Source organism: Brevibacillus composti, from assembly GCF_016406105.1.
Taxonomy (GTDB): Bacteria; Bacillota; Bacilli; order Brevibacillales; family Brevibacillaceae; genus Brevibacillus; species Brevibacillus composti.
In genome coordinates this window covers 2,251,533-2,309,203 of sequence record NZ_CP066308.1, presented here as the reverse complement: position 1 = coordinate 2,309,203, position 57,671 = coordinate 2,251,533, and the positions used below count along the sequence as shown (strand labels likewise).

At 54.1% G+C, this 57,671-nt stretch carries 53 protein-coding genes and 3 pseudogenes (2 of these 56 cut by a window edge); 21 read left to right on the top strand and 35 right to left on the bottom strand.

Features of this window, described 5'->3' with window-relative positions; genetic code table 11:
* Positions 1-407, bottom strand: partial view of a glycosyltransferase family 4 protein gene (locus JD108_RS11885; protein WP_198826300.1) — the 5' portion only. Its footprint begins 814 nt before the window's first position; 407 of the gene's 1,221 nt are visible here — the first part of the coding sequence; it begins with the start codon at positions 405-407; the stop codon falls past the left edge of the window.
* Positions 408-607: 200 nt separating this feature from the next.
* Between JD108_RS11885 and JD108_RS11880 the strand changes: the two genes are divergently transcribed.
* The 5 genes from JD108_RS11880 to deoD all read left to right on the top strand — a co-directional run bounded on the left by JD108_RS11880 (position 608) and on the right by deoD (position 6,197).
* Positions 608-1,891, top strand: coding sequence for a nucleotide sugar dehydrogenase (locus JD108_RS11880; RefSeq protein WP_198826299.1), 1,284 nt, complete (start codon positions 608-610; stop codon positions 1,889-1,891).
* A 12-nt stretch (positions 1,892-1,903) separates the two neighbouring features.
* Positions 1,904-2,890, top strand: a complete 987-nt coding sequence (locus JD108_RS11875) for an NAD-dependent epimerase/dehydratase family protein (protein WP_198826298.1) — start codon at positions 1,904-1,906, stop codon at positions 2,888-2,890.
* Positions 2,887-3,816, top strand: a complete 930-nt coding sequence (locus JD108_RS11870; protein ID WP_198826297.1) for an NAD-dependent epimerase/dehydratase family protein — start codon at positions 2,887-2,889, stop codon at positions 3,814-3,816. The genes JD108_RS11875 and JD108_RS11870 overlap by 4 nt, the downstream gene beginning before the upstream one ends.
* Positions 3,813-5,345: a glycosyltransferase gene (locus JD108_RS11865; protein WP_198826296.1), complete on the top strand. Its 1,533-nt coding sequence runs from the start codon at positions 3,813-3,815 to the stop codon at positions 5,343-5,345. The genes JD108_RS11870 and JD108_RS11865 overlap by 4 nt, the downstream gene beginning before the upstream one ends.
* A 144-nt stretch (positions 5,346-5,489) precedes the next feature.
* Positions 5,490-6,197 (top strand): purine-nucleoside phosphorylase, encoded by a 708-nt coding sequence (deoD, locus tag JD108_RS11860; RefSeq protein WP_198826295.1) that lies wholly within the window; start codon positions 5,490-5,492, stop codon positions 6,195-6,197.
* Between the two features lie 118 nt (positions 6,198-6,315).
* On the opposite strand, the gene JD108_RS11855 is transcribed toward deoD, so the two are convergent.
* The 6 genes from JD108_RS11855 to JD108_RS11830 all read right to left on the bottom strand — a co-directional run bounded on the left by JD108_RS11855 (position 6,316) and on the right by JD108_RS11830 (position 12,401).
* The gene (locus tag JD108_RS11855) at positions 6,316-6,984 is read right to left on the bottom strand and encodes a phosphatase PAP2 family protein (RefSeq protein WP_198826294.1); all 669 of its coding nucleotides are present in this window, start codon (positions 6,982-6,984) and stop codon (positions 6,316-6,318) included.
* Between the two features lie 1,521 nt (positions 6,985-8,505).
* Entirely contained in the window at positions 8,506-9,324 is an 819-nt protein-coding gene (locus JD108_RS11850; protein ID WP_198826293.1) for a sensor histidine kinase, read from the bottom strand.
* Positions 9,276-9,938: a GAF domain-containing protein gene (locus JD108_RS11845; RefSeq protein ID WP_198826292.1), complete on the bottom strand. Its 663-nt coding sequence runs from the start codon at positions 9,936-9,938 to the stop codon at positions 9,276-9,278. Before JD108_RS11845 ends, JD108_RS11850 begins: the two co-directional genes overlap by 49 nt.
* A gap of 786 nt (positions 9,939-10,724) precedes the next feature.
* The gene (locus JD108_RS11840) at positions 10,725-10,961 is read right to left on the bottom strand and encodes a thioredoxin domain-containing protein (RefSeq protein WP_198826291.1); all 237 of its coding nucleotides are present in this window, start codon (positions 10,959-10,961) and stop codon (positions 10,725-10,727) included.
* Positions 10,948-11,379 carry a MerR family transcriptional regulator gene (locus tag JD108_RS11835; RefSeq protein WP_198826290.1) on the bottom strand — a complete coding sequence of 144 codons (432 nt, stop codon included), beginning with the start codon at positions 11,377-11,379 and terminating at the stop codon, positions 10,948-10,950. The genes JD108_RS11840 and JD108_RS11835 overlap by 14 nt, the downstream gene beginning before the upstream one ends.
* A gap of 260 nt (positions 11,380-11,639) precedes the next feature.
* On the bottom strand, positions 11,640-12,401 hold the full coding sequence (locus JD108_RS11830; protein WP_198826289.1) for a GNAT family N-acetyltransferase: 762 nt from the start codon (positions 12,399-12,401) through the stop codon (positions 11,640-11,642).
* A 208-nt stretch (positions 12,402-12,609) separates the two neighbouring features.
* On the opposite strand from JD108_RS11830, the gene JD108_RS11825 reads away from it, so the two are divergent.
* Both JD108_RS11825 and JD108_RS11820 read left to right on the top strand, forming a co-directional pair.
* Positions 12,610-12,927, top strand: coding sequence for a hypothetical protein (locus tag JD108_RS11825; RefSeq protein ID WP_228728126.1), 318 nt, complete (start codon positions 12,610-12,612; stop codon positions 12,925-12,927).
* A gap of 441 nt (positions 12,928-13,368) precedes the next feature.
* Complete coding sequence (locus JD108_RS11820; protein WP_198826288.1) at positions 13,369-14,823, top strand: SulP family inorganic anion transporter; 1,455 nt, start codon at positions 13,369-13,371, stop codon at positions 14,821-14,823.
* 70 nt (positions 14,824-14,893) lie between these two features.
* Here JD108_RS11820 and JD108_RS11815 read toward each other — a convergent pair whose 3' ends face one another.
* The 3 genes from JD108_RS11815 to JD108_RS11805 form a co-directional block, all read right to left on the bottom strand.
* Positions 14,894-15,055: a hypothetical protein gene (locus JD108_RS11815; RefSeq protein ID WP_198826287.1), complete on the bottom strand. Its 162-nt coding sequence runs from the start codon at positions 15,053-15,055 to the stop codon at positions 14,894-14,896.
* 151 nt (positions 15,056-15,206) lie between these two features.
* The gene (locus JD108_RS11810; RefSeq protein ID WP_198826286.1) at positions 15,207-15,764 is read right to left on the bottom strand and encodes a spore coat protein; all 558 of its coding nucleotides are present in this window, start codon (positions 15,762-15,764) and stop codon (positions 15,207-15,209) included.
* 233 nt (positions 15,765-15,997) lie between these two features.
* Positions 15,998-16,555 carry a hypothetical protein gene (locus JD108_RS11805; RefSeq protein WP_198826285.1) on the bottom strand — a complete coding sequence of 186 codons (558 nt, stop codon included), beginning with the start codon at positions 16,553-16,555 and terminating at the stop codon, positions 15,998-16,000.
* Positions 16,556-16,714: 159 nt separating this feature from the next.
* Between JD108_RS11805 and JD108_RS11800 the strand changes: the two genes are divergently transcribed.
* Positions 16,715-16,936 (top strand): hypothetical protein, encoded by a 222-nt coding sequence (locus tag JD108_RS11800; protein ID WP_198826284.1) that lies wholly within the window; start codon positions 16,715-16,717, stop codon positions 16,934-16,936.
* 116 nt (positions 16,937-17,052) lie between these two features.
* Here the strand turns inward: JD108_RS11800 and JD108_RS11795 are convergent, their stop codons facing one another.
* The 8 genes and pseudogenes from JD108_RS11795 to JD108_RS11760 all read right to left on the bottom strand — a co-directional run bounded on the left by JD108_RS11795 (position 17,053) and on the right by JD108_RS11760 (position 23,467).
* Positions 17,053-18,330 (bottom strand): MFS transporter, encoded by a 1,278-nt coding sequence (locus JD108_RS11795; RefSeq protein ID WP_323958369.1) that lies wholly within the window; start codon positions 18,328-18,330, stop codon positions 17,053-17,055.
* 202 nt (positions 18,331-18,532) lie between these two features.
* The gene (locus tag JD108_RS11790; protein ID WP_198826282.1) at positions 18,533-19,108 is read right to left on the bottom strand and encodes a class I SAM-dependent methyltransferase; all 576 of its coding nucleotides are present in this window, start codon (positions 19,106-19,108) and stop codon (positions 18,533-18,535) included.
* Between the two features lie 42 nt (positions 19,109-19,150).
* The gene (locus JD108_RS11785) at positions 19,151-19,411 is read right to left on the bottom strand and encodes a metal-sensitive transcriptional regulator (protein ID WP_198826281.1); all 261 of its coding nucleotides are present in this window, start codon (positions 19,409-19,411) and stop codon (positions 19,151-19,153) included.
* A gap of 202 nt (positions 19,412-19,613) precedes the next feature.
* On the bottom strand, positions 19,614-19,802 hold the full coding sequence (locus JD108_RS11780) for a capping complex subunit for YIEGIA (RefSeq protein WP_198826280.1): 189 nt from the start codon (positions 19,800-19,802) through the stop codon (positions 19,614-19,616).
* A gap of 2 nt (positions 19,803-19,804) precedes the next feature.
* Positions 19,805-20,713 carry a YIEGIA family protein gene (locus tag JD108_RS11775; RefSeq protein WP_198826279.1) on the bottom strand — a complete coding sequence of 303 codons (909 nt, stop codon included), beginning with the start codon at positions 20,711-20,713 and terminating at the stop codon, positions 19,805-19,807.
* 128 nt (positions 20,714-20,841) lie between these two features.
* A pseudogene (locus tag JD108_RS11770) lies at positions 20,842-22,377 on the bottom strand (solute symporter family protein).
* 2 nt (positions 22,378-22,379) lie between these two features.
* Positions 22,380-22,691 carry a DUF485 domain-containing protein gene (locus JD108_RS11765; RefSeq protein WP_198826278.1) on the bottom strand — a complete coding sequence of 104 codons (312 nt, stop codon included), beginning with the start codon at positions 22,689-22,691 and terminating at the stop codon, positions 22,380-22,382.
* Between the two features lie 299 nt (positions 22,692-22,990).
* Positions 22,991-23,467, bottom strand: coding sequence for a hypothetical protein (locus tag JD108_RS11760; protein WP_198826277.1), 477 nt, complete (start codon positions 23,465-23,467; stop codon positions 22,991-22,993).
* 195 nt (positions 23,468-23,662) lie between these two features.
* On the opposite strand from JD108_RS11760, the gene JD108_RS11755 reads away from it, so the two are divergent.
* On the top strand, positions 23,663-23,869 hold the full coding sequence (locus JD108_RS11755; RefSeq protein WP_198826276.1) for a CDGSH iron-sulfur domain-containing protein: 207 nt from the start codon (positions 23,663-23,665) through the stop codon (positions 23,867-23,869).
* 132 nt (positions 23,870-24,001) lie between these two features.
* Here JD108_RS11755 and JD108_RS11750 read toward each other — a convergent pair whose 3' ends face one another.
* The 5 genes and pseudogenes from JD108_RS11750 to infC form a co-directional block, all read right to left on the bottom strand.
* Positions 24,002-24,361: a Lin0512 family protein gene (locus tag JD108_RS11750; RefSeq protein WP_198826275.1), complete on the bottom strand. Its 360-nt coding sequence runs from the start codon at positions 24,359-24,361 to the stop codon at positions 24,002-24,004.
* A gap of 14 nt (positions 24,362-24,375) precedes the next feature.
* Positions 24,376-24,576 carry a hypothetical protein gene (locus JD108_RS11745; RefSeq protein ID WP_198826274.1) on the bottom strand — a complete coding sequence of 67 codons (201 nt, stop codon included), beginning with the start codon at positions 24,574-24,576 and terminating at the stop codon, positions 24,376-24,378.
* A gap of 15 nt (positions 24,577-24,591) precedes the next feature.
* A complete protein-coding gene (locus JD108_RS11740) occupies positions 24,592-25,506 on the bottom strand; it encodes an aldo/keto reductase (protein WP_198826273.1) in 915 nt (304 codons plus the stop codon).
* A 378-nt stretch (positions 25,507-25,884) separates the two neighbouring features.
* Entirely contained in the window at positions 25,885-28,137 is a 2,253-nt protein-coding gene (locus tag JD108_RS11735; protein WP_323958421.1) for an S-layer homology domain-containing protein, read from the bottom strand.
* Positions 28,138-28,275: 138 nt separating this feature from the next.
* Positions 28,276-28,533 (bottom strand): annotated as a pseudogene (gene infC, locus JD108_RS22685) (translation initiation factor IF-3); the annotation flags it as partial.
* A gap of 140 nt (positions 28,534-28,673) precedes the next feature.
* On the opposite strand from infC, the gene JD108_RS11725 reads away from it, so the two are divergent.
* The 4 genes from JD108_RS11725 to nikR all read left to right on the top strand — a co-directional run bounded on the left by JD108_RS11725 (position 28,674) and on the right by nikR (position 33,945).
* Positions 28,674-30,284, top strand: a complete 1,611-nt coding sequence (locus JD108_RS11725; RefSeq protein ID WP_198826272.1) for an SWIM zinc finger family protein — start codon at positions 28,674-28,676, stop codon at positions 30,282-30,284.
* The gene (locus JD108_RS11720) at positions 30,281-33,151 is read left to right on the top strand and encodes a DEAD/DEAH box helicase (protein WP_198826271.1); all 2,871 of its coding nucleotides are present in this window, start codon (positions 30,281-30,283) and stop codon (positions 33,149-33,151) included. Before JD108_RS11725 ends, JD108_RS11720 begins: the two co-directional genes overlap by 4 nt.
* A 7-nt stretch (positions 33,152-33,158) precedes the next feature.
* Positions 33,159-33,335, top strand: a complete 177-nt coding sequence (locus JD108_RS11715) for a hypothetical protein (protein WP_198826270.1) — start codon at positions 33,159-33,161, stop codon at positions 33,333-33,335.
* Between the two features lie 196 nt (positions 33,336-33,531).
* On the top strand, positions 33,532-33,945 hold the full coding sequence (gene nikR, locus JD108_RS11710) for a nickel-responsive transcriptional regulator NikR (protein ID WP_198826269.1): 414 nt from the start codon (positions 33,532-33,534) through the stop codon (positions 33,943-33,945).
* On the opposite strand, the gene JD108_RS11705 is transcribed toward nikR, so the two are convergent.
* From JD108_RS11705 to JD108_RS11670, 8 genes are all read right to left on the bottom strand, one after another.
* Entirely contained in the window at positions 33,935-34,543 is a 609-nt protein-coding gene (locus tag JD108_RS11705; protein WP_198826268.1) for an ABC transporter ATP-binding protein, read from the bottom strand. The genes nikR and JD108_RS11705 overlap by 11 nt on opposite strands.
* A complete protein-coding gene (locus JD108_RS11700; RefSeq protein ID WP_198826267.1) occupies positions 34,533-35,450 on the bottom strand; it encodes an ABC transporter ATP-binding protein in 918 nt (305 codons plus the stop codon). The genes JD108_RS11705 and JD108_RS11700 overlap by 11 nt, the downstream gene beginning before the upstream one ends.
* Before the next feature lie 14 nt (positions 35,451-35,464).
* Entirely contained in the window at positions 35,465-36,298 is an 834-nt protein-coding gene (locus JD108_RS11695; protein ID WP_198826266.1) for an ABC transporter permease, read from the bottom strand.
* A complete protein-coding gene (locus JD108_RS11690; protein WP_198826265.1) occupies positions 36,282-37,304 on the bottom strand; it encodes an ABC transporter permease in 1,023 nt (340 codons plus the stop codon). Before JD108_RS11690 ends, JD108_RS11695 begins: the two co-directional genes overlap by 17 nt.
* Entirely contained in the window at positions 37,297-38,910 is a 1,614-nt protein-coding gene (locus JD108_RS11685) for an ABC transporter substrate-binding protein (RefSeq protein WP_228728124.1), read from the bottom strand. The genes JD108_RS11690 and JD108_RS11685 overlap by 8 nt, the downstream gene beginning before the upstream one ends.
* 136 nt (positions 38,911-39,046) lie before the next feature.
* Positions 39,047-39,724, bottom strand: a complete 678-nt coding sequence (locus JD108_RS11680; RefSeq protein WP_228728123.1) for a DNA/RNA non-specific endonuclease — start codon at positions 39,722-39,724, stop codon at positions 39,047-39,049.
* 74 nt (positions 39,725-39,798) lie between these two features.
* On the bottom strand, positions 39,799-41,142 hold the full coding sequence (locus JD108_RS11675; protein WP_198826264.1) for a serine hydroxymethyltransferase: 1,344 nt from the start codon (positions 41,140-41,142) through the stop codon (positions 39,799-39,801).
* Between the two features lie 147 nt (positions 41,143-41,289).
* Positions 41,290-41,940, bottom strand: a complete 651-nt coding sequence (locus JD108_RS11670; RefSeq protein WP_198826263.1) for a GntR family transcriptional regulator — start codon at positions 41,938-41,940, stop codon at positions 41,290-41,292.
* Between the two features lie 245 nt (positions 41,941-42,185).
* On the opposite strand from JD108_RS11670, the pseudogene JD108_RS11665 reads away from it, so the two are divergent.
* From JD108_RS11665 to JD108_RS11650, 4 genes and pseudogenes are all read left to right on the top strand, one after another.
* Positions 42,186-42,521: pseudogene (locus JD108_RS11665) on the top strand (dehypoxanthine futalosine cyclase); the annotation flags it as partial.
* A gap of 16 nt (positions 42,522-42,537) precedes the next feature.
* Positions 42,538-42,837, top strand: coding sequence for a hypothetical protein (locus JD108_RS11660; RefSeq protein ID WP_198826262.1), 300 nt, complete (start codon positions 42,538-42,540; stop codon positions 42,835-42,837).
* Positions 42,838-43,046: 209 nt separating this feature from the next.
* Positions 43,047-44,150 (top strand): nitric oxide synthase oxygenase, encoded by a 1,104-nt coding sequence (locus JD108_RS11655; protein WP_198826261.1) that lies wholly within the window; start codon positions 43,047-43,049, stop codon positions 44,148-44,150.
* Positions 44,151-44,261: 111 nt separating this feature from the next.
* The gene (locus JD108_RS11650; protein ID WP_198826260.1) at positions 44,262-45,434 is read left to right on the top strand and encodes a chromate transporter; all 1,173 of its coding nucleotides are present in this window, start codon (positions 44,262-44,264) and stop codon (positions 45,432-45,434) included.
* Positions 45,435-45,523: 89 nt separating this feature from the next.
* Here JD108_RS11650 and JD108_RS11645 read toward each other — a convergent pair whose 3' ends face one another.
* Together JD108_RS11645 and JD108_RS11640 are read right to left on the bottom strand one after the other, a co-directional pair.
* Positions 45,524-46,768: an efflux RND transporter periplasmic adaptor subunit gene (locus JD108_RS11645; protein ID WP_198826259.1), complete on the bottom strand. Its 1,245-nt coding sequence runs from the start codon at positions 46,766-46,768 to the stop codon at positions 45,524-45,526.
* Positions 46,769-46,796: 28 nt separating this feature from the next.
* A complete protein-coding gene (locus JD108_RS11640) occupies positions 46,797-49,925 on the bottom strand; it encodes an efflux RND transporter permease subunit (protein WP_198830084.1) in 3,129 nt (1,042 codons plus the stop codon).
* Positions 49,926-50,343: 418 nt separating this feature from the next.
* Here JD108_RS11640 and JD108_RS11635 point away from each other — a divergent pair, with 418 nt between their 5' ends.
* The 3 genes from JD108_RS11635 (at position 50,344) to JD108_RS11625 (ending at position 53,737) form a co-directional block, all read left to right on the top strand.
* Complete coding sequence (locus JD108_RS11635; RefSeq protein WP_228728122.1) at positions 50,344-51,555, top strand: sensor histidine kinase; 1,212 nt, start codon at positions 50,344-50,346, stop codon at positions 51,553-51,555.
* Positions 51,539-52,231, top strand: a complete 693-nt coding sequence (locus JD108_RS11630) for a response regulator transcription factor (protein WP_198826258.1) — start codon at positions 51,539-51,541, stop codon at positions 52,229-52,231. The genes JD108_RS11635 and JD108_RS11630 overlap by 17 nt, the downstream gene beginning before the upstream one ends.
* Before the next feature lie 276 nt (positions 52,232-52,507).
* Positions 52,508-53,737, top strand: coding sequence for an MFS transporter (locus JD108_RS11625; RefSeq protein ID WP_198826257.1), 1,230 nt, complete (start codon positions 52,508-52,510; stop codon positions 53,735-53,737).
* A 139-nt stretch (positions 53,738-53,876) separates the two neighbouring features.
* On the opposite strand, the gene JD108_RS11620 is transcribed toward JD108_RS11625, so the two are convergent.
* Complete coding sequence (locus tag JD108_RS11620; RefSeq protein WP_198826256.1) at positions 53,877-55,613, bottom strand: amidohydrolase; 1,737 nt, start codon at positions 55,611-55,613, stop codon at positions 53,877-53,879.
* Between the two features lie 216 nt (positions 55,614-55,829).
* Positions 55,830-56,195, bottom strand: coding sequence for a phosphomannose isomerase type II C-terminal cupin domain (locus tag JD108_RS22320; RefSeq protein ID WP_323958368.1), 366 nt, complete (start codon positions 56,193-56,195; stop codon positions 55,830-55,832).
* A 320-nt stretch (positions 56,196-56,515) separates the two neighbouring features.
* Between JD108_RS22320 and JD108_RS11610 the strand changes: the two genes are divergently transcribed.
* Positions 56,516-57,671 carry the 5' portion of a phospho-sugar mutase gene (locus JD108_RS11610; RefSeq protein WP_198826254.1) on the top strand. The gene runs 641 nt beyond the window's last position, so only the first 1,156 of its 1,797 coding nucleotides appear in the window; the start codon lies at positions 56,516-56,518; its stop codon lies beyond the right edge, outside the window.

Sequence of the window (57,671 nt, the reverse complement as noted above, 5' to 3'; positions counted from 1 at the left end):
CCGTGTATGGTCGACACGAGAGGAACATGGCGCGGTTTGACTCTCCATAGCGCACGCGTCGAGATAATGTCCTGCGTGTGGATGAGGTCGTACCCTTTCAAATTGAAGGTGACGGCGGCCAGCTCGTAGGCATACCGCTCGATCTCGCGCCAACGAACCCAAGGGTCGACATATGGCTGCGAGGTTTCGTAGTACTTGATGACATTGTCATAGACTACCTGCTTGATCTTCGCTTTTGTCAAGTACCGCCCGGTGTGAACCATATAGTATTTGTCCATGTCGGGGTGGTGGGCGAGTACGTCGACCTGGTGGCCTGCCCGGATCAACTCTTTCCGAAGCACGTTGACATAGGTATTGACCCCCCCTACGTGCGGCAGGTACCAGTAAGTTGCGATGAGGATACGCACCTATGAATCTCTCCTTTTCTGTTTCATCGCACAACGGCTCACTATGATATATGTCGACATGCGGACTTGCGGAAGAGGATGTTCATCTATTTTTTTGTGACATACACCCTACTCTTTTAAAAGATGGTATATCCGACCATATCGGATGGATGGTCGTTCACATATCCTAACATAGCCATAAACGAAGGGAGGAAACCTGGTTGACCGCGGACAAAGAAAAGGCGGCACCTGTCGTGGCCATCATCGGGTTGGGGTATGTCGGGTTACCTCTTGCCATGCTGTTTGCATCGAAAAGAGTATCTGTTATCGGGATAGACGTTGACACAAAAAAAGTAGAAATGCTTCACTCGGGCAGAAGCTATTTGACCGACATACATGATCGTGAGATTCGCTCACTCTTTGAGACGGGGTGTTTTGAAGCCACCCATGATTTCGCGGAAGTCCGGTTTGCCCAAGCGATTATCCTCTGCGTGCCAACGCCTCTCCGCGATCATTCGTACCCGGATTTAAGCTACGTCCAGGCTGCTGCCAAATCGCTCGTGCCCTACCTGCATAACGGTCAATTGATTGTACTGGAAAGCTCCACGTTTCCGGGAACGACGGAAGAGGTGCTGCTGCCAATCTTCGCTCGGAGCGGACTTTTGGCAGGCAAAGATTTCTTCCTCGGCTATTCTCCGGAGAGAATTGATCCCGGCAACAAAGCTTTTTCATTGGAAGAGATTCCGAAGGTGATCAGTGGAATCTCACCTGCTTGCTTGGAAAAGGTAAAGGAGATATACGGGCTGGCATTTCAACACCTCGTACCGGTCAGTTCGCCAAAAGCGGCCGAAATGACGAAATTGCTGGAGAACAGCCAGCGCTTTGTCAACATCTCCTTTATGAATGAATTCGCTATGATCTGTGCGGAGATGGGAATCGATGTGTGGGAAGTGATCGAAGCCGCCAAAACGAAGCCGTACGGATTCACGGCTTACTATCCCGGACCGGGCATCGGTGGACATTGCATCCCGGTCGATCCGCTCTACCTGCAATGGAAGGCTAAACACTACGATCAGGAGACGCGCTTCATCCAGCTGGCCAAGGCGATCAACGACCAGATGCCGGACTATATCATCAGCCGCATCCTCAAGCTGCTGGGGAGTGAAAAGCCGCTGACGCAGCAGCAAATATTGCTGATCGGCCTGACGTACAAAAAAGACGTAAACGACGTAAGAGAATCGACGGCGCTGGCGATCCTGGAAAAGCTGGACAGCATGGAGCTGAACGTCGCCTACCATGATCCGCTTGTACCCGAATTGAGGGTAAACGGCAGAGAAATCGGAAGCACGCCGCTATCGCCGACGGGCTTGTCCACCTATGACTGCGTCGTACTGCTAACCGACCATACCGGGCTTCCCTATGAAATGATTGGAGACCATGCCCGATTGCTCTTTGACACTCGCCGCGTCTATACCCGTTCGCAAAATAATCTCATTTCGTTATAGGGAGGAGATTCTGTGAAAATTCTGGTGACGGGGGGAGCCGGTTTTATCGGTTCCCATCTGGTAGAGCGCTTATTGCGAGAGCAGCACGAGGTGTGGGCGCTGGATGACCTGTCTACCGGCAAACATGCGTTTGTATCCCCCTTGCAAGCACACCCGAACATGCATTTTGTCCAAGGCAGCGTGCTCGATGAAAAGATCCTGCGGGAGCTGGTCCGGAAGGTAGACGCAATCTACCATCTGGCAGCCGTTCTCGGGGTAAAAAATACCGTGGAAAACCCGTTGAAGGTGATCAATGGGAATATCGACGGCACCAAGCTGGTGCTGGAGGCAGCCTTCCCCGAACGGAAGAAGGTCATTTTCGCCTCCACCTCCGAAGTCTACGGGAAAAATACCGCGATTCCTTTTCAGGAAGACGACGACCGGATTCTGGGTTCGACAGCTACCCATCGCTGGTGCTATTCCACCGCCAAAGCGCTGGATGAGCATCTCTGTCTCGCATACGCTTCGATGGGACTGCCGGTTACGATCTTGCGCTATTTCAACACCTACGGTCCGCGGGCGACCTCTTCTGCGTACGGCGGAGTGATCCCGCGGTTTGTGACCGCCGCCCTGAAAAACGAACCGCTGTACGTCTACGGAACAGGTGAGCAGACACGCTGCTTTACCTTCATCGACGATACCGTAGAAGGGACGTTCCGCGCTTTGCAGCCGCAGGCAAACGGCCTCGTGATCAATATCGGGAATGACAAACCGATTTCCATTCGGGAAACCGCCAAACTGGTTGTCGAACTGGCCCAATCGTCCTCGCCGATCATCACCCGTTCTTATGAAGAAGCATACGGCCCCGGCTACGAAGACATGCAGCGGAGACAGCCCAGCTTGCAGCGTGCTCTCGAAGTGCTGGATTACCGGCCGCAGGTATCTTTGGCGGAAGGCTTGAAGAAGACGATCGACTGGTACCGGCAGCAGCTACAGAAGTCGGGGAGAGATTCCGGATGAGAGTGCTCGTTACAGGAGGGGCAGGCTTTATCGGGTCCCATATCGTAGAGCTGCTGCTGGCCCAAGGCCACCAAATTATCGTCATCGATAACCTGTCGACTGGAGTACGCTCGCGTCTTTCTCCCGAGGTGCAGCTGATCGAGCGAGATATTCGGGACCCGGAGCTGGTCAATCTCTTTCGATCACTACGCCCCGAAGCAGTCATCCATCAGGCCGCGCAGGTGGATGTCGCCCGCTCGATGACCGAACCGCTTTCGGACGGCAGCGTCAACGTAATGGGGACGCTGAATGTAGCAGATGCCGCGGTCAAGAGTGGAGCGAGGAAGATCATCTTCGCCTCCTCCTGCGCTGTGTACGGGGAAACAGCGGAAGACAAAATTGCAGAAACGCATCCGATTCAACCCATTTCCCTATACGGCGCTTCCAAATGGCTGGGCGAGTGGTATCTGGACTGGTACTCCCGGCATTATTCGATCGACGTCTCCGTGCTGCGTTACTCCAATGTGTACGGTCCCCGCCAAGGTGTCAAAGGAGAGGGCGGGGTGGTCTCGATTTTTGCGCGCCAACTCTTATCCGGCGCATCGCCTGTCATCTACGGGGACGGGCGGCAAACGCGGGATTTTGTCTTTGTCGAGGACGTTGCCGCGGCCAATGTGCGCGCACTGACAGAGGGGTCTCGCTCTATTTGCAATATCAGCACGGGGCAAACGACGACCATCCAGCAGCTGTGCGAACAACTGCAAGAGATAACCGCCGTCCGGCTCCCGATCTTGTATCAGGAGGAGCGGCATGGCGATATTCGCCACAGTTGTCTGAACAATCAAAAGGCGCTTGAGTTGCTGAGATGGCGGCCTCTCACTTCTCTTCGCGAAGGATTGAAAAAAACCGTTGCGTTCTTTTCCGCTGGAGGAGGGAAACAAGAGTGAAAGTGCTGCTGACAGCCTATACTGCCTATCCACGGATCGGCGGTAGAAGCACCGTCATGAACATACTGAAGCAATGTCTGGAGGCAGCTGGACATCAGGTAGATATCCTGGCTCATACGCCCGGTCTGCAGGAGGTCTATATCGTAGGGAGGCAGCGTGTCCAGAAATATCCGCTCCGCAAGGCAGTGGAAGCATATTTGGACAGGACTCTGCCCTTTTCGTTTCCCGACATGACACCGTGGATGCGCTGGCGCGAGACGGAGAGATACACCTTCGAAGCAGCCATACGAGCGATGGATCTCAGCGCCTACGACCTCATCCACACCCACGACATTATGTCTTCGCTGGCGTGTCAGCGTGCCATCGAGAACATCCCGATCGTCGCTTCTTTTCACAACTTGAAGTCAAAAGAATGGCAGGTGAATGACCAGGACGGCTGCAAACCGTCCATCGAAACCCGGTATGTGTCGAGAGAGGAGTATTTCAGCGTATCCAGGCCTGCGTATACGCTCGTGCCCTGCGAGTGGCTTCGCGCGTCGTTTATCGAGCTCGGAGCCGAACCATCCCGTCTGCATGTGGTCCCGTACGGCATTCTGCTTCAAGATTTTCAGCAAAAAGCCGCTGCGGAGACGGAGCTGATCAAAAAGAGCGGGGTCCCCGTCCTGCTCTGTCCGGCCCGTCTGGTTCCCATCAAAGGACATCGCTATCTGCTTCGCGCCTTGGAGAGGCTGCAACGGGAAGGCCGGACATTTGTGTGCTGGATCGCCGGAAATGGCGTACTGGAGCAAGAACTGAAGGAAGAGGTGCGGCGGAGAAACTTGACCGAAAGCGTCCGTTTCCTGGGCGGCCGCACTGATCTGCCGGCCGTGATGCGCCTGGCAGATGTCGTGGTTCTCCCGACCTTGCATGACACCTCGCCGCTGGTGATCATGGAGGCGCAACTCAGCGGTCTGCCGGTCATCTCCACAGATGTGGGCGGCGTCAAAGATCTTTTGCTTGACGATCCCGCAGGTATGGTCGGACCGGGAGCGGATGCGGAGTATCTGTACCGGGCCATCAGCCAATTCATCGCCGAACCTGAGAAATGGTCCAGGCGGGCGCAGCTCTTTCGCAGCCGCGCAGAGGAGAGGTGGTCCGACAAGCGCTTGGCGGAAGAGACACTCTCCTGGTATCGGACGGCGATTGAGTCCTTCCGAGGCAATCCGCATGCGCAAAAAGAGCTGAAGCTCGATGAGGAATTGCTCCGAGCGGTTTTTGAGTCGGGATCAAACCCGCCAGCCTTGACGGAACAGGGTTCGATCGACGGGAAAGTGTACGGAGGGGAGGCATCGGTCCCCTTCACAGTGCATTTACTGGATATTTCCTGGGTCACGCTGCAGACAGCAAAGACAGACGCACAGGGGCATTTTTCCTTCGAACACGTCCCGCCAGGCGCCTATGCCGTCATGGGAACAGACGGGACACGTTGGAATGCCCTGCATGTCCAGGTCAGGGCGAGAGAGCGGAGTATCTGCCATCTGAGCTTGTAGGGAGAGGAGGGGGCATGTGGCTGTTCTTCGGCGAGGGTATCCTTCCGGAACGGACACATGCTCCGTTTATGATTTTGCTTTTTTTCCTATTTATAGTACGATAAGCGAGTAGGAAAATATCGAGTAGGAAAAGGGGCAGATGTCATGAGCGTCCACATTGGAGCAAAACAAGGCGAAATCGCTGAAACCATATTGCTGCCGGGCGACCCGCTCCGGGCCAAATACATAGCGGAGACCTTCCTGGAAGATGCCGTATGTTACAATCAGGTGCGCAATATGCTCGGATATACGGGTACCTACAAAGGTCAGCGCGTATCCGTGCAAGGGACAGGCATGGGCGTACCCTCCATCTCCATCTACATCCATGAGCTGATGGCAGAATACGGCGTCCAAAACCTGATTCGCGTCGGCACCTGCGGGGCGATCCAGGAGGATATCAAGGTGCGCGATGTCATTATCGCGATGTCTTCATCGACTGATTCCCAGGTAAACCGCCTGCGATTCAATCAGATCGATTATGCGCCAACCGCCGATTTCGAGCTGCTTCATCAGGCCTACCAGGCAGCAGTCGGACGCGGTTTGTCGGTAAAAGTAGGGAATGTCTTCACCAGCGATACCTTTTATCAGGAAAGCCTGGATCTCTACAAGAAACTGGCGAGCTACCAGGTATTGGCGGTCGAGATGGAAACGACGGCGCTCTACACGCTGGCAGCCCAATTCAAGCGCAAGGCACTGTCCATCTTGACCGTGAGCGACCACATCCTGACGGGGGAGGCGACTTCCGCGGAGGAGCGTCAGACCACCTTCAATACGATGATCGAGGTAGCCTTGGAGGCAGCCACTCGGAAATAGCCTGAATAAACCGATGATATCGAGGAAAACCCACAGCGAACAGTCGTTGTGGGTTTTGTCGTGGGTACGGGAGGCCCATCACGGCAGGTCTTCCGCATCGAGAAATTGTATGTCTCTCTTAGGAAGGGCCCGACTGACGAGCTCGCCGGCTGCGCCATTCGAGCACCAGGCGCAGGCCGATCAGGCAGATGACCAGCCATACGCCACCGGCGGCAAAGCCCGCAGCCACATCACTGGGGTAATGGACTCCGAGATAGATTCGGCTGTTTCCAATCAACAGGATCAGCAGCAGCGCGCCAAAGACAATCAAAAGTTTGGGCCAGACGTTTTTGAGAAACAGATAACAGAGCATGCCGATCATGCCGTACAGGATAATCGCATTCATGGAATGGCCGCTGGGGAAGCTGTATCCGGTCTCTTCGATCAGACGATGCAGCGTGGGCCGTTCGCGCTGGAAGATCCATTTCAGCAGCCAGTTGAACAGCGCGCCGCCCGCGAGAGCGACCGTCAGGAATAAGGCTTCCCAGCGCTTTCGCTGCCGGAACATGGTCAGTGCCGCGAGCAAAAGTACCCCCAGTAAGGTGAGCGGATCACCGAGAAAGGTAAAGAACTTCATCATGCTCGTCAGTTGCGGATGAATCATGGCTTGGGTTTTTGCGATGATAAGCTGATCAAACACCTGCAGTTTGTTTTGAATCAAATGATGGGCAAACACGAGAAACGAAATCAGAAAGAGAACCAGGAATAGAAAAGAAATGATGAAATACCTTTTTGCCGAAGCTGTCATTTGGATACGACCCTCATTTTTTCGTGATGAGTAGAATGTCTTTCGTTGTACCGGCTGATCGGATTCAGCATGAAAGGTTATTCTATCATGGAAAGCGCTATTCTATCTTGGAAAAGTGATTCTGCTATTTGTGGAGAGAATCGTTCCCTTTTTTTATCACCCTTTTTCTATCGGTAGAGAGGGGGGAGATCCGCATGAAGGCAAGAGGAAATTATGGTTAGTATGAGCAGGAAAGGTCATTTATAGACAAGTGATCCATAAGGGGAAGAAACGGTCAGCTGAGGGGGCATGAAGCGAGTCTGAAGTCCGGACAATGCCTAAGCATCCGAGCGGGAAGAGTGGGAAGGGAAAGTGCCCAAAGAGGCGGAATCGGCATGTTGAAATGGAATTGGGAGAAGAACGCGAAGTAGAGTGCCTGTTCGTGGCACTCGCTTTCGTTTGTTATTTATTTGTTTTTTGCTGGAGATAACGGGCCAGGTTATTCAAGGTATCCTCGTAAGTTCTGGGTTTCGGGGGAGTGCTGGTTGGCGGTTGTTTGGTCAGGAGTTTCATTTAATTTCCCTCCGTGTGAATTTAATATTACTTTCCTTAATTTTAGTATATATGAAAAGGTAAAAAATGTAAACGGTTATTTTGGATTTTTTTTGAAATATTTTTTTGAATGCCGGACTGAATCTGATGGATAGCTGCGTCGAGCACATGCGCATATGCGCTGAAGTTTGGATGATCTATATTCGCATCCCGGAAAAAGTATGTCGGATCATGGTCAGGATGCAGGCAAGCTTTACACTCTGACTCGGTGTTATAATCTATCGGATGGATGACAGATGGATGACTTGCCTGGATAATAATTCGATACAATACAGAAGCCATAATTCGTTGAACACGCTCCGGTCATCGTTCTCCTTGCTTTCCGGCAGGTGAGTATAGCGGGATATTACTTTTGGTGATTCTCCTTCTCGGTAATCTCGGTTTTATTTTGAGTCCGATAATATATATTATGTAAACTGATAAAGAAAGAATCAGTTAGCGGAATGTATCAAAGCGACGATGATTTATTCTTTTATATTGCAATTATTGCAGAAGCATTCCCGTGTTATTGATGAAGCTCAGCCTTCGGTCAGCTATTGGATACGATATGATGCGTTATCGCTGCAGTTGCTCCTGTATTGCTTCGGAAATTTGCCTGCCATTGAGTGAAAGCTTTTATGAAAATGGATGACAAATAGATCATATATCGGTGCAGCTACATACATGGTAGAAAATGATTAACCACAGTTGCAAGTAATCTTGGATGTCTTTGAGAGTACGATGGATCTGGTGAAAGAGAAAAGTTAAACTTTTCGTGAGCCCCTCTTGTGCTCATTCGTCTACTTTCACTTCAGTTCATGAAATGCTATTTTCATGAACTGAAGTTTTTTTATACATCCTTTCCATCCAACCTTCATTACATAGATAAATCACTTCCTTTCTTGATTGTCTATATCCATCACTACAAATGAAACGTCTAGATTTGGCTCCTTAAATTTTTGCGCATATTCCGCGATTTCCGCCGTTGACAAGCGCAACTTCCCTATCTTTGACATGTATATCCCCCATTTCTCGGCTACTACTCATGGGGTCAGATTTTCCACCCCAAGTAAAGAGGCACTGTTTCAAAATATTGCTGACAGATTCCTGGATCACGCGGAACAAATGGATTTCCACCTCGGGCCTGGGGCGAATCGCCTGTCCGCGAACAGAGAGATGTATTTCCATCATTCCTTGTTGCGAGCACGTTTTTGCCAAATCCTCCACCGCTCCGACGAAACCGAATTTTTGCAAGGGAAGCGGATGAAGATCATGAATGATGTGCCGCAGCTCATTGATGTTCTCCTTCGTCATGACGAGGAGCTTATCTAAAATCGACTTGACCTTTTGCGGCGATTGCTCGATTTCGTCCCGGCAATATTGCAGGTGAAAGTAGATTCCGGACATGGATTGATTGATCGAGTCATGGATTTCTTGCGCAATGCGCTTGCGTTCGTTTTCCTGGGCGGCTAACTGCATGGCGCGAAGGTGTGAATTCATTTCCTTGCTTTTTTCCACTTCCAGAAACAAATACGAATTAATCAGGGCAAGCGAGATTGTTTTTACAATCCCTTCCATCACTTCCAGCTCGGACGGTGCCCATCGATAAGCGGTATGTTTCCCGATGATCAGACAGTGACGCTTGTCCCTGTGCGAGAACATGACATACTTTGCCGTCTTGAGGCCAAATTTCCCAAAGAAATTAACTTGGCAGATGTCGCCTAGCTCAGGCTCATAATGATTGACGAGGTTGGGTTCTTGTTGAAACATCCAAACTTGATGCTGTCGTCATATCTTAGCAGCAACCCATCGTATCTTCCCTGTGTCTGTACCCGTACATGGCGGTCATTTGTGATGGTTACGAACATCACTTTTGCTTTGAACACCCGGCCCAACTCACTCGTCAGCAAGTGGATCAGGTACGCCTGGTCCAGGCAGGATGACAATCGTTGGTTCAATTGAACGAGTTCTCTTAGCTTCGTCGTAACCGCATCAATCGGCTCAAACAGCTTGGCATTTTCGCTGGCGACACCGATCTGCAAGCCAATTGATTCAATCAGTGAAATATCTTCGCTGGAAAATTCACGGTGTTCCCGGGTAAATACGTCTAATACCCCGATTGTTTCTTTTCTCACTTTTATCGGCACAGACAGCAGGGATTTGTATTCTTCAAGCTGCGGACGCTTGTTATAGAATTGGACGAGATCTTCCGTAACGATTGTTTTCCCGTCTCTAACCACCGTTCCCCCGATAAAATCCGTCGGCAATTTGCGGAGTCGTTTCATCGATTCAGGAGAAATGCCATAGAAATGCTTGGCGACAAAATAATCCCCGGTGGAATCCAGAAAATAAACCACCGCAGCATCAAAATTTGAGGGTTTCAATGCATTGGGTCACAGCTTTGTACAATAATTTATCCAGGCTCAATGTTTCGCTCAAGGCAATGGATACTTTACTCAAAGCCTGGATTCTCGTTAGGTTGGCAGTCTTCTTTTGCTCAGCGTGCATGAAGGCCCTCCGGGAGTGATAAGGTAGTTATGCGGACAATTCAGAATACGGCCCATCTTTTCATACGCTATATTTTACTATATAACGTTCGTTCGATGTATCCAGGCTATCGATCATACAGACACGTGCCGACCGAGATCGCTCCAGGACCCCATCCGTTCCGCGGTCGCCTCCCACCAATGCGGTTGTCGCCGTATGCAGCACAGCGGACCTTGGAATACACAATCTCCGGTTTGGGCCGCTATTTTCCCACCAGACAAAGGCGTATTTCGTAACTTATGAAGGTACTGTCTGCCAGAACTAAACTCCACTTCAAAAAAATTAGAACTCTAAATTAGAACTCTAGTTGAGCCTATTGGCAACACTAGAGTTCTAACTATAATTTTAGGCTATATGTCGAAAGTGTATTACATGTGGTCCTAATTTGTACCGTCAGGATAAAGATTTTTTTTAGCCTTCCAAGCGAAATTGTTCGATGATTTTGTACTGATCGACCAAAGGCTGCCACGAGTAACAGTAGTTCTATCGTAGTCATTTCGTACCAATCTTGCTTAAATAGTTACATATCATCGCCACTTAATCCCTTTGTCAAAACAAAAAATATTTCACGGATTATCATTTTTGCAAAAACAGGGAATCAGTATGCGGAAATTTCCGAGAAATTATCTTACTTCCTCCACTTTCAGCGTTTCCACATCAATCACTTTTCCATTCAGCACAACACACGGCAAGGATTGAATGCCGTATCGTTTCGCGATCTCTTCCATTTCCGCAGTCGCATTGCTTTGATGGAGATCATAGACCACCACTTCACACTTGGAACACGCCGCCTCCTGTACCTGGTTGACGATCTCTTCACACAAGTAAGTTCCGGCTGTAAACACTTCAATTCTCGCCACTATTCTTCCCTCCGTTGGCTACATTTTGGATGATCAGGCAGTCGTTTTTGGATAGCAGCACGTGCGGATCGGACCTGTGGGCCACCATCTCCAAAATGGATTTAAACCTGTTCAATTGCTGGATTTTTTCATCGATTTGGCGTATCTTCTCTACGGCAAATTGTTGCATCTCTTCTACGGGTAAGTAGTCCTCTGTCTTGTAAATGCTCAAAAGCTTCTTGATCTCTTCCAGGGTAAATCCTAAGTCTTGCGCTCGTTTGATAAACTGAATGTCGTGCACGGTTTCCGCTGATAGCATGCGATATCCCGAACTGGTTCGTGGCGGGATGGGTAACAGGCCTCTCCTTTCGTAATAGCGGATGGTTTCGATATGAACCCCTGCTTCTTTGGCAGCTTGACTTGCCGTTAGCCAATGCATGAATAAACCTCCTTATGCGATAGTATCCACCCTGTATGTAGGTACGGAGTCAAGGAACTTTTTCTTCAATCGGTTTCCGCAAATGGCCGCTATGGTCGAGATACCAGACACTTCCCTTTTTCCTCACGCCGTGACTTGGAACCGGCCGAAAAGTCATATGCAAAACCAATGCGAGCAAAAACGGGTCATAGCCTGGATGCATGTTTCCAGTTATGACCCGGATACTGGCATGTATAAATGGTTGCCTGTGTTCTAAGAGCTTACGTGTCTAACAATCGGTAATGGTATTCGTACATGAAGGTAAACCCCAATTTGCGATAGAGCGACAAGGCAGGCGCATTATCTTGCAAGACCTGTAAATACAATTGATCGGCACCGTTCGACCAAGACCAATCAGCAAGAGAACGGACCAGAGCGGTCGCCGCTCCCCTTCCCCGGTGCTGCGGATCCACAATAATATTGCTTAGACCGGCCCAGCCTCTCTCGGCTACAGCAGTCCCAAGCGCGACCACTTCGCCCTGATCGCGGAGGATCACGAACGCTTTCTTCGGACCGATCGCGGAAAATATATGGACATACCCCTCATACGAGTCGGGCGAGTAGCCTTCCAAGCGCAAAAAATCGAGGATCCACTCCCGGCTCGCTTCTCCTGCGAATTCGCAAGCAAACGGTTCGGCCATCCCTGAGCGATTCATCAGGTCCCGGCAGTGGGCGATCATCGTATAACACGCCTCGGTCTTGCGATATCCGGCAGCAGCCAGCATCCCGTCCAGTCCAGCAGGCGACGTCTGACTTATATAGTAGCAAGGTGAAAGCGACCGTCTCCGATAGAAGTCCTCGACGATCCCCATCCATTCCTCATGCTCGGGAAACGGGCCGCATGCAAAGACACTGTTCGCCCGCTTCGTTTCATCGCTGTTTATCCGCAGCCTCCACGCTCCCAGCGTTTGCTGGATGTATGCGGGCCAGCTGTTGGCCGCGAGCTCTTCAATTAACCGAATCTGTTTTGCGTCTCCCCTCATGTCTGCTCCTCCCGTATCAACCGATTGCACCATCTGCCACTGGCTGCATTTTTATTCATTTTGCAGAATTCTTTGTCGCTTTTCAAGATTTCTTTCATCCACAGCAGGTCTTCGTCCGACGCCACTTCCTATCCGCTTTGCCGCAAGCGGTGTTACAATGGGGGAGACATAGCGCATGATGCCGCTGGAAAGCTGGGAGGTCGGATTCATGACAAGTACGGAAAAGGTCATGCGAGAGCTGAAAGAAATGCTGTCACGCTGGAACATGATGTCGGCGGCTGATCAGGACGACGCTGAGTCTGCCGCCGATACCTTTGAGTCTTCTTTCTACGCATTCATGGATGCGGTCCGGGAATGGACGGATGGCTTGGATCCGCGTCCGGCTGCCGTCGAGGATTTGCTGGAACTCCCGCTGATTACGGAGATTGTCGAGCAGCTTCCCGCCCCTCTTCTGTTAAACTTTGAGACGGAAGCAGAGCTGATCATCGAGAGGCAATTCCGGATCGACGAGGATAAGTACGACTAAACCGCCATTCCGTTTTGAAATGCGAGAAGAAGCTCTCCATCGAGGCATTGTCATCGCGACGGCCTCTCCTAACATGCTGATATGGGCGCCAACCTTCTGCAGCATGTCATGGCAAACGTAAGACGTGTACTGGATCCCCTGGTCGCTGTAAACGATCAGTCCGGTCACGTCTTTCGTCTTTTCCAAAGCTTCCTCAAAGGTCCAGCTCATTGTCGTCTCGAGCTCCCGTGTGGCCAGCGACACTCTCGATATTGTGTGTCGTTTTCAAGTAAAAGGAATAGCCAGCCCTGGAGACTTCAAACAGCTTGCAAAGGGACTGTCAGAATTTTTTACTACTGGTCAAATCAATAAAGTTTCGCTATAATCGATAACTGTCTATAACGGCCCCGACTTTTCTGAGAGGGGAAAGTCACCCATTTCATGATAGAAAGAGGTTATGATTTGAACATCGAACAATTGAAAAAAGAATGGTTTTGCAATGTACGCGGCGACATTCTGGCGGGCATGACCGTCGCACTCGCGCTGATTCCCGAAGCCATTGCATTCTCCATCATCGCCGGCGTCGATCCCATGGTAGGCTTGTACGCGTCTTTCTGCATCGCCGTACTCATCGCGTTCGTCGGAGGACGGCCGGGAATGATCTCGGCGGCTACGGGTGCCATGGCTTTGCTCATGACCACGCTGGTAAAGGAGCATGGACTGGAGTACCTCTTCGCGGCGACGGTTCTCACCGGCATGATTCAGTATCTCATGGGAGTATGCAAAATCGGCAAGCTGATCACCTTTGTGCCCCATTCCGTGGTGATCGGTTTTGTCAATGCCTTGGCCATTCTCATTTTTATGGCGCAGCTGCCGCATTTTATCGGCACGTCGTGGGAGATGTACGCGATAGTCGCGGGGACACTGGCGATCATCTACCTCCTCCCCCGCCTTACCAAAGCCGTTCCTTCCGCATTGGTCGCAATTATCGTGATGACGGCATTGGCGATCTTCGGCGGATTGGATTTGCGGACCGTGGGCGATATGGGCCAAATCACAAGGTCGCTTCCATCTTTTCATCTGGCGGCGGTTCCGCTCAACTGGGAAACGCTTTCGATCATTTTGCCGTACTCTTTTCCGCTGGCACTGGTTGGTATTCTGGAATCTCTGATAACGGCATCGATTATCGATGAGATGACGGATACGCGCAGCCATAAAAATAAAGAGGTCAAAGGGCAAGGCATCGCCAATATCGTCACCGGCTTCTTTGGAGGAATGGCAGGCTGCGCCATGATTGGTCAATCCGTGATCAACGTCAAGTCCGGCGGCCGCGGCCGTCTTTCGACATTTGTCGCTGGCGCGTTTCTGCTGTTTTTGATCCTGATGCTGGGCGATATCGTCAAGCAAATTCCGATGGCGGCGCTGGTCGGTGTCATGATCATGGTGTCTGTCAGTACCTTTGATTGGCAGTCCGTCAGAAATCTGCACAGGGTCCCTCTCAGCGATTCCCTCGTGATGATCACGACGGTAGCGATTGTGGTAGCCACCCACGATTTGGCCAAGGGAGTCATCGCCGGAGTGATCATCAGCGCACTCATCTTCGGCTGGAAGATGGCAAAGCTCAAGTCCACCGCCATGATCGCTCCCTCGGGAGAAAAAGTATATGCCATTTCCGGCCAGCTCTTCTTTGGCACGATGACCCATTTCGTCGAAGCGTTCGATTACCAGCATGATCCTGCGCACATCATCATCGATTTTCGCCACTCCCACGTATGGGATCATTCAGCCGTGAACGGCATCGAGAAAGTAATGCTCAAATATCAGCAGTTCGGAAAGCAAGTCACGATCATCGGACTAAATCAAGAAAGTCAGCTCCTGATAGACCGGATGGGTGTGGCCGCTCCGTCCAGGCGCTAACAAAGAAAAGCATGCTGACCGCAACAAGAAGATCAGCATGCTTTTTCTATTCATGTTCACGCCGGATACCTCAATATACGCCGGATGAACCAGGGGCGCCCGGGTGCTCGGGCGGTTCGACTTGCACTTCTTTCTCCGTCTTGCGGGTTTGGAACAGATCCGTAGCGCCGGCCATGTGGGTTCCCAGTATCTCCAGTTCTTCGTTTTTGTTCTCTTTTTGATCAGTGGACAAGTGACTTCGCCCTCCTTCTCACCAGTCAATTATGTATAGTTTGTTCCCGGAGACTGCTTTCTAACCGCAATCCCCGTGAATTCCGATGAATCCACAGACCAGCGCGCGCTTCCGGCTGCACACTGGTCTGTTTTTTTACTCAGGGGCAAAATCAAATCAATACGGGCTGCTCTTTGAATGCGTTAATCATGGTGTTCATGGTGTGATCAGCCAGCTGAGGCGCTTGGTAGTACCCTTTCATGTTCATGTACTGCCATGTTTCATACGCCATCTGTTGACAGAGATTGGCTCCGTTGACATGGTACTGGCGGATTTGCGGGTCTACGCACTCGTTCGCCCAGAGCATGCCGATAGCCGAACCTGCTTTATGCCAGTTCAGCATGATCGTCGCAATGGTCATGTCGGACAGACGGTTTGGATGCGGATTGGGCGCCATCATTTGCGGGTTGTTCAGACCTACTGCCGTTTGTTGCGTCGTGCGCATCATCCCCATGCCTGGCGCGGACTGCATGTTCACGCCTTTGCCCATCAACAGGTTAACCCCTTGCTGGTAGGCGTTGATAATGCTCCGCTGATGGTTCAGAATCATGTTTTTGAGCTGCGGGTCTTGAGCCATGTCAGCGAACAGGCCATGCATTTCGATTCCTGCGTGTTTGGTGCGCAGGGCTTCCTGTGTTTCCAAAAATTCATGCGCCGCAAATTTGTGCATGAATGGACCTCCTATGTCGTGGTTTGGTGTACAGAGTACAACCCACTATAAGACTTCCCGCAGCGGGAGGACATTATGTATGGAACCAGGACACCGGCAGATTTCCCGTCCCCCTCGGAAGCCAATAAAAAACCAGCGCACTTGGCTGGTCCAAAGCACGCTGGTTCTCTTGTTCGCATTGCGATCCACTTGTTTACTTTCGAGTCGGAATTTCTAGCGGAGCGCTTCCTGGATTAAAAGTTACCGTAGCCAAAGCCTCCGTCACGGGAAATCTGATTGCGGACTTGCTGCGCATCCGTACCTGCGAAGCCAGGCTGGAAGATCGCTTGCGCACCACCGCCGAAAGCGGCTGGGATTCCTGCAGTCCCTACGGATTGGCCGAAACCGGCATTTGCAAAGTTCGGTTGCACGCCAAAACCGATGTCGCGCGCGATCTCATTGCGAACTTGCTGCGCGTCAGTACCGGCAAAGCCAGGCTGGAAAATGGCTTGCGCACCGCCTCCAAACGAAGCAGGCACACCAGCGTTTCCTGCGGTTTGAGCAAAGCTCTGTTGCGCGCCGGTGTAACCATATCCGCCGTCACGGGCGATTTGGTTGCGCACTTGCTGAACATCGGTACCGGCAAAGCCAGGCTGGAATACCGCTTGGGCTCCCCCGCCAAATGCTGCTGGGATACCAGCTGTTTGCGCTTGGTATGTAGCTTCATTGGACAAACCGAAGTTTGCCTGCCCGGATTGGAACCCGGTCACTGCTGCATTGGAAAATTGGTTGTTTTGAAAAGCATTTACCATTTGTCATATCCTCCTTGTTGTCTTTCATGTTCGTATTGTTTCCATTGACCAGTGAAATATTCCAGAAAAACCAAGGCCAAGAAAAATTAAAAAGACAACCGGATCGGGTTATGTTTCAAGCGCCAACCGGGAACAGATAGGGAGAAAGGAGAGATACTTGTGGAAAATAAATCTGTGTACTTTCCCGTCTCCTGGGATGATGCGGCCGATTACTCCCGTGCACTGGACGCGCTGGGTATTCCCTATGCGGTCGAGGATCCAACCGAAGGTCTCCCGCTTTCGCAAGGTCAGCTGGCGATCGTCTTGCCGCATATGCCCGCCAGGCAGTACAAGAAGGTCGTCTCCCTCTTTCATGGAGAGGGCGAGCATTATCCGCGCTAGCGTACAGCGCATGATGCAATGAAAAAAGGACAGAGCATCGGTCTCTGTCCTTTTTGTATGAGTGATGGGCGATCCTTCTCTGGCGGTGCCAGTTCGGTGTCCAGCTAAGCGGAATGCTAGTGCTGAGGCAATTGGATGGCTGCGGACGCTTTCGATATCCGCAGGGCCATGATGCTGGCAAAAAAGCAGAGCAAACCTGCCGTGAGAAAAGGCACCGTGTAGCTGCCGAGCACCTCCCTCATCAGCCCGGCGCTGTAGGTGGCTGCCGAAGCCCCGATCTGATGGGCGACGACGATCCAGCCGAAAATCATGCCGGAGGACTCTTTTCCAAACTCATTTGTGGCCAGTCTCACCGTGGGCGGAACGGTCGCGATCCAATCGAGGCCGTAGAATACCGAGAAAATCACGAGCATCGTCGGACCGGCTTCCAGTGCGTATGGCAAAAACAAAAGAGATAATCCCCGCAGACCATAATACCAAAAGAGCAGCTTTCGGCTGTCAAAGCGGTCGGTCAGCCAGCCGGAGAAGGTCGTCCCGATCAAATCAAAAACGCCCATCAAGGCAAGGACGCCGGCTGCTGTTACCACCGGGATGCCAAAATCCCCGCAAGCGGGTATGAGATGCGTGCCGATCAGGCCATTGGTAGAAAATCCACAGAAAAAGAAAGTGCCGGCCAAGAGCCAAAATGTCTTGTTTTTCAAACCGGTCCGCAGTGCATGCAGCGGCGCCAACATGATGTTTCCCTCAAATTTTGCCGGTTTTACAACCTCATCCATGCCGTAGGGAGACTGCCCCACCTCATACGGATGATTGCGCATCCAGATTGCGACGCACACCAGTACGAGGAGAATGACACCGACGGCCGCATAGATCGAAGTTCGCCACCCGGCTTCGATGGAGATTTTGGCCATGGCCGGCAGGAAGAGCAGCTGTCCCGTGGCAGCGCTGGCCGTCAGCAGTCCGACGACGACACCTTTTCTTTTGACAAACCAGTTATTGGCGACGGTGACCCCGAGGACATTGGCCATCATGCCTGTCGCCAGACCCGAGACCAGCCCCCACAGGATCTCAAACTGCCACAGGGATGTCATCAGCGGCGTAAGCGCCAGCGAACCCGCCAGCACCGCCAGCGAGAGGACCGTGACGCGGCGAATCCCGAATTTTTGCAACAATGCGGCAGAAAAAGGGCCCGTCAGGCCATACAAAAAGATGCCGATAGAGATGACGCTCGATATGCCTCCGCGGCTCCACCCGAATTCTTCCTCGAACGGCAGCATCAGAATGCTCGGCATGGAACGGATTCCGGCTGAGATCAGGAGGGTGGCAAACGTAATGGCGACGACCACCCATCCGTAGTGCATTCCTGCTTTCTTTTGGTTGTCTGTATTCTCCACCCTGGGGACCTCCATTTTCTCTGTCTCGTCTTTAGATTGAATTCCCTAAGAACTGCGTTTACCCTGATTGTATCGTTCCTTCCTATCGATTGTACCTCTTCAAAAATGCAAGATCGAACACGCAAGCGAGCACGCAAGAATTTCTGCGGCTAAAAAAGCATCTCTTGGCAATCCTTCCAAGAGATGCTGGCATCGCTGGCTCCTATTCGCTTTTCCGGGCGACCAGGATGTAATGAGCATCGGTCGGGAAATGGCGGGCAACAATTTCAAAGCCCGCGCTCGCAAACGCTTCGGCTAACTCGCTGGAACCGATCCGATGGTCCAGCGGAGGACCTTGCTCTGTCTCTTTCTTTTCCCATTCCAGACAAAAGCAGGTCCCACCCGGCTTCAGCAGCCTGTAAATCTCCTGCAGGCCGCGGTCGAGCGGTTCGACCTCATGCAGCACGAGTGAGGCAATCACATGCTCGACCAGCTGATCCGGCAGCGGGATCTCCTCGATCACGCCCTCTACATACTGTACGTTGGCCACCCCTGCCTCCTCGACCCTCTCTTGCAGGACGGCGAGCATCTGCGGTGCCACGTCGAGGGCATACACCGTCCCCTTCGTGATCTTCGCAGCCGGAATGGCAAAATAGCCTGTCCCCGCACCGATGTCCAGGATCGCATCCTGATTGTTGATCGGCAGCATGGCCAGCAGCTTCTCCGGGGGCAGCGCCTTGCGACGTTCCGGATTATCCAGCTTCGCCAGTTTGGCAGGATTAAATCTTTTCTCACTCATGCGACAGTCAACCTCCTGTTTTCTATCTGAATGCCCGTTCCCTTATCTGCTCTTGACTAACAGATCCACCGCTTCTCTGACCATCTTTCCGGTATCGCCGCCTTTGGCCATTTCCTCCAGGATGCACTGCTCCAGATTGGTCGCCACGATGACAGCCATCGCCCGGTCCGCTGCATTGCGCACAGCGGCGAGCTGAGCCACTACATCCTTGCAATCTTTCTCTTCTTCCATCATGCGAAGAATCCCTTTGATTTGACCTTCGATGCGGCGCAGCCGTTTTTTTACATCATCTGTATATTCCATGGATCATGATCCCCCTCCATACATGTACGCGTACCTGTATCCTAGTATAAAACAGCCAACCTGCAAAATACAGCAGAGAAGGCAGCTCCCAGTGAGGTTCCGGCCAAATATTTACGACAGCCGCCGCGTCCATTCGATCACGCTGTGACAGCATGAAAAAAATCATGCCTTTTGGCATCAGGCATGATTTTCTCGCGATGGTCTAGGATGATTTGGTGTGATCCACCAGGATATATGTTCCGTTTTTCAGGTCGTGTGCATTGGCGTCCAGGATTTTTTCCAGGTTGAGGATGAGGTGCTGCTGCTCCTCCTGATTTTTGGCATGAAACACCGGAACCCCGCCGGATACCTGCTGCGAATCGGTAATGACGACCGCAACGATTCGACTCATGTTCACTTCCCTCCTTTACTGCGAGCCGCCGATTCCGTTGGCATCCGTACGGCATTTTCCAGCACCGGGACGCGGCGTAATGCCTGCTTGGCGGTCTCGGTATCGGCAATTTGCGGCAAGATGAAGACAGCGAGCTCCCCCGTTTCCAGATTCAGCTTGGTCATCGGGATCAGCGCAGGCTCCCCCGAGTCGCGGTACACGCCGAGAATCGTCGAGAGGTTATGCAGGATGGCTTGTCTTTGGCCCAAATTGGCAATGGTCACCTTTACGTTTTGGTTTTTGGGTGTCACCATCAGGCCCATCCCATGCTTTTGGATGATCTTCTGATTGCTGGGCAGTCCGACGTTCATGATATAGACGGAATCGACATAGAGATCGGGACCCTCTACGCGTACCTGCGCCTCCCTGATGTCCGCGATCTGTCCGAGATTTTTGCCCGATTGAAAGATCTTCGCTACGATCAGCGACAAGAGTCCGGCAAGGATGCCCCAGTACCAGGCGAAGACGATGCCAAAAAAGGAGGCGACGAACGCGCTGAAGATGACGAGATAATTGCGCCCTTCAAAGACCATCGCAATCCCTTCGATGTAGGCATTTCCCCGAGGGACGAGCTCCATCTGGTCCACTTTCTCCAGACTTTGCCTCTCCATATTGCGAACATCACGAAATTGCTGTGCCGCAAGGGTGAGAAACGTCACCGCCGTATAGTCTTTATTCAGCAAGGCCGGGACCAGGATGGCTCCCAGGCCAGCCGCGATGATGGCCAAGGATAGGTGAATCAATTTGCCGTGAGGGTATGTGGGGTATTGCCGATAGTCCGTCCGCAGCATGTAAATTCGTGAGACGATGCCAAAAAATACGCCGATGATGACGCCAATTGTCTCAGGCTCGGTGAGAAACCAAAACTTCATGCAATCCCTCTTTCTTGTTGAATACATCCATTATATCCCCGCCGCGCGTATGGCAAACCCCGGGGGCGCTTGCAGCAGAAAAGGGCTCCCCAGCATCGAGCTGAGGAACCCTCTTTATGGGCGATCCATTACATTTCGGCACCCAAGCCGGTGTTAGACTTGACATCCATCTCCTCATAGCGTCCGTCCATCGGCTCCGGCTTCGTCAAAAGCGAGACGATGACGGAGGTGAGGAATCCGAGCGGTACACTGATGATCCCCGGATTGGCGAGCGGGAAGATGGCATTTGCTCCCATCACGCTCGGCCCGATCATCACCAGTGTCACGGCGCTAATCGTACCGGCCAGCATGCCGCTGACAGCCCCTGCCGTATTGAACCGCTTCCAGTACATGGAGAAGATGATGACCGGCAGGTTGGCGCTGGCTGCAATCGCAAAGGCGAGGGCCACCAGATAGGCGACGTTCTGTCCTTTCCCGAGAATTCCGATGAGAATGGACAATGCACCGATGACCAGCGCAGCACGGCGCGCAATGGTAAATTGCTTCTGCTGATCGGCGACGCCCCGTCTGAAGACGTTGGTGTAAATATCATGGGCAAAGGCTCCGGCAGCCGTGATCACCAGTCCGGCGACGACCGCGACAATCGTCGCAAAGGATACAGCCGCGATTGCTGCTTTAAAAATTTCTCCGCCGATGGTGCCCGGTCCGCCGCCCAGATACTGAGCGAGCAATGGAGCCGCCATGTTTCCGCCTTTGTCAGCCGCCCGGATCTCATCGGGGCCAACCAGCACGGAGGCACCAAAGCCGACGAACGCAATCAGGACGTAGAAGATGCCGATCAGCACCATTCCTCAGATGACCGACTTGCGCGCTTCCTGAGCCGTCGGCACCGTGTAAAACCGAATCAGCAGGTGCGGCAGGCCCGCGGTGCCCAAGATCAGCGCAATCCCCAGCGATACGAGATCAATCGGATTTTTGTACAGAATCCCCGGCGTGAGGAACTCCGCTCCGTTTTTCTCGATCACCGCGCCAAACAGCTTGGACGGATTAAAGTTAAAGGGAACGAACAGAATCAGGATGAGGGCGATGGTCGCAAACATCAATAAAACCGCTTTGATGATTTGTACCCAGCTGGTCGCCAGCATGCCGCCGAACAACACGTAGACGATCATCAGGACGCCGATGATCACGACGGAGGCCTCATACGGGATGCCGACCAGCAGCTGAATGATGACACCGGCTCCCACCATCTGCGCAAGCATGTAGAACATCGTGACCACCATCGTTACGAATGCCGTGGTCGTCCTCACCGGCGTCGGCTTCAGGCGATAGGCCAAAGCATCCGCCAGCGTAAATTTGCCGGAGTTGCGGAGCGGCTCCGCCACGATGTAGAGAACGACGACGTACCCCATCAGCCATCCGACCGCATACATGAAGCCATCGTAGCCGTTCAGAGCTACCAGGCCCGCGATGCCGAGAAAGGATGCGGCACTCAGATAGTCACCGGCGATAGCCAACCCGTTTTGCCAACCGGTCAGGGCCCGTCCCGCTGCATAAAAATCCTCCGTGCTGCGATTTCGCTTGGAGGCCAGGTACGTCACGTACATCGTGAGCGCAATAATTGCCAAAAAGAGAAATATTCCGACTATTTTCGCCGTACCCATACTCAAGCCCCCTTGCTGTACTTCGAATATTTACTCAGAATTTCACTGGCTCTTTGGTCAAATTTGCGGGCCCTTAGGACGTAAACAAAAGCAAGTCCCCATGCCACAATGTAATAACTAATACCAAAAAGATAGCCAAAAGTAATATTAGAAAAGACAAAGGAACCCATCAAATCTTTTGCGTAACCGGCCATCAGCGGAAGCGCTAAATAATAACAGACAAATAGGATGACGATGGGCCAAAGAAATTTGCTTTTGGAACGCTTGAACTCCTTAAACTCCTGTGATGCCGCAATTTTTTGAAAATCTTCCAACGCAAAACACCCCTAACATAATAAATAGTAATAGGTGTAATAACTAGATGAAAGACACTTGCTCTAAGTATAATGAAAAGTAATAATGATTGCAAACATTTGGAAGGAAAGTGAGACAGTTGGCAATTTACCTTGTATTTTCCTGTTTTTATTCTATGTGATGCCGCATTTTTGCATAACAACCACACAAAAATGAGTAAAAATACCCAGTTCCCGGGAATGAAAAAAAGCTCTTTCCACTAGGGAAAGAGCTCCTATATTCCTGATTTGTAGAGGCTGCTCCAATACTGCCGCATGAATTACTGCCGTTTGAAGCCTTCTTCGAGCAAATACCGTTCTGCCTCGACATAGGATTCAAACGCTTCTTCCAGATTTTCGCCCGCGTATACATGCCACAGATCACCTTCGCCTGTGAGCAGCAAGGTTTGATTGCCGGGCCCCACCCACACTTCTTGGCGGGCTTCCTCCGCAGCTGCTGTCGTATCGCGCGGCTCCGGCTTTTTCGAGAGGTATTCGATAGAGTCGCGAATGATCTTGCGGAGCTGCTCTTCTGTGTAATCCCGGATGTTTACCATGCCTTTGGGATTTGTCAGCTTCTTCGGCAAATGTCCCGCATACACGAAGCAGTTACCGTTCGGATGCAGATGATGCACGACGATTTTCTTGTCGTGAACGCTCTCTTCATAGTGGAAATTATAGCGGCCAAGCGATACGGCCTTCTTATGTAATTCGGGAAACGATTCGATAATCGCCAGTTTTTCTTCAAAAGTAAGCATGTCTTCCTCCATCGGCCAAGTCTCTTTATCCCCACGATTATATCATAGGCTCGCGGCAGATTACCAATCGGGAATAGCCCGGCACCCCGAGGGGATACTACTCTTCGGAAGAAGCCGGCAGCGGAGCGGCAAAAAAACCGCCTCAGACGGCTCCCTGCCATGTGTGGATGATTAAGCATGCGGAGGTGAAACAGCATGGCTGGAGAGAAAGTAACCATCAAAATCAACGACCATGGCTCCATTCGCGTCACCGGCGAGGTCGACCTGCTGGATGCGGAAGGAAATCGATTTGATGTCGGCAACACCTTTTCCCTTTGCCGCTGCGGCCAGTCGGGGACCAAGCCTTTCTGTGACGGGACCCATAAGAAAATCGAATTTGACAGTGCGCCTCGGGCTACGTAAACGGACTCCCCACTTCCCGATCCGCATGCTCAAAGCCAGACCTCTCCTCCCCAGCGAGCGTCTGGTTTTCTGTCGTGGCCCAAAAAGAAAGAGGCCTGCCGCAGCAGACCTGTTATGCACACATCCTGACTGTCAATAGCCAACCTCCACGGACGCGATGACGACATAGGCAAGATCGTTCTTATCGTCTTTGTCCGTCAGCACGACACCGCTGCTGGTCAGCATGCCCCCGTCAATCACTTCAAAGCTAACCTCGCCATAAGGCAATTCCTCTCTCACCGCATCCAGATCCAGACGGTCCCGGTCGCAAGGGACAGCCAGACGAACATGCACCTTCATTTGATTGATGTCATTGTCAGGCAAGACCGAACGCAAGCCCGGCATGGAATTATGATGGATGGCATTTTGCACCGCGCGGACGGCGGCCTTGGTCACGTCTTGACCGTGGAGATCAATCCCCATGCCGATTTCGATAAACATGACTTTGTTCAAGCGAACTCACTTCCCTAGATATGATGAGTAAAGAGATAGGACAGGAACAAATAGGCGCTGATCACGGAGCTGATCATGAACAAGACGCCGCTTTTGATCTTTTTCTGGACCAGATGCAGAAAGCCGAAGCAGAACAATACTCCGGTCACGCTAAAAAAGGCAATTCCAATCCAAAACACATTCCAGGACAATAAGGACAAATCTACGTTACCCAAAAAAACACCGCCTTGCTATATATTTTGCGGGTGGTCCGCACTCGCGAGATCGGCCGCTTTGGCGTTGGCCGCCACCTGCTCCGGGCTCTTGCAACCCGGTATGACGGCCGTCACCGCCGGATGTCTCAGACACCAGGCCAATGCCCATTGAGCCATATCCACACCGTCTGGGACCTCGCTTCTCTGGATTTCCTCCACCTGCGAAAGCAGGGAGTGCACCCGCTCTTGATCGTGATTGTGACGAACATCATTGGGAGCAAATTGCGCACCCGGCTTGTATTTCCCGCGCAAGTAGCCGCTCGCCAAAGGAACACGGGCCAAAACCCCGAGATCATGCTGCTGGCAGAGCGGAAATACCTGCTCCTCGGGTGTCCGGTCCAGTCGGTTGTAGACCACCTGAATCGTTTTTGCGTTTACCCTCGGCGCAGAGCCGGTCTGGTGGACATTGTCATTTTTCGCGATGGAGAGGCCCAGATGCCGGATTTTGCCCGCCTGTACCTGCTTGTCCAGCATGGTCCACAGCTCATCGTTATCAAAGGCTTCGTCCGGTCCCGAGTGAAACTGGTAGAGATCGATATAGTCCGTCTGCAGCGCTTGCAAGGAAGCATCCAGCTGCTTCACTACATCCTCTGGGGAATAGTCATTGGTCCGGGTAAACTTGTCGTGAAAATGATGGCCGAATTTGGTCGCCAGCACCCAGTCTTCGCGGCGGTCCTTTTTCAAAAAACCGCCGATCAAGCGCTCCGACAAATGATCGCCATAGCACTCAGCGGTGTCAATCAGATTGATCCCGAGTTCTTTTGCTTTTGCCAGAACGCGGTCTACTTCTTCCTGAGAGAAATCTATCCCCCATTCACCGCCAAATTGCCACGTACCAATCCCGATGACGGAAACCTTGAGTTCGGTCTTCCCCAATCTGCGATACTTCACATTAAATCCCTCCTGCGTCTTGCGCCCTGCTGCTCCCAGCAAGTGAATTTCTAACACTGGGCGATCATGCCTGGCTGACAAAGCTCGCTGATCCTGTTCGGCATATGCCGCCTGTTCATCCCGTTTGACAGTTCCTGCCCATCTCTTTAGCGAACGAAATGCTTTCGCGGATGGAAATCACCTACTAGTATACCTGATGGAGGAGAATCTCTACCAGCATGCATGGGTGATCGAATTCTACAATTCGATGAATTTGAACCGGCAGCGCTCATAAAAAAGACCCAGAAGCTGCCTCTTATGGCAAAAGGCAGCTCTGGATCTGGCGTTTGGCGCTTGACGGCGCTTGTTTTACGCTTGTTTACGGATTGTTTTCAATGGTTACCGCTTGTTTACGACGATCAGGTACACTTGGCCCTCGGCGTTCGTCCACAGATCGATCTCATCCGTCGACTTCAGCTGGCTTTCTTCCATTTCGGAACCATCGTAGTATTTGATCTTGGCATCTTTCGTCAGCTTCAGGCTGGTCGACACATTGGTATGGAATACGTAACGGTCGCCGTTCACACGGGATTCGATGCCGATGTAAGCCGCGCCTTCCACGGACGCCTTTCCTTGGGCAACTGCTTTGGTCACTTCGCCGTCGCGGTTCAGCGTCAAGGTCACCCATTCGAACTGATCCACTTCGTCTACCGCATCCGCTTCCAGGACGTCATAGCTTTTGCCATCCACGACAATCTCCGCGGAGGCAACCGAACCGTTTTCCTTCCGCACTTCGACGGATTCCACGATGCCGCTCACTGTTTTCGCTGCTCCTGTGACCGCTTTTACCTTGCCGTCATTGTTCAGGACGAGCGTATATTCTTTGTCGTTGGTCGCAGCGTTCGCGTCGATCGTCACACCCGACAGGAGGACGTACTCCTTGCCATTCACCGTGACGGTTCTTCCCGATTTTTCTGTGACGTAGCCTTTGACTGTCTGCTTCTCTGCGGTCAGCTCTACGATGTCATTGGTACCCAGATTGTATTTCCAGCTGATGATCCGGTAGTCGTTCAGTTGATCCGCCTTGATCGAGGTGGCGGAAACAGAGCTGCCATCGATGGTCAGCTTGGCGTTTGCCAGGATGTCGTAGGTTTTGCCGTCGACTTTGATCGTCGCCAGTTTCGCCGGGGTGCCTGCTGCATAAGCGGTTGTACCGTCTACCAGTTTGCCGGCAGATACGCCCACTCCTTGCTCGACTTTGATCAGATTTCCGTCTTCGTCAAAAGTGAGGACAGCTACTTGATCATCGCTCAGCTCGTCGAGTTCGTCCACGCGCTCTTCATCTACGTACAGCTTGGTGTCTTGAAGCACATCGTATTCTGCGCCATCAAAGCGGATCGTGTTGTCATTGGTGTCGACTTCGATGGATTGGGTCGTGCTCAGCTTGGTGGCAGTCACGGCTGACACTTTGCCGTCTACGTCCAGCGTCAGCTCTACGAGATCGCCTCTTTCGATGTCGGCAAAGGAGCCCGTCGCAGCTTTGGCCTGCGGATGTGCTTTCACTTTGATCGACGCATCGGTTGCGAGCTGATAAGTCTGATCATCCAGCTCGATCTCTTTCTTCGCTTTGGTGCCGCTCACCGTCGAGGTTTTTTTGACCAGACCGCTGACAGCGTTGTCCGTAATCGTAATAGATATGATTTTCCCGTCTTCGTCCATAACTGCGACGAATTTTTTTCCGATGTCGCTGCGTGTGACGGACACACCGGTTTCTACGTCGAGGATGACTTCTTTGCCGTTGACCAGCGCTCTGAACTTCTTCTCATCGCCGACAGCCGTCGTGAAGTTGAGTCCGGTTTTCACGATTCCCTGTACGATATTGGCGTCAGCCGTTACGACATTCAGGAATGCGATCTTTCCGTTCTTCAGGATGTACTCCACTTGTGCGCCGACGATGAGATTGCCGTATACTTGCGCATTGTCCGCGATGACGACTTCGCTTTTTTGACCGGCCAACTTCAGTTTGCTGCCCGCTTTGTCATAGGAAGCCACAGCCCCTTTGACGACCGGCAGCTTTTGAATCGTTCCGTCCGCATTGCCGTCCTTGTCGTAGTAGGCGCCGCTTGCATATACAGGGGTTTCCATGAAGGCATCCGTGTATTTGGCGACGACATCACGCTTCGCTGCGACGGTCGGGGTTTCTTTGGCATCGTAGAGACCTGCTTTGTTGGCCTCCAGCAGATACGGATGATACCATTGGCCGTTTGTCGAAGCGGGGACGCTGATTTTCAAACCCTGCACGTATACCGTCAAGGCTTCAGCTACTTTCACGTTGTTGTTTGGTTTGAAAGTCCCATCCGGGTAACCTTTGATGATCCCTTGCGACACCGCAAGATTTATGTATCCAGTCGCCCAGTGGTCGGCAGGCAGGTCTTTGAATGCCGTTTTTCCTTTCAGCATATTGGCCTGCTCTTCGGTAAAGCCCATTGCCATTACTGCAATTTTGGCGAATTCCGCACGGGTGACTTCCCGGTCCGGTCGAAACGTACCGTCTGTGTATCCCTTCAGGACACCGGCATAGTTCAGTTTCAGAATCGCGCTCTTGTGGGCATTTTGGGCAATGTCAGACAAAGGCAGCGGACTTGCGGCCATACCGGTGCCGGTTGCCGCGAGCATCCCGACCAAAATTGCGCCGGCCAATCCTGTTTTTGCCGATTTAGATTTGAGTACATTGAAGTTTTGCAAGCAAACTCCCCCAATTTTCAATTGATTTGAGAAAATGCCAGCGGTGAGCCGAATTTCTTTGATCTTGGCTCCTTTGGCTTCTTTCCGGTCCTTCTTTTTCTCCTGATCCCGCTCTGCCAAATAATCGCTCCGGCTTGCGAGCTTGCAGGGCGGCGGGCTGGCAGCAAGGGACAGACAGACCAGATCCACTTTCAGCTCTTTTGCCATTCGCAGCGCTTCTTTTGTGGGCAGGATGCCCAGATCTTCGCCCCGCAGGCCCGTGAGCTGCACTTCGGACGCTTTGATTTTTTCATTGAGCAGCATGCGGCTCCACCCTCTCGAGATTCATCATCTCTCTCATTTTCCAATACTATTGGATGAAGTCAAGCGGTCACTCCCTTTTCCATTTTCCCGCTCTTTTCGCTATAATGGAGGGATGACACTTGGCACGGAGGCATACCTGCATGTTGCAAAGAGAACTGACGCGAGAACAAGTCAAACAACTGGGTGAACAGGTCCTCGCAAACATGGAGGCGGCGATTGTCGAGAGGGGATACGGCTATTTCTCCGATGGGTTCGTCTTCAATATTCGGGTGGAGCAAAACAAGCTGGTCAGCGATGTTCAGGGCTCCCAGGTATACCACGTCACGATTGATCTGGGCAGCTTTGCAAGCAGCAGCTGTACCTGTCCCTACGCTCGGCTGTGCAAGCACATCGCGGCTACGTTTTTTCAGGCGTATAGCGTATTTGAAAATCCACGCGCTTTCATGAACAAGCTGCATGAGCCGCGGCCCTTGGCTTTTACCTCATCTATTCTGGCCCCTGCCTATAAGAGCAACCCCCGTGCGCGGAAAAACCTGGCGCAGCCGACCGTTGGCGGCGCCGCTCTCGCCCCTGAGAGCAGTATCGGCGAGTGGTGGCAGTTCCTGACGAAATGGACGCGTAATCTGCCTGCAGCCATGGAAGCCTCCCGCGCGTCGACGGAGCTGTTTTCCAGCTATGAAAACGCACTTGGCATCGCCAGTTCATGGCCGGATGACCTGGCGCAGCTGTTTTCCGTCCATGCCACTCTGTTTCATCTCCATCTCCTGCAAGCATTCGCAACCGATTACCGCCATTCGCAATGGACGGGAGACTTGACGCAGACGGCTGAGAGACTGGTGGAATATCTCGAGGGCACCCTCTACGATCTGGATGCAGAGCGGCTGTGGCGCGATCGCCGCTCTCACCTCCAAGCCAGCTACGAGAAGCTGAAGAACTGGAAGCACCAGGACGTCACCCATCTCTACGGACTTCTCGCCTACCGGCTGATCTGGACCGAGCTGCTTACACAGCCCGGCTGGGTGGACGAGGAGCTGGAGGCATTGGAATCATGTCTACGCGATCCCGCGCTGCCCGCCGCCAAACGGGAGCAGTATGCATGGCTCCGGGGACATTTTTCCGTGCTGCGGAGGGAAGACGATGAAGCCTTGCGGGTTTGGCTGCGATCTGTGCGCTTGCCCCTTTCATTTTACATGCCGTATTTGAAAGAATTCGCCCGCAACCAGGAGTGGCAGCGTTGTCTGGCGTGGATCAATCGGATCGGACCGTTGATCGGCCGCTCGGAAGCGTCCGAATACCGACTGGTCTCGGCGATCTGGCGAGAGGCCCTCATATCGCTGAACCGGATGGATGAGTACGGTGCCGGTTTAAAACGGTTCCTGCCGGCCAGCTACCATGATTACGCCGCTCACCTCTACCAGCAGGGGGAGTATCGCGCGTGGATCGATCTGCAAATGACGTTTCAGGGTCTTCCGCTCGGCGCCGCCGACCAGCCAAAAAGGGAGCGTGCGATCGAAGAAAAGGAACCGCACTTGCTCATTCCCATGCTGGTGCGTGACATCAACCGGCTGATCGAGGAGCGCAACCGCACAGGCTACCGGGAAGCGGTAAAATTGCTGAAAAAGGTACGCGCCTGTTTTCAGAAATCGAACCAGCAGGAGCGCTGGGAGCAGTACATCGACCGCCTCGCTGCAAAGTACAGCCGTTTGCGTGCTTTTCAGGAGGAATTAAGGAGAGGAAACTTGCACCTATGAATGCTGTTTTAGAGATGTTTCTGACAGGAGAACGCTTGAGCGACGGACATTTCTTGATCAAGGCTGCCAGTCCCCAGGGAGAGGCGATACCGCCCGGGGAGGCCGCTAGCGTATTGTTCGCCTGGGATGATCGTTCTTTTTACGGGACGTTTATTGAAACGACGGAGAACGGTCTTCTTCTCGGTCCCATGGACGCCCTCTCCTTTTTTACGCAGCCCCACTGGCTCTCTCATCTCTCCTATGAGCTGAGTCCGGAGCTCTCGCAATATCAGCAGGTGGCACAACGGATCTGGCAGGCTCTATGCACCGGAGCATATCTCCCCAATCTTTGCGAGTGGAAGCAGGGGCGCGTCGGCTGGAAGCTGCCCGACACGGAAGAGCCGCTCCCGCTGGAAGGCGAGCGCTGGCTCTCGGATGTGCTGGCGGAGCTATTGTCACAGCCGGGAGGCGCCCAATACGCCTGGCAAAACCTGCAGCGTCACTATCCTGCGCTCTTGGTTCACGGCGAAGAGATCGCAGCAGACATGAACGAGGCGGACTGGCTGCAAGCGATCGGCCTGCTGCCGGATGATTCGCCGTTTCGGACGTGTCTGCAGCTGGTGGAACCGGAGGATGGGGAGTCGAAGTGGGGGATCAAGCTGCTCCTGCAAGATCGGGAGCAGTCCGAGCGACTGACTGAATTGCCTGCAGCGGTCTGGAGCGCGGAAGCGGACCTTTCCCTCCCCGACGATTGGGAGGCGTACAGGCATCGCCTCAGCCGCGATGTGCAAAGATGCCGCGAGATCCTCGTCTGGCTGCCAGAGGCCATCGCCCAGGCAGATCACGTGATACGGGCCGGATCCGCTATCCTTCCGATTACAAACGAGCTGGCCTGGACCTTTTTGACGGAAGGCAGTCTGCAGCTGGTGAAAGCGGGCATCCATGTATGGCTGCCTGCATGGTGGGAACAGGTAAGACGGACCAAGCCCCGTCTGCGGCTTCACGTCTCCTCGCGAACGGGCGGGCAGACCCCCGCTTTTTTCGGCATCGGTCAATTGATGGATTTCCAGTGGAAGCTGGCCGTCGGTGCGCTGGAGCTGGATGAACAGGAATTCTTAGCGTTGCTGGAACAAAAACAGAGGCTGCTCAAGGTGCGCGGAGAATGGGTCCAGCTGACGCCCGGACTGTTCGCCCAATTGCAGGAAACCCTGCGGCAAACGACGGGCAAGCATGGCCTGTCGCTGCGGGAAGTCATGAAGCTGCATCTGCTCGGCGCAACGGGTGGTGACGCGGACGCCGAAACCGACACGCCTTCTCCCCTGCCGCTGCCTGTCGAGGTGGAGGTTAACCGTCAGCTTTTCCAGTTTCTATCGCAGCTGCAAGATACAGGACGGATTCCTTTGATCGATCCGCCCGCAGGCTTTGCGGGCACGCTCCGCAGCTATCAACGGGAAGGCAGCTCCTGGCTGCTGTTTTTGCGCAAATACGGGCTGGGAGCGTGTCTCGCCGATGACATGGGGCTGGGCAAGACGATCCAGTTTATCACCTATCTGCTCGCGGTCAAAGAGCAGGGCATCGCCTCTGCCCCTTCCCTGCTCATCTGTCCGACTTCGGTCATAGGGAACTGGCAAAAGGAGCTGGAGCGCTTTGCGCCTACGCTGTCTGTCTATGTCCACTATAGCGCCTCGCGCAAAAAGGGGCAGGCTTTTTGGCAGGCGGCCGAGCAAGCCGACGTGGTCATTACCTCTTACTCGCTCGCATTTTTGGATGAATCCGAGCTGGATGCCGTCGGCTGGGACACCATCTGCCTGGATGAAGCGCAGCATATCAAAAACGCGCAGACCAAGCAGGCGACCGCCATCCGCAAACTGAACGGCCGGCACCGGATCGCCTTGACCGGCACCCCGATCGAAAATCGCTTGAGAGAGCTCTGGTCCATCTACGATTTTCTCAACCCCGGCTATCTCGGGACCCTGCAGGATTTTTCCCAGCGCTATGTGCTCCCGATCGAGCGGGATCACGATCAGGAACGGATCGCAGAGATACAGCGGCTGATTCAGCCCTTCTTGCTGCGCCGGGTGAAGACGGATCCGCAGATTCAGCTCGATCTGCCGGAGAAGAGTGAGATCAAGGAATACGTGCCGCTGACGGCCGAGCAGGGCGCGCTGTACGAAACGCTGATCCAGCGCATGTTCGATCGGCTCGATGAGTCCTCTCCCATGCAGAGGCGCGGCCTGATTCTGACGACGCTGACCCGTTTGAAACAGCTCTGCGACCACCCGGCTTTGATCGATCGTTCAGTGGTTGCGGCAGGAGAAGAAAAACGTTCGCCCAAAGTGGAGCGATTACTGGAGCTGTTGCAGGAGATTCGCGAGAAAAAGGAGCGCAGTTTGATTTTTACCCAATACATCGAAATGGGCAGATTGCTGCAGCGCGTTCTGGAGAGGGAAGGATACGGCCCTGTCTTCTACCTGAACGGGTCGACACCCAAAGAGCAGCGGGACGAGATGATCGCCCGGTTCCAAGATCCGGAGACACCTGATGAGCAGCGCCCTTCTGTCTTTCTCCTCTCCTTGCGTGCGGGCGGCACCGGCCTGAATCTGACCGCAGCCAATCATGTCTTTCATATCGACCGCTGGTGGAACCCCGCCGTGGAGAACCAGGCGACAGACCGCGCCTACCGGATCGGGCAGGAGCGCAATGTTCAGGTCTATAAATTTATCTCGCTGGGGACAATCGAAGAGCGGATCGATGAGATGATGGAAAGAAAGCTCCATTTGAGCCAGCAGATTGTGGGCAATGGAGATAACTGGATTACGGAGCTGTCTACTGAGGAGTTGCGCGAACTGTTCCTGCTCCGCCGGGAATGGCTGGAGCTGAAAGGATAGAGGACGTATGGACGATCAAAAACGGTATGAACGACAGGAAAAGACAACAGCGGGAGGGCCGGGGCAGACGGCGGCGCCACTCTCCTCTCCGCCCGGATCGCAGCCTCCGGAAAATAATCGGCTGCCCGATCCATGGCGCCGCTTTTACGAGGAAATCCAAAAGGCTGTAAAAGACCGATCCTAAACGCATCGATCCAGCTGCGTCCGGTGAGCCAAACTGTTCTCGCCGGACTTTTTCCATTTTGCTCGGGCCTGCTCATCTCCCGCCTCAACCTGTGATGCGGCGATACCCGCCTTTCTGAAAATATGCTACACTTTTTCATAGAGTGAAAATACCCTATGGGGCATTATGACGGCGTTTTTATTAGGAGTGATACCAGTTGTCAGATTCGACGTTAAAGCGCTTTGGCGTCTCGATGGATGAAGAGTTATTGGCGCAGTTCGATCGGATGATCCGGGAAAAAGGGTACGAGAATCGCTCCGAGGCGGTCCGCGATCTCGTCCGCAACGCGCTGGTGAAACAGTCCTGGGAAGACGATGAACAGATGGTCGCCGGGACGATTCTCTTATTTTACGACCACCATCAAAGCGATCTCCTGCATGAGCTGACCGCGATTCAGCATGAGATGCACCACGGAATTATGGCCACCACCCATTTTCACCTGGACCATCATCACTGTCTCGAACTGATCGTCGTCAAGGGCAAGGCAAAGGAGCTGCGCGGCTTCAGTGACCGGATGATCAGCATGAAAGGCGTCAAATACGGAAAGTTTACCGTAGCCCCTATGAAGTAAACTGTGTAAAGTCGACGACCCGGTGACAAATCCGGCGGATGAGATGACGGTCGTGGCTGATGACCAGCACGCCCATCCGGCGCTGCTCGGCGATCGCAAGTACGCTCTGCCAGATCTGTGCCTGCGTAATGGCATCCAGCATCGTCGTCATCTCGTCTGCGATCAAGAATTTCGTGTCCGGCCCCAATGCCCGGGCCACTGCAAAACGCTGCAGCTCTCCCCCGGACAACTCATGGGGCGCGCGTGTGAGCCACGCTTTCTCAATCCCCAGCGCATCCAGCAGCTCATCCCCCGGATTCCCTCCCTCCTCCAGCACGCTTTTCATGCGCCAGCGGCCATTTACTGCTTTCTCCGGATGCTGAAAAACCATCTGCACGGGATGAGGGCCGCGAGACGGAACAGGGCGCTGATCCAAACGGATATGTCCCTCGTGGGCGGACTCGTAACCAGCCAGGATGCGGGCAAAGGTCGTCTTGCCGCTTCCGCTCGGGCCCAGCAAGCCGACGACCTCCCCCTCGCCCAGCGACAGACTCACCTCGCGAAACAGCCAGGAGCCTTTCTGATAGGAAAATCCGACATGACAAGCTTCAAGTAGCATGGATGCACCTCACACTTCCGCCGCGCAGCGCTCTATGCTCGGGCCGCTCCTTGGCGCATTCGGCAGTCGCCTGATCGCAGCGCGGCTCAAATACGCAGCCGGGCGGCAGGGCATCCGGAGCAGGCTGACTGCCGGGTATCGGCTGAAAATCATTCTGCGGCAGCGCTCGCCACAAGGCCCGGCTGTATGGATGCCGCAGCCGCTCTCCCCGTCCCGCAAAGTCGGAGGCAGGTGCGATTTCTACGGTTGTACCGGCATAAAATACGGCGATTCGGTCCGCGATCCGCAGAGCGGACTCCAGGTCATGCGTAATCAGCATGACTGCGGACCCCCGGTCGGCACATTGGCGAAAAAGGCGAAGCGCTTCTTCCATCACGGATTCATCCAGACCGGGTGTGGGTTCGTCGGCGATCAACACCTTGGCTCCGCTGACCATTGCCATCGAGACCAGCACCCTGCGGGCCATCCCCCCCGACAGTTGAAAAGGGTACATCTCCTCCACTCCAGGATCGAGCCGGAACTGCTCAAACACCTCTTGCTGCGCCTCGAGCGGATCCTTGTCCCTGACCGCTGTCCGCACCTGTGCGCCCGCCTTCATCAGCGGGTCGAGGTAGGAGACCGCTTGCGGGATCAGCGCGATCTCCCTCCCCCGCAGCGCGGCTTGCCGCTCGGGAGTCAGCGGCTCGCCATCATAGACAATCGTCCCGCCCATCTTCGCGTGATCCGGCAATATCCCCAGGATGGCGTGGGCCAGCAGGCTTTTGCCGGAGCCGCTGGAGCCGACGACGGCGAGAATCTCCCCTGCTTCCAGACTGAGATCCAGGCTGATGATGGCCTGCGTGGTGGTTTGTTTCCCCCTCCCCTGTAAAAACGAGATCGACAACTGCTGGACTTCCAGAATGGACATCCGGGCTCACCTCCTCAATGTTCATAGGCTCTTCGCGGATCACTCAGCCTGCGCAGATTTTCCCCGATCACATCGAACAATCGGACGAGGACGAGCAGCGAGAGACCCGGGAAAAAGGCCAGCCACCACATTCCTGTGGAGAGATAGCGCATGGACTCGGACAGGATAATGCCGATGGCCGGTTCATGCGGAGACAGACCCAGCCCGATGAAGGTGACCGCTGCCTCATGCAAGATCGCATGAGGAAACAGCAGCAGGAGACCGACGGCGAGCTGGGGGATCAGGTGCGGCAGCATATGCCTGGTCGCAATCCACCAGCGCGACTTGCCCAAACGGCGCGATATTTGCACATAATCCGCCGAGCGCAGCTGCATCACTTCCGCGCGGATGATCCGTGTGAGATTGGGCCAGTGCGTCAGGGCCACGCCGATGACTACGCCTTTCAGACCTCCGCCGAGGGCGAAAGCGATCAGGATCAGCGTGACCAGATGCGGCACGCTAAGGAAGAGGTCCACCAGCCAGGAGATCAGCCTGTCCGCTGTCTTGCCACCTGTGGCCGCAGCCATGCCGAGTGTCAAGGCGATCAGCGTGCTGCAGAGCGCAGCCAGCATCCCGACCCCCATGCTGAGGGCGAGCCCCTTTACTGTGCGGGTCAACATATCCCGCCCCAGCCAGTCCGTCCCGAATGGATGGGCGAGCGAAGGCGGAGCATTGCGCTGCGACAATTGCGCGGACAGCCCTTCGTCGCCGACCAGAAGGGCCCAAAGCAATATGCAGGCGAGGAGTGTCGCAGCCAAACCGATCGCCCTCGCCATGCGATATCTGAGATGGTTACCTGGAGGGTTCATACCGATCTCCCCTCCTCATCCGCGGGTCGACGATGCGATACAATAGATCCGCGAGGGTGTTTCCCGTGAAGACGAACAGGGCGCTGAAGAGGACGAGCCCGAGCAGCAGCGGCACATCCCCGCGCAGCCCGGCTTCTACGGTGGCTTGTCCCAGACCGGGATAGGAAAAGACCTGCTCAGCCAGTACAGCGCCCCCGAAGAGCTCGCTGAATGCGGCAAACTGCAGAGTGATCGCCGGCAGCGCCACATTGCGCAGACCGTGCCGCCAGAATAACAAAAAGCCGCGCTCTCCCCGCGCACGGGCGAACAGGATGAAGTCGCTGTTCCATACATCGATCAGTTTCTCTCTCGTATGCAGCGCCATCGGAGCTACGCCGACGATGCTGAGCGTCAGCGCGGGCAATATCAAGTGGCGCAGGCGGTCGGCGAGCGTGACGTCTTCCGCCAGCACGCCAGCCGGCACGCCCATGCCGACAGGGAACCAGCCGAGCCAGACGGCAAACACCATCAGCAAGAGCAGCCCCAGCCAGAAAGCCGGGGTGGAGGCAAGCGTATAACAGTACCAGCGAATCGATCGGTCGAGCCACGCGCCTTTATTCATGGCGGCGACGACGCCCAGCGCGAAGCCGATGACGCCCGAGGCGATCCAGGCGGCGCTCATCAAAGCCAAGGAGCTGAGAAAACGCTCCTGGATGACCTCTGCAACCGGGCGGCGGTAGATCATGGAGGTCCCGAGGTCGCCCTGCAGCACAGCGGAGGCCCAATGTCCAAACTGCTCCATGACCGGTTTGTCGAGGCCCCAATACTGGGCGATCTGTTCTCGCTGCTCCGGACTTACCCGCATCATGTCCGCACCGACGTATGCTTGAATCGGATCGATCGGCGAGCTTTTGACGAGCAGAAAGGAAAGCAGGCTGATGGCCGCCAGGAGGGTGGCCAGCCTAAGCAGCTTCTTGGCCAGAAAAAGCCCAAGGGCATGAGCGGTACTCGTCTTCACACTATTCATTCCATTTCCATTCTGTGATGTTGTCCGTCACCGGCCAGCCGTGCCCATGCGGGTGGATGCGCTGTTTGCCGATATCCAGGCGGTCATCGACGAGGTAGAGGTGGTCCACATTGACCAGCCAAGCCCAGGCTGCATCCCCTCTGGCGCTAAACCCCGTCTCTCCATCCCACTGCGCTTTTTTCCAGTAAGCCAGCGCTTCCTCTTCCGTCGCTTGGGCCAGCGCTTGCATGAGATAGGCATCTACTTTTTCATTTTGGTAAAAACCGGGGTTGTAGTACTCCACTCCCGCTGTTTTGCTGCTGTAGAGATTGTACATTTCGAGCGGATCATGACTGCCCCAGCCGAAGAGGACCGCTTGAGCGTGCATCTGCGATTTGATTTCATCCCAGCTCTTGCCTTCGACATGGATCCGGATGCCGATTGGCTTGATCATGTCGGCGACCGCGATCGCGAGCGACTGACGGGTCACATCGCTCGCCGGATAGAGCAGCGAGAATTCTGCTTTCAGCGTGCCTTTTTCGAGGATGCCGTCTCCGTCCTCGTCCCGCCAACCGGCCTGGGCCAGGATTTTTCTGGCCTCTTCCGGATTGGCGTCGGAGATCACGGTCTCCGGATTCCACCACGGCAGTCCGTCGCTCGATGTATAGGCAGGCGTACCGTAGCCCTCCAACAGTCCGTCGACCAATCCCTGACGGTCCACCGCGATGTTGATGGCCTTCCGAATCGCCGGGTCTGCGGTAATGTCATTGCCGATGGGAGCGCCCTCTTTTGTTTTTTCTCCGGCAGGAACCACCGGAAAGACAATGCCCCGGTTGTCTACGCTGTGGACGGCTGTAAGACGCATGCCCGGCACGTTTTGCCGGCTCAGCGAAGCCGGAATCGCGGCGACATCTACCGCTCCGGCCTTGGCAGCGGCGAAAGCCGCATCTTCTCCGAGGAACAGGAAGGTGATTTGCTCAAAGAACGGTTTTGTGCCGTAATAGTCTGGATTGGCCTGCACGATCAACTGCTGGCCCTTGTCCCATTGCACCAGCTTGTAGGGGCCCGAGCCGATCGGCTTTTCTGCGTAATCCTTGCCGTGGGCGTGCTTGGGCACAATCCCGGTCGTGCTCAGTACATGGACAAACGTAGACTGAGGCTGTTTCAGCGTGAAGCGCACGGTCTTCGGATCGGCGGCCTCTACCTGATCCAAGTTCTGCAAATCGATGACGGAGCCGCTCTCCGCAGCCGTGGCAAATGTGTATGCGACGTCGTCAGCGGTCAGGGGATGACCGTCGGAGAACTTCACATCTTCGCGCAGGGTGACCGTCCAGATCAGACCGTCGCCGCTCACTTCATATCCCGTAGCCAAATCATACTCGATGCCGAAATTTTCATTCCGCTTTACGAGGGTGCTTTGAAAAAGCGGCGAGCCATAGCGCCCCCACCCCGTTGTCGGGTCGAAGCCATTTTCGGGTTCTCCCCCTACGGCCAAGACCAGTTGTTTTTTCTCCTGAACGTTCTGGGCCGTATCCCGTCCCTCTGGTTTGGATTGCCCACAGCCGGCAAGCAAACCGGAAAACACAAAGCCCAGGGCGATCGTCCATCCCAGCCATTTTCTCTTCACTTGGCGCTGACCTCACTTTGCATGAATAAAGTGTTACGAATGATCAAAATCATAACACCGATTATAACAAAGATTCCCTACGCTGCACAGTGAGTCCGCGGCCGATGTACAGAACGCGCTGCCTTTGCACCCCGTTTCAAGCCAAGCGGATATCTTCCAGATTGTTGATGACAACTGCTTCTTGTCTGATTGGCCGCTTCGTCTCGCCCCGTCTGTCCGCATCAACCGCGCGGACCAGCAACGGATTTCGCTCATAGAGCTCGGGCCGGAAGTTCACCTCCGCCTGCTCCGTGATCGTCGAGAGCGGGACCTGATAAGTCGCAAGCCGCTGATAGCCGCAGTCGCCCTGCAGCCGGTCGGGTGTCTGCCTGATGAGAAAGGAGAGACAGGTGATCTCCGTATTTTCCTGCAAGAAAAACACCGTTTTCCAAAAACCGAACGGAACCTTGACCTGACAGCCCGGCTCCCCTTGTACACCGCAATATTCCTCATCCTCTTCTTTCAGAATCGGCCCGGTATAGACCAGCAGCCTATTGGGCTCCTTCATCCGGCTGAGTATCCAATCCTCCAGGCAGTTCCAGATCCCGGTATTGAACGAATGATGCTGCAGGGCGATATTGGCGTAGCAAAACGAATCGTAGTTGGCTCTGGCCGCCTCTTCGTATGTGCCCCAGCAGATATCCTTGCGCCTCGTCAGATGCCCCTTGTCGTAATCGTTTTGCCTGTAAAATTCGTTGCCGATTTGCAAAGCATGTCGGTATTTGGTAACCAGGCGAAAAAAAGAAGCCGCCCGCAGGTGCGGGACAGCTTTCAAGTTGATGGGGAATTACCTGGTTTTCATTGAGTAAACGTACACTTGCCTACCATGCCCTCATCATCATGGATCCACTAATCGAAGCAGTAATGAATCTTCTGATAGGCACGGCGCATCTCGACGACTCGCTGACGCGTCTGCTCCGGCTTTTCCTGGCCTTCCAGGACAGAGACAAACAAATCGGCGATCGTCTCCATTTCAGCTTCCTTCATGCCGAGACGCGTCACTTCCGTGGTACCGATCCGCAAACCGCTGGGGTAATCCCAGTCCTCCGGTTTGTCGCAGGGAATCAGGTTCTTGTTGGTTATGATATTGGCTTTGGCCAGTTCCTGCGCCACTTTGAGGCCGCCTCCGTAGGCGCGAACATCCAGAATAATCTGATGCGTGCGCGTGAACCCTTTATGCGCCCCCAGGACCGCAAAGCCTCGATCGGACAGCGCTTTGCCCAGGGCTTGTGCATTGGCGACGATTTGCGCCATGTACTCGTTTCCATAGGCCAAAAATTCTGCCGCGGATGCCGCCAGCGCTGCGACCCGATTGACCTGGTGCGTCGCAGCCAGTGCCGGGAAGATCGCGTCGGTGACGGGTCTTGTCAATTCGGGATCATTCCAGACGATAATGCCGCTCTGCGGGCCGCTGAAGGTCTTTCCGGCAGAACCGGTGAGGATGCACGCGCCTTCCTGAAGCGGGTCCTGGAATTGGCCGCCGCCGATCAGTCCGAGCTGGTGAGCGCCGTCAAAAAAGATGCGCCCTCCCCATTCGGAGACGATCTGGGACATCTCCCGCACCGGCAGCGGAAACAGCGTCATCGATGCGCCCAAGGATACCAAACGGGGCTTGATGCGGCGGGCAGCCTCTGCAAACTGGTCGAGATCGACCTCCAACTCCACGGGGTCCATCGGGACATCGTGAATCTGCAGACCACGAATCCCGGCGGGACCGTCCACGCGATTGCTGGAATGTCCGCCGAATGGCTGGGAGATCGTCATCACGTGATCGCCCGGCTTGGTCAGGGCAGCATAGACCGTCATATTGCCGAGCATGCTGGCGACGAGCCGGTGGTCGGCGTAGTTGCAGCGAAAAACGCGCTTCAACAGCTCTACGCATAAGGCTTCGATCTCGTCGATGTACTTCGTCCCGGCAAACCAGCGTTCGGTCGGGCCGATATGTCCTTCGGCAGCGCGCGTCCCTACCTCTGCGGACAGCAGCTTGCGCACGGTGGGACTCGTGGGCGCTTCGGGAGCCAGCAGATTGAGGCACTCTTCGCCTCTCCAGATTTCGTTTCGCTCCACCGCCTGTATGACCTCTCGCTGCATCATCCGGGGAGAAGAACACTGATCGAGCAAATCGCGCGCCCATTGCAAAACCTTCGCATCATGTACCTCAACTGTTTGTGCAGAAGTCTGATTGGCAGCCATCGCCATCCCTCTTTCCCTGTTCGATTTTCGATCCATTTTTAGAGTCACAGTATTGGCATTCGTCCACTTAAAACCAATATATCGGATATTGGTTTATGATGTCAATACAAAACAGCTCCCAACCGTTTGGAAACGGCGGGAGCTGTTTTACGACTCTTCGGTGAGCACACGGCCCAGACTTAACCAATTCTCCTCCATAAGTTGTGATGCAAGCCCGGCATCCTGCGCCTGGCAGGCGGCGATAATGGCTTGATGCTGCTCGACAGAACTGAGGCCTGCCAGAGATCCGAACTTGGCGAATTCCAGCCGGCGGATTTTCGGGACGATGCGCTCCAGCGCGAGGGCGATCTCCCCATTTTTGCTGACCTCCAGGAAGACCTGATGAAAGGCGTCATCGGCTTCGACCGCGGCCTGCATATCCTGCTGCTGCATAGCTTCTTGCAATCGCTGATTGTGCTGCTCCAGCGCTGCCAGATGGGCTTCCTCCAGCGCGGGTACGGCCAACCGGGCGGCCAGCCCATGCAGGGTGGCAGCTACGGTAAATGCGTTCTTGGCTTCCTCGATCTGGATCGGCGTGACCCGGGTGAGCGAGCCGGGCGCCGACTCCACCAGTCCTTCGTCCTCCAGCCTTTTGAGTGCTTCGCGCACAGGCGTACGGCTGACTCCGAATTCCGCTGCCAGATCGCTGTCCTTGATCCGCTGTCCGGGCTCCAGCTCCAGCGTGACGATCGCTTTTTTTAGGTAATCATAAATCTGATCTCTCAGTACGGGACGATCCAATGGTTTAATGATTTTCATGAAACCAATATATCGGAGTGGAAAATAGGTGTCAACCAATGCTGCGGGTAAAGTATGCCCAACTGGAGAATTGGGATGACGAACTCCTCGTTCTATGGTAGGATAGATCGATTTCTCTAAATTCGTGAACCCCTATATGGAAATGAAGGAGGCCTGCATCATGCAGACAGTGGACCTTCCCGCAGATCATCATGCACTCCTTTTCCCCGGCGGAGATTCAAAAAATGAAAGTGCTCTCCGGTCTGCGGGTGGAAAAATCGAAGCCGGAGGAGTACCTGAAAATGGTCGCGATCAACCGGATCATGCTGGACAACATCGACAACCTCCAGGCATCCTGGGTCACGATGGGACCTGATATTGGCAAGCAATCTCTCTCCTACGGGGTGAACGACTTTGGAAGTACGATGATCGAGGAGAATGTGGTGTCGGCAGCCGGCACGACCCATAAAGTGAACATTGATCTCATCCTTCGCCTGATCCGCGAAACAGGAAACATACCCGCTCAGCGAAATACGCGGTATGAAATCCTGCGCATCTTCCCTGATAACGAAAAAGCGGATCGCGATTTCGTCATGCAAAACGAAAGGGTGAAGACTTATGGCATTTGGCATTACCCGAGAGGAATTGAATCGGTGGAAAGAAGCTGTGGCGCGGGGGGAAATCGCTTTTTTGACCCATTATTGGCGCGACCCCCGCTTTCCCGGCATCACGACGGTGACCAAGGTCGGCTGTGCGGATCTCGGGAAGCTGGCCTCCTGGTGTGAGCGCCATCAGTTGAATCCGCGCTATATCCATCACCGGCCGCCCTTCCCCCACTTCGATCTGATTGGTTCGCGGCAAAAGGAGATACTGCTTCAGGAAAATATGCGGGATCATGTGGAGCGGTTTCGCCTGTAAAAAATCGCAACCTGTGCCTCTTCTCTTTCTTGGGCAGCTCTGTTTTCCTGTTAATGGAACACAGGGCTGCTTTTTACTATCGGTAAAAATTTCGAAGAACGTTCATTCCCTTTCCAGAGTCGACCCAAAAGGACATGCTATGCTAGATGTGCATGTGTATGCATGGCTTACACACGGAGATGTCCGGCCAACCAGATCAGGTTTAGCCAATGGAAAGGGTGGTTGTTATTACACATCGACTATGGAATGAAGCCAGCACGTTTATTCGCGAGTGCTATACCTTTTTACACAAACCGGAATCAGACATCGAGGCCCGCCTCCGGCAAATCCAGCAGGAGATCGAGCAAACCGGCACCTACGAACATACCTACGATGAGCTTCACTACGGTGCAAAAGCGGCATGGCGGAACAGCAATCGCTGCATCGGACGGCTGTTTTGGCAAACCATCCATCTCTTCGACGAGCGCAAGGCGGAAACGGCAGAAGAGATACGCGATGCGCTCCTCCGCCACATCGACTACGCGACCAATGACGGACGAATCCGGCCGGCCATCACCGTCTTTCGTGCAGCGACGAACCCAATGGAGAGCATACGCATCTGGAATCACCAGCTGATCCGCTACGCAGGCTTCGAGACAGAGGCAGGCGTTGTGGGCGATCCTCACTCCGTCCCCTTTACCAAAAAATGCCTGGAGTTGGGATGGAAAGCGGATGCAGAACCGTATCGCATCCTGCCGCTCGTGATACAAATCGGCGACCGACCGCCCGCACTGTTTGAGATACCCGGCGACCACGTCCTCGAAGTGCCGATCGCTCATCCGGAGTATCCCTGGTTCGCCGAGCTTTCTTTGCGTTGGTACGCGGTGCCGATCATCTCCGAGATGCGTCTGGAGGTAGGCGGGATCTCCTATACGGCGGCACCCTTTAACGGATGGTATATGGAAACGGAAATTGGCGCGCGAAATCTGGCTGACGAAGATCGCTTCGACCTGCTCCCGACTGTCGCCTCCCGCATGGGACTGGATATGTCGAGCCATGCGACGATGTGGAAGGACAAAGCCCTGATCGAGCTGAATGTGGCGGTCCATCACTCGTACAAGGCAGCGGGAGTCAGCATCGTCGATCATCATACGGCTGCTCAGCAGTTTAAACTGTTTGAACAGCAGGAAGAGGACGCGGGTCGCCGTGTCACAGGGGACTGGACCTGGCTCATCCCCCCGGTATCGCCCGCTACGACGCATATTTTCCATAAAACCTATGACAATACCTGGCACAGTCCCAACTTTGACTACCAGGACAAGCCGTACGGATAGGAAGGGAAAAAGAATTGGTTCGCCGGCCGTTCCGATCTATAATTATAGGGGGATTCTGTCCATTTACCCGATTCTCGATTCTATTACGCTAGAGAAAAGGCGGGACTCTCATTGGCACGTACGCTGCAAGAAATTTTCCTCATCTCCACAAAGCTAGGCCTAACCTCCTTTGGAGGACCGATCGCTCATCTCGGCTATTTTCATGAGGAGTATGTTCGCCGCCGCAAATGGATCGACGATGCCAGCTATGCCGATCTGGTGGCTCTCTGCCAATTCCTCCCCGGTCCCGCCAGCAGTCAGGTGGGAATCGGGATTGGCGTCTTGCGGGGCGGCGTCTGGGGAGGAATCGCCGCATGGCTGGGCTTTACGCTCCCCTCTGCCCTCCTGCTCGCCCTCTTCGCGTACATCCTCCACCTGGGGTCTTTCGGCGATGCCGGGTGGATTCACGGACTGAAGCTGGTGGCTGTCGCGGTCGTCGCGCAGGCGGTGCTTGGCATGGGCCAAAAGCTGGCCGTGGGCAAAATGCGCGCAAGCATCGCGGTACTCACCGCTTCCGTCGCCTTGCTGTGGCCGACGGCTGTCACCCAAGTCATCCTGATACTACTGGCGGGCCTGCTGGGCTGCGTTTTGTGGAGAGATTCCTCGCAAACGGCCCCGGCCAATCTGCACATCCCGATCAGCCGCAGGTTTGCGCTTGGCTGCTTGCTGCTCTTCTTCGCTTTTTTGCTCGTCTTGCCTTGGATCAGCCGAAGCAGCGGCGTCGCCTGGCTCCAACTGTTTGATTCCCTCTATCGCGCCGGATCGCTGGTCTATGGCGGGGGACATGTGGTGCTGCCGCTGTTGGAAAGAGAGTTCGTCCCGACAGGCCTTTTGTCCAGCGAAGACTTTCTCGCAGGGTACGGCGCCGCTCAAGCCGTTCCTGGGCCGCTTTTTACGTTTGCCAGCTATCTCGGGGCGATGGTCGGCGGCCCATCCGGTGCAATCGTCGCCACGCTGGCGATCTTCCTCCCCGCATTTTTACTGGTGATCGGGTGCTTGCCCTTCTGGGATGTATTGCGAAGCCATCCGCGTGCACAGGGAGCCCTCGCCGGGATCAATGCGGCCGTCGTCGGAATCTTGCTGGCTGCCTTGTATAATCCGATCTGGACGAGTACCATTCTCTCGCCTGCGGATTTCGCGATGGCCGCGATCCTGTTTGCCCTCCTGGTTTTCTGGAAGCTGCCGCCATGGGTGGTCGTCGTGATTGGCGCAACCGGAGGCTGGTTATTGTCCATCCTGTCTTGATGATGGGGTAAAAAAAACTGTGCCCGCAGCTTGCCTGCGACAGCACAGTTTTTTTGATTGCCTCCGTGATGAAAAAGGCGCACTCTCCATTACTTGCTCTTATTGATGATGGATACCTTTTTGCCGTCCTGCAAAAGTGTTTGCCCTCTGACGACGATTTGATCGCCTTCGGCCAGGCCGGACTGGATCACGATCAGGTCGCTTGTTTCTTCGCCGGTCGTCACTTCCACCATTTTGGCGGCCTCTCCTTCGATCCGGTATACATAGCGCTTTCCGTCGCGATCGAAGACCGCTTTGCGCGGGATGACCAGCTGCTCGTTTTGAACGGCAGCCTGGCCGGCGAAGGTCACGTTGACCACCATGTCGGCCTTCAGCTCGCCATCTGGATTCGGGATGGTGATCTCGATCGGGTATGCCTTCAACTGCTGGTTCATGACCGGGCTGACCGCGGTTACCTTTGCTTCCACGTCCTTGGAGAGGACCGGAATGCTCACTTTCACGGCCGTACCCACACTCACCTTGGTGATGTCTGCTTCAGACAGGTTCGCCTTTACCAACAGCGGATTGGTCTTGACGATCACGACGACCGGGCTTTGCGGACCAGCGATCTGTCCGACGGCACCATTGACGCTGGAGACATAGCCGTTGATCGGAGCCGTCACGACGGCATTGGCCAATTGTTCTTTTGCGTTTTGCAGAGCGACGGCAGCCTGGTTAAGCGATGCTTCAGAGACTTGCAGGTTTGTCTTCTGCTGCGACGTTTCCCATACTTGCTTTGCGTTTTCAAAGGCGGTTTGGGCGTTGGTCAAAGCCGTATTGGCTTGCTCCATCTGCTGAGAGGAGATTGCCCCCTGTTCAAACAACAGCTTCATGCGCTGCTGGTTGAGCCGCGCGTCCGCCAGCGCTTGCTCCGCTTGCTTCAGCGAGTTGCGTGCCTGCACCAAGCCTTGATCGGTGCTGCTTCCGGATTGCTTCAGCCCGGCCAGGGCCACCTTGTAGGCAGCTTCCTGCTGAGCGACGGTATTGGCCAGGTCTTGCTGATCCAGCTTAAACAACACCTGCCCCGCCGATACGGAGTCACCGAGCTTCACTGGAAGATCGATAATCTTGCCGCTGATCTTGGGACTGATTTGCACCTCTTCACTCGGAGCCAATTTTGCCGTGATCCCCGATTCCGAGCTGACCGTCCCTTTTTTCACTTGATCCACTTCTACTGGCGTCGCGCTCTCTTCCTGCTGCTGTGTATCCGTAGGAGCCGCTTCTGGCTGTGAGCAGCCGGCGACCAGCAACACCGCCGACAAAGCCAGGATAACCGGTTGTTTTTTCACGTTCATCCTATTCCCCTCCTTATCCCCCATGTCCTTATGATTCGATGGCAGGAATGCCTTTTTTTGCTTGCTTCTTCGCTTTTCTCTTGCTTCGTCTGTTGCGCATTTTTCTGCCTAAATCATCGAACACGGTTGTGACGACAGGCACCAGAACCAACGTAATCAAGGTGGAGAAACTGAGACCAAAGATGACGGTAATGGCCATCGGAGCCTGCGTCTCACTTCCCGAACCGGATGCAAAGGCGAGCGGGCCAATCGCCAGAATCGTGGTCATCGAGGTCATCAGAATCGGACGAAGACGAATCGGACCCGCTTCCAGAATCGCATCATGCAGCGTGCGTCCGCGCTGACGGAGCTGGTTCACGTAGTCGATCAGCACGATCGCATTGTTTACGACGAGACCGATCAAGAGAATATACCCGATCAATACGGTAACACTGATCGTCGTTCCCGTCACCAGCAATCCGATCAGAACCCCGGTTATGGTAGGCGGTACCGAGAACATGATGATAAACGGCGTGTAGAACGATTCAAATTGGCCCGCCATGACCATGTAGACGAGGACGATCGACAAAATGATCGCCAGAGCCAGGCTGGCAAAGGACTCCGCCATATCCTCCGATTGGCCGCCAAAACTGATTTTGTAGCCATCTGGCAGAGAGAGCTTGTTGATCTTCGCCTGTACATCCCGAATGACCGAGTTCAGATCGCGTCCGGCCAGATCGCTGGTAATCGAGATTTGTCTCGCCAGATTTTCACGGTTGATGTTGACCGGAACATCGACTTTGGCAATGCTTGCCACCGAGGAAAGCGCGACTTGGACGCCACCCGGTGCGGAAATGCGCAGGTTTTTCAAATAGTTGATATCTTCCTGATACGCTTCCGGCAGTTTGATATTGATGTCGATCTCATCATCGCCGGTACGGTATTTGGTCACCGTCTGACCCTGGAAGGACGTGCGGACGCTGGACAATATTTGTCCGGTGGTCAGCCCGTACATGCTCGCTTTTTCCGGGTCTACGGTAACCTGCAGCTCTTGCAGCGTCTCTTCCATGCTTGTCGTTACGTTCGCCGTACCCGGGATGCTCTTGATTTCTTCCTTTATAATGCTGCCGATATCCTGCAGAACGGCAAGATCATCACCGCTGAGACGGATATCGATGGGGGAGCCTGTGGAGAAGCCCTGGGTTGCGCTCACCGTAATCTCAGCGCCTGGAATGTCAGCCAACTTTTTCTGCATCTCGATCGCAATCTCGTTCGCAGAGCGAGTCCGCTCTGTAACATCGATGAGGATGAGCGTAAGAGATGCGCGGTTGGATAGTGCCGTAGACGCAATCGGCGAACCGCTGCTGCCTATCGAGGTAGTGAGGATATCCAGTTCCGGCACTTCGGATGCGATTTTTTCAATCTCTTTGGCTACCTTCTCTGTCTCTTCCAGCACGGTGCCATTCGGCATTTTGATAGAGACGTTGACGATCCCCTCATCCATGGCGGGAATAAACTCCGCGCCGATCATCGGCACCAGTCCGAGCGAGCCGACCATCATCACGATTGTAGAGATGATCACCGTTTTTCGATGGCCCAGCGACCACTTCAGCAGGCCGCGGTATCCATTTTCCACTTTTTTAAATCCGATGTTGAACCATTTGACCGGGTTCACCCCGCGATAGCCGGAGAGACTCTCATGATGCGGCACACGCTTCAGGATGCGCGAGCTCATCATCGGCACCAAGAGGAGCGAGAATACCAGGGCGGCGATGTGAGAGTACACAACGGTCAAAGCCAAGGGTCCAAACAATTCGGAGGCGATACCTTCCGTCATGGCAATCGGCAGGAATACGCAAATCTGTGCCAGGGCGGATGCCATGACGGCATTGCCCACTTCTTGGGAACCTTCCAATGCTGCGGCCATCATGCTCTTGCCTTCTTCGCGCTTCCGGAAAATATTTTCCAGAATTACGACAGCGAAGTCAATCAGAGAGCCGAGGCCGAGTGTCAAGCCGGACAGCGAGATCAGGTTGATCGTCTGGCCGGTCATGTACATCAATAGAAAAGTTGCAATAATCGAGACGGGCAGTACGATCGTAGCGATCAGCATCGACGAGAAGCTGCCGAGGAAGAAGAACAGGAGAATAATCCCGATTCCTCCGCCCAAGAGCGCATGCTCTGCCGTGGTATAGATGGAGTCCTTGATGTAGGTGGAGTTATCCATCGTGGACTTGATCACCAGGTTTTTGGGCAAGTCCTTCTTCAGCTTTTCCATTTCCTTCTTGACGGCGTCTGCGACTTCGATCGTGTTGCCCCCAGAAGCTTTTGTAATGGAAATGCCAAGGCTCGGCTCTCCGTTAACGTAGTTCAGCTGGGTAATGGTTTCGACGGTATCTTCGATGGTGGCGATATCCTTCAGGCGGATCGAGCCGGCCCCAACAGAGATCGGCGTCAAGCCAATCTGTTGGACATCTGCGTATTCACCCTCTACGCGGATATTGATCTTGCTCTCCCCTTCGCGCACGGCCCCTGCCGTACCTGCGAGGTTATTGCTGCTGAGCGCTTGCTGGATCTGCTCCAGCGTCAGGCCATAAGCGGCGATTTTTGCCGGGTCAAGCACGACGTCGATGACGCGGTCCTGACCGCCGGACAGGGCAGCTGATGCGACGCCGTCGATACGCTCCAGCCGCGGCTGGATGACCTCTTCGGCGATTTTTCTCAGCTGGTTGACATCCTCCATCCCCGTCAGCGCGTAGCTCATAATCGGCTGGCTGTTCGGGTCGATTCGCAGAACGCGCGGCGCATTCGCCGAGTCTGGCAGGATGCCCCGCACTTGGTCTACTTTATCTCGCATATTGAGAGTAGCCTGATCCAGATCGGTTCCCCAGTTGAACATCAGGATGACCTGTGAGGCCCCCTGCATCGATACGGAGGAGATGCTGTCGAGATCGGCTACCGTACCGAGCGCATTTTCGAGCGGCTTGGTGACCAGATTTTCTACTTCGGTTGGCGATGCGCCATTTACACTGGTAACGACGACAGCTACCGGGATGTCCAGTTCGGGCATCAGGTCAATCGCCAGGCGCGGCAACGACACGAAGCCAAAAATAATCAATGCCAAAGTAAGCATGATCATCGTGACAGGCCGTTTGATAGATAGTGCAGACAGGTTCACTTCCACTTCACCTCTTCCCACTCAACTAAAAGCTTTTTTCCAAACCTGCCCATCTCCGATTGCGAAGGATAGGATGTCTGTCCCCGACAATCTCGTGCGCAAGGTGCGGTTTTCTGTTTGTAAATCGCGCATTTTTCTCCCAATAAAAATTTTTTAGATGAGAACCTGCTGACAAGTAAAACATGATGATCCAAATTTTTCAACCACTTTTTCCATTTCTGACCTCCTCTGACGAACGGCCACCCTACCCTCTCCTTAAGGATGGCAAGAGTACCACATTGTACATTATAAACAGCGGACTTTTGGATTTGATCTACCGGAGGATTGATATTGGCATCCTCCCCGTCTATCTAGAGATAGATGACACCCCATGATAGAATGAAAGTAAGTTTGTCAGACGGAAAGGAGATTCTTCATTTTGTTCAGACGAGTGTGGGAGGTTCTCAAAGAACGGTTTTTTACCATCTGGTATCTGGCAATCATGGTGCTGATCCTGATCCCCAATTCGTACATCACCGAGACCTCTTTTCAATTTGCTTTTTCACTTCTGATTATTTTCTGCCATTTTTGGCTTTTCTGGTCGCCCAAGCACTGGTGGAATCCCGCCCGTGTCGAAATTGTCACGATCCTGCTCGGGCTGGTGACGCTGCTGAAGGGATATGTAGGCGGATCGGAAAGTCTGGGTCTGATGTTTCCGCTGGCGATTTTTATCGGAGCCCGAATGGTCAATCGACGTGCGCTGGTCTATGCCATCGGGATGGGAGTGTTCAGCCTTGCCGTGCTGCTGATGGACTCGGAAAACACCATCTCTCATCTGGTGCCGTTCGTGCTGACCTACGTCGGTTGTTTTATCGGAGCGAAAGGATATCGCGTGCAGTACGAAGCCAATGCCCAAACCCGCCTTCACCTGGAACAGCTGCAAAATACACTGGCGCAGTTAAAAGAAGCGCATGATGAACTGCAGGAAGCCGCTGTGCATACGATGCAGGTCGCCGTTTTGGAGGAGCGTACGAGAATCGCCCGCGACCTTCACGATCAGCTGGGACATTCCCTCACCTCTTTGATTGTGCAGCTGCATGCCTTGAAATTCATGCTCGAAAACGGGCCGCAAGATGCGCAGCAGGCTGTGAAAAACATGCTGGTTGTCGCCAAACAGAGCCTGGATGATATTCGCGGTTCGGTCCATACGCTGGCAACCGACCAGTCTTCTCTGGGGTTGGCTCCACTGCGTGCCTTTCTCTCCCAAACCGAAAAAAATACCGGACTGCGCTGCGAGTTGGTGGCGGATGATCCCGAGCTGGTTCTCACGCAATCCATCTCGATCTCTTTCTACCGGATCCTCCAGGAAGCGGTTACCAATACATTGCGGCATGCGGATGCCACCCAGCTGGAAGTCGTCGTCTCCCGCAGCGATTCTCATTTTTATCTGACAATCCGCGATGATGGCGCTCTTACACCGCAAAATGTCATTACACCCGGCTTCGGACTGTCCAGCATGAAGGAGCGCGTGCAGGAGCAAAAGGGCAGCATTTCGTTCGCGGCACGGGATCCGCATGGCTTTGAGATACGTGTGGCAATCCCGTATGCTGGCGATTGCCCGGAGGGGGATAATCATGGTGACGGAAGATAAGCAAAAGACGAAAAAAATCAGGGTGCTGCTCGTAGATGATCAGACGATGATCCGCCAAGGCCTCGGCTACGTTATCCAGATGCAGCCGGATATGGAGGTCGTGGGCGAGGCGGCGGACGGACTGGAAGCGATCGCCGCCGCGGCCAAATGCCGGCCCGATGTGATCATGATGGATGTACAGATGCCGAAATGCACCGGCATTGAAGCGACGCGTGAAATTTTAAAACAATTTCCCCACATCAAGGTGCTCATTCTGACCACATTTGACATCCAGAACTACGTGGTGGACGGCATCAGGGCAGGCGCAGTGGGCTACATGCTGAAAGATGCCGACTCGCAGGAGATGCTGGAGCTGATCCGCAATGCCTATGACGGTGCTGTACTCTACCATACGGGCACGGCGGCAAAAGCCTTAGCGGAGTTGTTGAAAAACCAGCGTGCGGATGAGCCGGCTCCAGGCGGGCAGCGCCATGTGCTGTTGGAAGAGCTGACGGAGCGCGAGCTGGACGTGCTCCAGCAATTGGCCTTTGGCTTCCGGAACGACCAGATCGCACAGAATCTGTTCATCTCCGAAGGAACGGTAAAAACCCATGTGCACCGGATTTTACAGAAAATGGGTGTAGAAGACCGAACACAGGCCGTCGCTCTCGCTCTCCGCCATAAATTGGTGAAATAAGCGCAGCGGCCATCTCAGCAAAAGCAACGATGAAGTCGGATGCAGCTCCTCTGGAGGCATCCGGCTTCTTTTGCTTTTCTACCCAGCGAAAACTACTAAGCTATACGTGTCAGCTCCCTGATCCGTTTCGTTTCAAACGTTAATTTTCTGTGACTTTTTTTCATTCACCTTTTGCGATCAACATGATGTGTTTTCTTGATTACGCCTTTTCATAAACAAATGATAAAATGAACATATTGTGAACACGATTGACTGGCGAAAAGGTTGTGTGTACAGATGGACTTTTCCTGGAAACGTAACTTGATCATTCTCTGGCTCGGTGTCTTTTTTTGCAGCTCGGCGTATTCCATCTCCATTCCTTTTCTTCCGATCTTTCTCCACACCTCATTGGGCGTAAACGATCATTTGGAGGCGTGGGCCGGCATCTCCTTTGGCATCACTTTTTTAGCCAGCGCGCTGATCTCGCCCTACTGGGGATCGCTCGCCGACAAGTACGGCAGAAAGCCTATGCTCATTCGGTCGGGTTACAGCTTGGCCGTTTTGTATTTTTTGACCTATCTGGTCACAGACCCTTATTTGTTTCTGCTGCTCCGCATTCTGCAGGGTTTGCTCGCCGGGTTCGTGCCGGCCTCGATTGCCCTGGTCGCCACGAATACACCGGAGAAGCATGTCGGCTACGCTCTGGGCGTCATGGCTACTGCCGGAGCGACAGGCGGCATTATCGGTCCGCTTGTCGGCGGGGTGGTCAGCCATCTCTGGGGGAATCGGGAGGCCTTTCTCTTTTCCGGGATTGTCGTATTGGTCGCCGCATTTATTGCCACTTTTTTTGTCAAAGAAACCAATCTCAACCGGTCGGGTGAACGCTCGCATGTGTCGGAGGACATTCGCCTGGCGATGGGCAACCGCCCCTTCGTCCAACTGCTGGGTCTGGCCATGATCGTCACCATTTCCGTGATGCTGTTGGAACCTTTGATTACTGTCTATGTCTTGGAGCTCGGCGCCACGCAGCAGGACGCCTCGCTCAGCGCCGGCATTATCTTCTCCGCGGTTGGGATCGCTACGGTATTGGCGGCGCCGCGCTGGGGATCACTCGGCGCGAAAATCGGATACACCCGCGTGCTGTTCTTCGGGATGCTGGGCGGCGGCATCGGCAACCTGCTGCAAGTCTTTTTTGACGATCTCTACGGTTTCGGCATCTTGCGCTTCTTCTACGGCCTCTTTTTCGCTGCGGTCTATCCGGCTCTGAATGCGATGATCGTAAAAGTGACAGATGCCGACTTCCGCGGCAGGGCGTTTAGTCTGAATCAGTCGTCGACACAGCTGGCTACGATGATCGGACCCGTTTTGGGCGGCTTTTTAGGCGGCTGGATACCGATCAAGCTGGTCTTTATCCTAAACGGAGTCCTCTTGCTGGTTACAGCTATCTGGGTCAAGGTGAAGCTGCCGATCCCGCCGGTACCCGGTACGCAGCCGGTCAAAGAAAGCCTGAACCGGTCCGCGGGTTAAAAAAAAAGCACGTGCCAAGCAAAGAACAGACAGAGATCTAGCCAAGACCAACATATCCCAAACGAAGAAGCTGCCCCTCAAGCAGGATAGACCTGCGGAGGGCAGCTTCTTTTCTGTCTAACAAACATGAACGCTAGGGTTACTTGAAGTTTTCACTCCGGTAGACTTCTTTTCCTTCAAACAGGGTCCAAAGAATCTCGGTCTTGTTGATTTCCGAAGCAGGGATCGTGAACAAGTTCTTGTCCAGTACGACCAGGTCCGCTCTTTTGCCCGCTTCAATCGAACCGGTGATATCCTCTACATATGTCGAATACGCGCCGTCAATCGTGAAGCTGGCGATCATGTCAGCCAGCGTGGCACGCTCGCTCGGATTGGCGATATCCTTGAAATCGGTCTTCCCTTCTTCGATGCGAGTGACGCCTTGCTGAATGCCGTGGAGCGGATTGAATTCTTGGGTGACGATGTAGTCGCTGCCAGAGGCCATGATGACGCCGGCATTGATCAGGCTCTTCATCGGGTATTCCTGTTCGGCGCGCTCGCGGCCGAGGTACGGCACTTCGATCTCTTCAAAAAAGCCCGGTTCTTTGAGGAACCAATACGGCTGCGGAATCCCCACCGCCCCCAGCTTTTTGAAGCGCTCAATATCTTTGGGATTCACCAGCTGCAAATGCACGACCGACGGACGCGCGTCACGCTTGCCGTTTTCTTTTTCCGCATACTCAAACCCATCCAGTGTGATTCTCGTCGCTGCGTCCCCAATCGAGTGGACGTGGAGCTGGAAGCCGGCCTTGTCCGCAGCAGCGGCAGTTTTCTTATAGGCTTCGGGCGTCCAGATCAGTTGGCCATGGGTGTCCTTATGCTTGTATGGCTCTTCCAGATAACCGGTTCCGCCTTCCACCACGCCGTCCATAAAAATTTTCACAGCGTTCACCTGAAAATGGGGACCTTTGTTTGCTTCCCGCAGTTTGATGAAATCGTTCACTTGTTCCGGCCCTTTTTCCGGATCGGCGGTAAATGCATTACGGAAACGGACGGTCAGTTTGTCCTGCTCGGACAGTTTTTGATACGCTTCCAGCACATTCGGATAGCGAAGCATGTCCGGGTCGCGTGCTGTCGTCACGCCTCTCTCGGCGGCCAGCTTCTGATATTCGAGAATGCCGTTCATGTATTGCTCCACGGACAACCCCGGGATTTGTTTCAGCACCAGATCCATTGCTTTTTCACGCAGGGTTCCGGAAGCCTCTCCTGTTTCCGGATCGCGTTCGATCAGACCGCCCTCGGGATTGGGCGTATCATTGCCGATGCCCGCAATTTCCAGCGCTTTCGAGTTCACCCAGAGGGAGTGGCCGTCATCCGAGGTGAGCGCGATCGGGACATCCTTGGAAATCGCATCGAGCGCCTCCTTGCGAGGACCGATCCCCGTGGCTGCCGAGTTAGTCCAGCCGCGTCCCTGGATTGCCTTTTCACTCGGGTATTTTTCCGCGAATTGTTTCACGGCTTCTACGTATTTCTCGATCGATCCCAGATCAAACAGATCGACGGTATAGATCATACCGGTGGTCTTGCTGGCATGGGTATGACTGTCGATGAAGCCGGGCAACACCATTTTTCCTTTCAAATCGACGACTTTGGTCTTTTCTCCGGCGTAGGCCTTGGCGTCCTCGGTAGACCCGACGAACACAATGGTATCCCCTTTGACCACGACGGCCTCCGCCCAGTTGCGGTTGCGGTCAACCGTGTAGACAGCCCCGTTCTGCAGGATCAAATCCGCGGGTTGAACCGATGACTTGCCTGATGCAGCCGGCGCGGCATGTCCGATGGACGGCACCAGCAATGAGGCAAGCAACAGAGCGCTTGCCGCTTTCTTTGCAAACATACTACTCCTCCGTTTCTCTGTCTGACGATGCAGATATAAATAGGACGGCTAAGAAAATGACGAATGATCAGTATTTTTGACGCCGCTTCGTTCATCATAATGTACGCTGGCGATGTTTAGCAATTCAAAATTTACCGATTGGCAAGACGAAAAATAAGCAGGTCCCCCTTCGATTGCGAGCCCGGGGGACACCTGATCCGAGCAGTAAGGCATCAATCATTCGGAGAGCGAGCGGAGCAGCTCCTCCCAGGAGAAAAACAGACGGACGATGTCTTCCTCGATCAGCCTGGTACCGAGCTGTACCTCGACAATCTCCAGCTCAGTGACGGCCCGGATGGCATGCTTTGCCCCAACCGGAATGTGGGCGACATCACCCGGCTTCATCGGAATGAACCGGCCATCGAGCACCAGCTCCCCTCTGCCGACGATCACGGTCCATATCTCGCTTCGCTGCATGTGGTACTGATAGCTGAGATTCTTCCCCGCCCGTATCCGCAGGCGCTTGGTCAAAAATTCGCTCCCGTCGTCCAATGTCTGATAATCCAGCACCCGATAAGATCCCCACCGCCTCTCTTCAAACATCGGGCGTCGTCCGAGGAAAGCGGCCACAGGCGTGTACCCGATCCCCCGGAGAGCAGGACAAGCTTCATGGATTCGCACCCCTTTTCTGACTGACTCTGTGATCGCATGTAATATCCATATGTGCGAGCCTCCCCCCGCGAGTGTATCAATCGACCGGATGATTTGCGGAAAGTTCTCTCCCAGTGAACACGCGCCCCCGCATAACGCAGGGTCTCCCGCGGAAAATGGATGCATGGCCGTTGCGGCTCAGTGAAACTGACATACAATGTCCAATAGAAAAAGATGCATAATGTTCACGAGAATCTGGAGGTTTACCATTCATGCTAACCTGGAGGGAACGCTACCAGCATTGGCTCAATCGAGCGGAAATGGATCGAGAGGTGAAGCAGCAGCTCCTGGCGTGGAAGGATAACGAGGCTTTGCTGGAGGACTGTTTTTATCGAGATTTGGACTTCGGCACCGGAGGGATTCGCGGTGAAATCGGACCCGGCCCAAACCGAATCAATCGCTACACCATTCGCAAGGTTGTCGAGGGATATGCCCGCTATTTGCTGGATCGTCACGCGGCTGCGCGAAACAGCGGCGTCGTGATTGCCTACGATACGCGCTACAAATCCGGCGATTTTGCCTGGGAAGCCGCCTGTTTATTGGGCAAGCACGGCTTTCGCGTGTACCTGTTTGACCGCGCCTGCCCCACACCGCTGCTCTCCTACGCTGTCCGGATGAAAAAGGCAGCAGGTGGGATCATGTTTACCGCGAGCCACAACCCCCCCGCGTACAATGGATGCAAGCTGTATGGCGCGGACGGCGGCCAATTGACGCCTGCCATAGCCGACCGGATTACACAGAAGATCCGTAAAATCGAGGATGAATGGTCGCTTTCCGTGCTCGATGAGGCTTCGCTGCGAGAGAGCGGGCGATTGACGCTGATCTGCGAAGACGTCCTGCAATCGTATTTGTCCTGCCTGCAAGCAGTCCGGTTGCGGCCGAATGAAAAGGCGGCGTCAGACAGACTTGAAGCCGCCCCGAATGCCAGCCCCCCGTTGTCGATCGTATTTACCCCCTTGCACGGCACTGCCCTGGAAACCATGCAGCGTACATGGGCCGCATGCGGCTACCCGCAGCCGACCATCGTCAGCGAGCAAGCCGATCCTGACCCTGCTTTCTCGCAAGCCTCCTCTCTCAATCCCGAGGAAGTCGATGCCTTTTCGCTGGCGATGCGCTACGGCCGGCAGGTGCACGCCGATTTGTTGCTGGCGACAGATCCGGACGCGGACCGACTGGGTGTCGCCGTATTGGATTCGGAAGATCATTACCAAGTGCTGTCCGGCAATCAGCTTGGTGTGTTGTTGCTCGACCATATCCTTTCCGTGAAAGCCGAGGATGGCACGCTTCCCACGAATGGCGCAGTGCTGAAAACGATCGTCAGCACGGAGCTGGCGCGAGCGATCGCAGACGCATACGGAGTTGCCACGA

Bases quoted from the DNA above. Each gene is read 5' to 3' on its own strand.
- JD108_RS11760 (WP_198826277.1), bottom strand. From the start codon at position 23,467: ATGCTTACTTTTGAAGAAAAACTGGCGATTATCGAATCGTTTCCCGAA.
- JD108_RS11835 (WP_198826290.1), bottom strand. From the start codon at position 11,379: ATGCATTGGCTAACGGCAAGTCAAGCTGCCAAAGAAGCAGGGGTTCAT.
- JD108_RS11830 (WP_198826289.1), bottom strand. From the start codon at position 12,401: ATGAGGGGAGACGCAAAACAGATTCGGTTAATTGAAGAGCTCGCGGCC.
- JD108_RS11700 (WP_198826267.1), bottom strand. From the start codon at position 35,450: ATGTCCATTCTGGAAGTCCAGCAGTTGTCGATCTCGTTTTTACAGGGG.
- JD108_RS11810 (WP_198826286.1), bottom strand. From the start codon at position 15,764: ATGCACAAATTTGCGGCGCATGAATTTTTGGAAACACAGGAAGCCCTG.
- JD108_RS11725 (WP_198826272.1), top strand. From the start codon at position 28,674: ATGTTGCAAAGAGAACTGACGCGAGAACAAGTCAAACAACTGGGTGAA.
- JD108_RS11870 (WP_198826297.1), top strand. From the start codon at position 2,887: ATGAGAGTGCTCGTTACAGGAGGGGCAGGCTTTATCGGGTCCCATATC.
- JD108_RS11715 (WP_198826270.1), top strand. From the start codon at position 33,159: ATGGACGATCAAAAACGGTATGAACGACAGGAAAAGACAACAGCGGGA.
- JD108_RS11825 (WP_228728126.1), top strand. From the start codon at position 12,610: ATGACAAGTACGGAAAAGGTCATGCGAGAGCTGAAAGAAATGCTGTCA.
- JD108_RS11625 (WP_198826257.1), top strand. From the start codon at position 52,508: ATGGACTTTTCCTGGAAACGTAACTTGATCATTCTCTGGCTCGGTGTC.
- JD108_RS11735 (WP_323958421.1), bottom strand. From the start codon at position 28,137: ATGGCCGCAAGTCCGCTGCCTTTGTCTGACATTGCCCAAAATGCCCAC.
- JD108_RS11775 (WP_198826279.1), bottom strand. From the start codon at position 20,713: ATGAAGTTTTGGTTTCTCACCGAGCCTGAGACAATTGGCGTCATCATC.
- JD108_RS11855 (WP_198826294.1), bottom strand. From the start codon at position 6,984: ATGACAGCTTCGGCAAAAAGGTATTTCATCATTTCTTTTCTATTCCTG.
- JD108_RS11670 (WP_198826263.1), bottom strand. From the start codon at position 41,940: ATGAAAATCATTAAACCATTGGATCGTCCCGTACTGAGAGATCAGATT.
- JD108_RS22320 (WP_323958368.1), bottom strand. From the start codon at position 56,195: ATGTTTGAAGAGAGGCGGTGGGGATCTTATCGGGTGCTGGATTATCAG.
- JD108_RS11805 (WP_198826285.1), bottom strand. From the start codon at position 16,555: ATGGTAAATGCTTTTCAAAACAACCAATTTTCCAATGCAGCAGTGACC.
- JD108_RS11720 (WP_198826271.1), top strand. From the start codon at position 30,281: ATGAATGCTGTTTTAGAGATGTTTCTGACAGGAGAACGCTTGAGCGAC.
- JD108_RS11695 (WP_198826266.1), bottom strand. From the start codon at position 36,298: ATGAACCCTCCAGGTAACCATCTCAGATATCGCATGGCGAGGGCGATC.
- JD108_RS11620 (WP_198826256.1), bottom strand. From the start codon at position 55,613: ATGTTTGCAAAGAAAGCGGCAAGCGCTCTGTTGCTTGCCTCATTGCTG.
- JD108_RS11675 (WP_198826264.1), bottom strand. From the start codon at position 41,142: ATGGCTGCCAATCAGACTTCTGCACAAACAGTTGAGGTACATGATGCG.
- JD108_RS11630 (WP_198826258.1), top strand. From the start codon at position 51,539: ATGGTGACGGAAGATAAGCAAAAGACGAAAAAAATCAGGGTGCTGCTC.
- JD108_RS11755 (WP_198826276.1), top strand. From the start codon at position 23,663: ATGGCTGGAGAGAAAGTAACCATCAAAATCAACGACCATGGCTCCATT.
- JD108_RS11660 (WP_198826262.1), top strand. From the start codon at position 42,538: ATGGCATTTGGCATTACCCGAGAGGAATTGAATCGGTGGAAAGAAGCT.
- JD108_RS11790 (WP_198826282.1), bottom strand. From the start codon at position 19,108: ATGAGTGAGAAAAGATTTAATCCTGCCAAACTGGCGAAGCTGGATAAT.
- JD108_RS11690 (WP_198826265.1), bottom strand. From the start codon at position 37,304: ATGAATAGTGTGAAGACGAGTACCGCTCATGCCCTTGGGCTTTTTCTG.
- JD108_RS11785 (WP_198826281.1), bottom strand. From the start codon at position 19,411: ATGGAATATACAGATGATGTAAAAAAACGGCTGCGCCGCATCGAAGGT.
- JD108_RS11850 (WP_198826293.1), bottom strand. From the start codon at position 9,324: ATGTTTCAACAAGAACCCAACCTCGTCAATCATTATGAGCCTGAGCTA.
- JD108_RS11780 (WP_198826280.1), bottom strand. From the start codon at position 19,802: ATGAGTCGAATCGTTGCGGTCGTCATTACCGATTCGCAGCAGGTATCC.
- JD108_RS11705 (WP_198826268.1), bottom strand. From the start codon at position 34,543: ATGCTACTTGAAGCTTGTCATGTCGGATTTTCCTATCAGAAAGGCTCC.
- JD108_RS11655 (WP_198826261.1), top strand. From the start codon at position 43,047: ATGGAAAGGGTGGTTGTTATTACACATCGACTATGGAATGAAGCCAGC.
- JD108_RS11645 (WP_198826259.1), bottom strand. From the start codon at position 46,768: ATGAACGTGAAAAAACAACCGGTTATCCTGGCTTTGTCGGCGGTGTTG.
- deoD (WP_198826295.1), top strand. From the start codon at position 5,490: ATGAGCGTCCACATTGGAGCAAAACAAGGCGAAATCGCTGAAACCATA.